This is a genomic window from Aphanizomenon sp. CS-733/32 (genome assembly GCF_028330045.1).
In the GTDB taxonomy this organism is placed as follows: Bacteria; Cyanobacteriota; Cyanobacteriia; order Cyanobacteriales; family Nostocaceae; genus Dolichospermum; species Dolichospermum gracile.
In genome coordinates this window covers 57,672-103,235 of sequence record NZ_JAQMSE010000033.1, presented here as the reverse complement: position 1 = coordinate 103,235, position 45,564 = coordinate 57,672, and the positions used below count along the sequence as shown (strand labels likewise).

38 protein-coding genes and 1 pseudogene (1 of these 39 cut by a window edge) are annotated in these 45,564 nt (G+C 37.7%); 6 read left to right on the top strand and 33 right to left on the bottom strand.

Annotated elements, in window-relative coordinates; translation table 11 throughout:
• Positions 1–139: 139 nt before the first annotated feature.
• The 3 genes from PN471_RS02910 to PN471_RS02900 all read right to left on the bottom strand — a co-directional run bounded on the left by PN471_RS02910 (position 140) and on the right by PN471_RS02900 (position 1,171).
• On the bottom strand, positions 140–355 hold the full coding sequence (locus tag PN471_RS02910; RefSeq protein ID WP_271775589.1) for a type II toxin-antitoxin system HicB family antitoxin: 216 nt from the start codon (positions 353–355) through the stop codon (positions 140–142).
• A 76-nt stretch (positions 356–431) separates the two neighbouring features.
• The gene (locus tag PN471_RS02905; RefSeq protein ID WP_271775588.1) at positions 432–767 is read right to left on the bottom strand and encodes a XisI protein; all 336 of its coding nucleotides are present in this window, start codon (positions 765–767) and stop codon (positions 432–434) included.
• Positions 755–1,171, bottom strand: a complete 417-nt coding sequence (locus PN471_RS02900) for an element excision factor XisH family protein (RefSeq protein WP_271775587.1) — start codon at positions 1,169–1,171, stop codon at positions 755–757. Before PN471_RS02900 ends, PN471_RS02905 begins: the two co-directional genes overlap by 13 nt.
• 112 nt (positions 1,172–1,283) lie before the next feature.
• Here PN471_RS02900 and PN471_RS02895 point away from each other — a divergent pair, with 112 nt between their 5' ends.
• The 4 genes from PN471_RS02895 (at position 1,284) to PN471_RS02880 (ending at position 4,389) form a co-directional block, all read left to right on the top strand.
• Entirely contained in the window at positions 1,284–2,252 is a 969-nt protein-coding gene (locus PN471_RS02895; protein WP_271775586.1) for a pentapeptide repeat-containing protein, read from the top strand.
• Positions 2,253–2,292: 40 nt separating this feature from the next.
• Entirely contained in the window at positions 2,293–3,117 is an 825-nt protein-coding gene (gene larE / locus PN471_RS02890; protein WP_271775585.1) for an ATP-dependent sacrificial sulfur transferase LarE, read from the top strand.
• A gap of 269 nt (positions 3,118–3,386) precedes the next feature.
• Entirely contained in the window at positions 3,387–4,052 is a 666-nt protein-coding gene (locus PN471_RS02885; RefSeq protein WP_271775584.1) for a hypothetical protein, read from the top strand.
• A 103-nt stretch (positions 4,053–4,155) separates the two neighbouring features.
• Positions 4,156–4,389, top strand: a complete 234-nt coding sequence (locus PN471_RS02880; protein ID WP_027401182.1) for a hypothetical protein — start codon at positions 4,156–4,158, stop codon at positions 4,387–4,389.
• A 53-nt stretch (positions 4,390–4,442) separates the two neighbouring features.
• On the opposite strand, the gene rpoD is transcribed toward PN471_RS02880, so the two are convergent.
• A complete protein-coding gene (gene rpoD / locus PN471_RS02875; protein WP_193891721.1) occupies positions 4,443–5,615 on the bottom strand; it encodes an RNA polymerase sigma factor RpoD in 1,173 nt (390 codons plus the stop codon).
• A 1,138-nt stretch (positions 5,616–6,753) separates the two neighbouring features.
• A complete protein-coding gene (gene gyrB, locus PN471_RS02870) occupies positions 6,754–9,996 on the bottom strand; it encodes a DNA topoisomerase (ATP-hydrolyzing) subunit B (protein ID WP_271775583.1) in 3,243 nt (1,080 codons plus the stop codon).
• A gap of 203 nt (positions 9,997–10,199) precedes the next feature.
• Here gyrB and miaA point away from each other — a divergent pair, with 203 nt between their 5' ends.
• Positions 10,200–11,099: a tRNA (adenosine(37)-N6)-dimethylallyltransferase MiaA gene (gene miaA, locus PN471_RS02865; RefSeq protein WP_271775582.1), complete on the top strand. Its 900-nt coding sequence runs from the start codon at positions 10,200–10,202 to the stop codon at positions 11,097–11,099.
• 37 nt (positions 11,100–11,136) lie between these two features.
• On the opposite strand, the gene PN471_RS02860 is transcribed toward miaA, so the two are convergent.
• The 23 genes and pseudogenes from PN471_RS02860 to PN471_RS02750 form a co-directional block, all read right to left on the bottom strand.
• Positions 11,137–11,463: a hypothetical protein gene (locus PN471_RS02860; protein ID WP_193891727.1), complete on the bottom strand. Its 327-nt coding sequence runs from the start codon at positions 11,461–11,463 to the stop codon at positions 11,137–11,139.
• A gap of 51 nt (positions 11,464–11,514) precedes the next feature.
• Positions 11,515–12,633, bottom strand: coding sequence for a magnesium chelatase ATPase subunit I (gene bchI / locus PN471_RS02855; protein WP_271775581.1), 1,119 nt, complete (start codon positions 12,631–12,633; stop codon positions 11,515–11,517).
• A 346-nt stretch (positions 12,634–12,979) separates the two neighbouring features.
• Positions 12,980–14,404 carry an O-antigen ligase domain-containing protein gene (locus tag PN471_RS02850; protein ID WP_271775580.1) on the bottom strand — a complete coding sequence of 475 codons (1,425 nt, stop codon included), beginning with the start codon at positions 14,402–14,404 and terminating at the stop codon, positions 12,980–12,982.
• Between the two features lie 84 nt (positions 14,405–14,488).
• On the bottom strand, positions 14,489–15,433 hold the full coding sequence (locus PN471_RS02845; protein WP_271775579.1) for a glycosyltransferase family 2 protein: 945 nt from the start codon (positions 15,431–15,433) through the stop codon (positions 14,489–14,491).
• On the bottom strand, positions 15,351–16,553 hold the full coding sequence (locus PN471_RS02840; RefSeq protein WP_271775578.1) for a glycosyltransferase family 4 protein: 1,203 nt from the start codon (positions 16,551–16,553) through the stop codon (positions 15,351–15,353). Before PN471_RS02840 ends, PN471_RS02845 begins: the two co-directional genes overlap by 83 nt.
• A 25-nt stretch (positions 16,554–16,578) precedes the next feature.
• A complete protein-coding gene (locus PN471_RS02835; RefSeq protein ID WP_271775577.1) occupies positions 16,579–17,565 on the bottom strand; it encodes a glycosyltransferase family 2 protein in 987 nt (328 codons plus the stop codon).
• 46 nt (positions 17,566–17,611) lie between these two features.
• Positions 17,612–19,441 carry a heterocyst formation ABC transporter subunit HepA gene (gene hepA, locus PN471_RS02830; RefSeq protein ID WP_271775576.1) on the bottom strand — a complete coding sequence of 610 codons (1,830 nt, stop codon included), beginning with the start codon at positions 19,439–19,441 and terminating at the stop codon, positions 17,612–17,614.
• A 66-nt stretch (positions 19,442–19,507) separates the two neighbouring features.
• Positions 19,508–20,452 (bottom strand): hypothetical protein, encoded by a 945-nt coding sequence (locus PN471_RS02825; RefSeq protein WP_271775575.1) that lies wholly within the window; start codon positions 20,450–20,452, stop codon positions 19,508–19,510.
• Positions 20,453–20,580: 128 nt separating this feature from the next.
• Positions 20,581–21,294: a heterocyst development glycosyltransferase HepC gene (gene hepC / locus PN471_RS02820; protein ID WP_193891740.1), complete on the bottom strand. Its 714-nt coding sequence runs from the start codon at positions 21,292–21,294 to the stop codon at positions 20,581–20,583.
• A 949-nt stretch (positions 21,295–22,243) separates the two neighbouring features.
• A complete protein-coding gene (locus PN471_RS02815) occupies positions 22,244–24,472 on the bottom strand; it encodes a GumC family protein (RefSeq protein ID WP_271775574.1) in 2,229 nt (742 codons plus the stop codon).
• Between the two features lie 143 nt (positions 24,473–24,615).
• Complete coding sequence (locus tag PN471_RS02810; RefSeq protein ID WP_271775573.1) at positions 24,616–25,710, bottom strand: glycosyltransferase; 1,095 nt, start codon at positions 25,708–25,710, stop codon at positions 24,616–24,618.
• 498 nt (positions 25,711–26,208) lie between these two features.
• Complete coding sequence (locus tag PN471_RS02805) at positions 26,209–27,522, bottom strand: NAD(P)H-dependent oxidoreductase (RefSeq protein ID WP_271775572.1); 1,314 nt, start codon at positions 27,520–27,522, stop codon at positions 26,209–26,211.
• A gap of 2 nt (positions 27,523–27,524) precedes the next feature.
• Positions 27,525–28,070 (bottom strand): dTDP-4-dehydrorhamnose 3,5-epimerase, encoded by a 546-nt coding sequence (gene rfbC, locus PN471_RS02800; protein WP_271775571.1) that lies wholly within the window; start codon positions 28,068–28,070, stop codon positions 27,525–27,527.
• A gap of 158 nt (positions 28,071–28,228) precedes the next feature.
• Complete coding sequence (locus tag PN471_RS02795; RefSeq protein WP_271775570.1) at positions 28,229–29,053, bottom strand: phytanoyl-CoA dioxygenase; 825 nt, start codon at positions 29,051–29,053, stop codon at positions 28,229–28,231.
• A gap of 30 nt (positions 29,054–29,083) precedes the next feature.
• Positions 29,084–29,200, bottom strand: a pseudogene (locus PN471_RS02790) (phytanoyl-CoA dioxygenase); the annotation flags it as partial.
• 56 nt (positions 29,201–29,256) lie between these two features.
• Complete coding sequence (locus tag PN471_RS02785; RefSeq protein ID WP_271775569.1) at positions 29,257–30,270, bottom strand: glycosyltransferase family 2 protein; 1,014 nt, start codon at positions 30,268–30,270, stop codon at positions 29,257–29,259.
• Positions 30,271–30,328: 58 nt separating this feature from the next.
• Complete coding sequence (locus tag PN471_RS02780; RefSeq protein WP_271775568.1) at positions 30,329–31,297, bottom strand: glycosyltransferase family 2 protein; 969 nt, start codon at positions 31,295–31,297, stop codon at positions 30,329–30,331.
• A 134-nt stretch (positions 31,298–31,431) separates the two neighbouring features.
• Entirely contained in the window at positions 31,432–32,469 is a 1,038-nt protein-coding gene (locus PN471_RS02775) for an NAD-dependent epimerase/dehydratase family protein (protein WP_271775567.1), read from the bottom strand.
• Positions 32,470–32,589: 120 nt separating this feature from the next.
• Positions 32,590–33,804: an L-2-hydroxyglutarate oxidase gene (lhgO, locus tag PN471_RS02770; RefSeq protein ID WP_271775566.1), complete on the bottom strand. Its 1,215-nt coding sequence runs from the start codon at positions 33,802–33,804 to the stop codon at positions 32,590–32,592.
• Positions 33,805–33,855: 51 nt separating this feature from the next.
• A complete protein-coding gene (gene rfbF, locus PN471_RS02765) occupies positions 33,856–34,629 on the bottom strand; it encodes a glucose-1-phosphate cytidylyltransferase (RefSeq protein WP_271775565.1) in 774 nt (257 codons plus the stop codon).
• Positions 34,630–35,237: 608 nt separating this feature from the next.
• Positions 35,238–37,430 carry a tetratricopeptide repeat protein gene (locus tag PN471_RS02760; protein WP_271775564.1) on the bottom strand — a complete coding sequence of 731 codons (2,193 nt, stop codon included), beginning with the start codon at positions 37,428–37,430 and terminating at the stop codon, positions 35,238–35,240.
• Between the two features lie 102 nt (positions 37,431–37,532).
• A complete protein-coding gene (locus PN471_RS02755; protein WP_193891764.1) occupies positions 37,533–38,315 on the bottom strand; it encodes a PP2C family serine/threonine-protein phosphatase in 783 nt (260 codons plus the stop codon).
• 52 nt (positions 38,316–38,367) lie between these two features.
• A complete protein-coding gene (locus PN471_RS02750) occupies positions 38,368–39,042 on the bottom strand; it encodes a vWA domain-containing protein (protein WP_193891924.1) in 675 nt (224 codons plus the stop codon).
• Between the two features lie 544 nt (positions 39,043–39,586).
• On the opposite strand from PN471_RS02750, the gene PN471_RS02745 reads away from it, so the two are divergent.
• A complete protein-coding gene (locus tag PN471_RS02745) occupies positions 39,587–40,969 on the top strand; it encodes a response regulator (RefSeq protein ID WP_271775563.1) in 1,383 nt (460 codons plus the stop codon).
• A 407-nt stretch (positions 40,970–41,376) separates the two neighbouring features.
• On the opposite strand, the gene PN471_RS02740 is transcribed toward PN471_RS02745, so the two are convergent.
• From PN471_RS02740 to PN471_RS02720, 5 genes are all read right to left on the bottom strand, one after another.
• Complete coding sequence (locus PN471_RS02740; protein WP_193891771.1) at positions 41,377–42,126, bottom strand: DUF5131 family protein; 750 nt, start codon at positions 42,124–42,126, stop codon at positions 41,377–41,379.
• A gap of 41 nt (positions 42,127–42,167) precedes the next feature.
• Complete coding sequence (tcmP, locus tag PN471_RS02735) at positions 42,168–43,394, bottom strand: three-Cys-motif partner protein TcmP (protein ID WP_271775592.1); 1,227 nt, start codon at positions 43,392–43,394, stop codon at positions 42,168–42,170.
• 140 nt (positions 43,395–43,534) lie between these two features.
• Positions 43,535–43,798, bottom strand: a complete 264-nt coding sequence (locus PN471_RS02730; protein WP_271775562.1) for a hypothetical protein — start codon at positions 43,796–43,798, stop codon at positions 43,535–43,537.
• 211 nt (positions 43,799–44,009) lie between these two features.
• The gene (locus PN471_RS02725) at positions 44,010–44,948 is read right to left on the bottom strand and encodes an AAA family ATPase (RefSeq protein WP_271775561.1); all 939 of its coding nucleotides are present in this window, start codon (positions 44,946–44,948) and stop codon (positions 44,010–44,012) included.
• A 177-nt stretch (positions 44,949–45,125) separates the two neighbouring features.
• On the bottom strand, positions 45,126–45,564 hold the 3' end of the coding sequence (locus PN471_RS02720; RefSeq protein WP_442867124.1) for a mechanosensitive ion channel family protein. It continues 821 nt past the right edge of the window; only the last 439 of its 1,260 coding nucleotides appear in the window; its start codon lies beyond the right edge, outside the window; it ends in the stop codon at positions 45,126–45,128.

The following is a 45,564-nucleotide window of genomic DNA, read 5'->3' as shown; positions in this document are numbered from 1 at the left end:
ATGGTGTATCAAATTTTTTCAGATCCCCCTAAATCCCCCTTAACAAGGGGGACTTTGACTCTATTTCCCCCCTTAACAAGGGGGGTTAGGGGGATCTGTAAGTACCTAAAATCACAACCTAAAACTTTTCAAACAACCTCTAATGATACATAATAAAAATTTCGCTTTTGAGACGATTTTTTATTTCTGAAGGTGAACCAAATTCTAAAAATAATTCAATTGCTTCTTTTAAATTATCTTTTGCTTCCTCAATGCTATCTCCTTGACTAGCAATATCTAATTCTGGACAAAGGGAAACATACCCATTGTCTTCTTTTTCAATAATTACAGTAAATCTTTGTTTAATAGTTGGCATGGAATATGTAAACTCCTGAATATCTTTATATTATTATACTGCTTATTGTCAGATATTTTAAATGCTTAATTTCAAATTAAGAAACCGCATATTGTGAATGTTGTCTCAATGCAGGATAATGAAAACCAATGACAATTTCTTGTTTAGAAATTCCCATTTCTTCTAGTTCTTCACCAACATCAATATCTGTATTATTTTCCTGAACCCAGATTTTTCCATCTTTGATATCAAAATGAAAAATACAGGAATGAACACGGCGTTTTTTATCCCAACCAGTCCGCAATAATAGATAATGATCATTTTCTGTATCAAAGATCAATTGGGTTTCCATATTTTGATCTTTTGAGCCATATTTTGCGTATTGGGTGAGAAATTCTCGCAAACATTGGCGATAGAAATTTAGTCTATCCATAATTTTATTACCTCTGTTACTTCATCATAGACAATTAGTTTAACAGGATAGTTTTGTAGGACTTTTTGGATGAGAACTTCTCCAAATAATGACTGATATGTTGAATCGGGAACTGCTAGATATAATATGCGTTCTGGTTCGTTTTCCTCTAAGGCAATTTTGTAAGATAGATATTGTCCCAAAGCACCATAGAAATCTGTAATTTTTGAAGCTCTGAGGAAGCTTTTTACTTCAACGGCGATTTTTTGGTGATCTTTCTCAGCACCAATCAAACATTCAGCCCATAAGTCAATCTGAATATTCAAATTGCCGATACTTAAGTATAGAGGATCATGAGAGATATTCCAGCCGTCTTGAGTGAGGGCATCTTTGGCTAAATCATGGAAGATGTCTTTTCTGGACATTTATCATAGGTCTATTTTTACAGTAATGCTGGTATTATAACCATAGATTAAAACCAACTTACCAATCGTGAGGATGGTAAATTACGCAAAGTTTAGATATAAAAAATTAATTATGGCAAATTCGGAACACTTGGAAATTTTAGAGAAAGGTTTAGAAGCTTGGAATAATTGGAGGGATGAAAATCCAAATATAATACCTGACTTCAGTAATTTTTCTTTCTTGCAGGCTAATTTATGTTTTGCTAACTTTAGTGAGGCTAACTTTAGTGAGACTGATCTCTATGATGCTGTTCTAATTGAGACTAATTTTAATGGTGCTGATCTCAGTAAAGCCAACCTCAGTTATGCTCATCTCAGTCACGCTGATCTAAGTAGGGCTAATCTAAATGGGGCTAATCTCACTCATACTGATTTTGATAATACCAACCTGAGTGGGGCTAATCTCAATGGGGTTGATCTCAGTCATCTTAATTTTAGTGAGACTAACTTTAGTGGGGCTAATCTAAGTGGAGCCAATCTCAGTCAAGTTGAATTTTTTAATACTAACCTTAGTAGGGCTAATCTAAGTGGAGCTAATCTCATTAAAGCTAGTCTCTGGGTAGATTTTAGTGATAGTGATTTGCATGATGCCGAATTTTATGATTGTGTTTTTAATGAAACTACTTTCCGTGGGGCTAATCTAAGTGGGGCTAACCTCAGTCATGCTTTTTTCTGTGGGGTCAACCTCAGTCATGCTAATCTCAGTCATGCTAATCTTAGTGACACTGTTCTGAGTGGAGCTAATCTTAGTCATGCTAATCTGAATAATGCAAATTTAAGCTTTTCACAAGTAATAGCTACTAAATTTAGTCAGGCTAATCTAACAGGTGCTTGTATAAAAGATTGGAACATTAACCATAAAACAGAATTGAATGGTGTAATTTGTGGCTATATTTATCTAGATGTAGATGAAACAGAAAGACGACCAACCAATGGTAATTTTGAACCTGGAAAATTTTCTCTTTTATACAAAAAAATTATAGAAAGTAAAAATTTAATTGTAAGTAAAATTTTTGAAAATGATGAAGTCAATAATCAATGATTAAAATAGAAGTGGTTAGGCGTTATGGGGTTTTAGGAAGATGAGTTGGACAGAAAAACTAGAGCAGTTGAAAGAGTTATTTAGAGAAATGGATCAGGCTTTAATAGCCTATTCGGGGGGAGTTGACAGTACATTGGTGGCTAAGATCGCTTATGATGTTTTAGGCGATCGCGCTTTGGCTGTAACTGCGGTTTCCCCTTCTCTATTACCAGAAGAATTAGAAGACGCGAAAATTCAAGCCGCAACCATTGGAATAGCTCATAAAATTGTCCAAACCCAGGAAATGGACAATCCCAATTACACATCTAATCCAGTCAACCGTTGTTATTTTTGCAAAAGCGAACTACACGACACCCTCAAACCCTTGGCTTTAGAGTTGGGTTATCCCTATGTAGTAGATGGTGTAAATGCAGACGATTTACATGATTATCGTCCCGGAATTCAAGCTGCAAAAGAAAGAGGTGCGCGATCGCCTTTAGCCGAAATTGGGGTGACTAAAGCCGAAGTCCGGCAAATTTCCCAACAACTAGGTTTATCTTGGTGGGATAAACCCGCTCAACCCTGTTTAAGTTCGCGCTTTCCCTACGGTGAAGAAATTACCATCGCCAAATTACAGCGAGTCGGTAGAGCCGAAATTTATTTGCGAAACCTGGGATGGCAGAATTTACGAGTCCGTTCCGAAGGTGATACAGCCAGAATTGAATTATCACCAGATAAAATTAAAGATTTTGTCTCAACTACAGATTTACCAACCCTAGTATCCGCATTTCAAAACTGGGGATTTATCTATGTCACCTTAGATTTAGAAGGTTATCGTAGTGGTAAATTAAATCAGGTCTTACCGCAAATTGCTGTTACAAACTAGTACAACAAGGTATAAATAGGGTTTGCTGAATAAGTTGCCTGTGAAGGCAGGGAACAGGGAACTCTTAACTGGGAACAGTGTCAACGATCTGGATATCCTCAATTTTCCAAATCCGACAAAGAAAAATGCACCTATTTTGAGACACCATCAGCCAAAACCTGGCACTTTTTTGTGATAAAAATCCGCGAAAGCCTTATTAATAAATGGTTTTAGCTTTATTCAGCAAACCCTAAATAAACCAACAATTCTCAATTAAGGTATTCTTACAAATGTACCGTAATCGCTATTTTTCCCAAGTCTTTGTCTTTATTTTCATGATTACTAGCTTGCTTGCTTGTAGTGTAACCGAAAATAGTACATCTGCAAATGCTAAAAATCCCCAAGGGTTACAGTTAAGCACAAATAAGTTACCTCAATCTATTTCTCAAGCAGTGCTAAGGGATGCTTCTAGAGTTTCTGGGTTGAAGATTCCTAATTTGCAAATTACTCAAATTACATCTACTAACTTTAGTAATCCGTGTATTTTTCAATTTAGAGAAGTTTGTACAAAGGAATATAATCCTATTCCGGGTTGGATTGTCATTGTGCAAGTGCAAAAACAACCTTGGATTTATCATGTCAATAAATCCGGTTCACAAATTCTTTTAGATCCGAAAATTAGCAATAATCAATTACCGAGAAAAATTTCTAATGGGGTTTTGAGTGATGCCTCTAAACGTTCTGGTTTAGCAATAAGTTCTCTGAAAATTACCCAAGCAACCCAGAAAACTTTTAGCAATTCCTGTGTGTTTAATTTTGGTGAAGTCTGCGCTCAAATATTTGATCCCATTAAAGGTTGGGAAGTAATTGTTAGGGTCAAAAATCAATCCTGGACTTATCATGTAGATATAACTGGTACCAGCATTGTTTTAGATCCTCAAATTACTAAAATTTAAAAGCACAAAAAGCAAGCTTTGAGCAAAGGTCTCTACTCTTGGACAGATGAACAACTCTAGGGGAATAAGTATAAATTAATTAAATAACTAACTGAGTAGAAACATGACTAAAACTAAAACTCAAGAACCCATTAGCAACTTAGAGTATGATTTTATCAGCGTTCTGCATACTAAAGCCGTAGCAGTTCAAGCTTATGAAAATTATATCAAAGATGCCAAAGAAGCTAATTCTCAACCTTGTGTAGAACTGTTCCAGAAATTACGGCAATCAGAAATTGAACAAGCTCACGAAATCCGCCATCATCTCCAAGAAGTTATGCAGAAAGGCAAGATGTAATTAATGCTGGGGGCGGGTTTAAGAGATTAATGATTGCAACCCACCCCTAACAATTAACGAATATACTCTTTCAATACGCTATTCCGATTGGGATGGCGTAATTTGCGGAGTGCTTTAGCTTCGATTTGGCGAATGCGTTCGCGGGTAACGTTGAAAATCTGACCGATTTCTTCCAGAGTTTTCATGCGCCCATCATCTAAGCCATAACGAAGTCGGAGAACGTCTCTTTCCCGAGGACTGAGACTATCGAGGACTTTTTCTAGGTCTTCCCGCAGCAAGTTCTTAGAAACTTGATCTTCTGGAGTTTCCCCATCAGATTCAATGAAATCACCTAAACGAGAATCTTCTTCTTTACCGATAGGTGTTTCTAAGGAAATTGGTAACTGGGCAGATTTGGCAATAAACCGCAGTTTCTCGATGGTCATTTCCATGCGAGTGGCAATTTCTTCTTCTGTGGGTTTGCGCCCCATTTCTTGAGATAGGAGTTTGGTAGTTTTCTTAATCCGCGAAATGGTTTCGTAGAGATGAACCGGTAAACGGATAGTGCGGGACTGATCAGCGATCGCTCTTGTAATTGCTTGACGTATCCACCATGTAGCGTAGGTAGAAAACTTATAGCCTTTTTCGTGATCAAACTTTTCAGCCGCACGAATCAAACCCAAACTACCCTCTTGAATCAAGTCTTGGAAGGACAAGCCCCGATTCATGTATTTTTTGGCAATGGAAACTACAAGTCTCAAGTTCGACTGTACCATCTTGTCTTTCGCTCTCCGTCCTATGTGCAGACGATAACGAAAGGTTGGTAATGGCAATGATACTTCCGCCGCCCATTCGCTGTCTCTAGGATCGCGTTCTAGGCGTTCACAAAGCCTTTCCCTCGCTCGTTCTAATTCCAGTAACTCAGCGATTTTCCGCGCTAGTTCAATTTCTTCGTCTGCGCGTAACAAACGAATCCGTCCAATTTCTTGCAGGTACAGACGAATTGAATCTTCTGTATAGTGCTTTTTCTTGGCGGTCTGTGTCCGACGACGCGATTTAGCGGCTTTTCCAGACTTTGCGTCGTCCTCATCAGACTGAGGCTCTAAAAAATCATCAATTTCGCCGTCATCAGTCAGCAATAAGTCCTCTTCTTCTATTAAGAGTGCTTGTAATTCGATCTCAGGCGGATTTATCATTTCTAGGTCAGGCTGATAAATATTATCGAGTACGTTGTTAGCCTGGTTCATGCCGCGTTCCTCATGCTCCTTGCAGAATCAGTTACCCAAGACATTTTGATTACTTTTGGCATTTAGTAATCTGTAAACCAAAAATGGGGGTTTGGCTGATTAACCCCAGATATTTTCGGTGATTTTTTTCCTGTTTGATACAGGATTGTTTCGTAAAACTGGCAAATATCACTTTGACAGCGAATCGCCTGCTTTTTTAATTGTCACATATCACTTTTGATTAACCGAATCTATAAACCTAGACCCGTCTTTTTCCAAAAGTTTCCTGATGCGGATACAAGTGTAGATTGTAGCCTATTTCACAAAAATTACACTCTTTTCGTGCATTATTTATGAACTTCTTTACTAAGATTAAGCCACCTTTATCAAAAAGACATTAAAAATGGTGGTAATACCATTAAATCTTGTCGAAAACTTTTTGGTTGGCCAGTGGCATTCTCATTAAATTAAAAGGTAGGCACACTTGCTGCTTTATAAAACTTATACAAATTGTTCCTAACTGAACAAATAGTATTTATGTTCTGCTTGAACTTGATCCGAAGGCGGATATTTGTTTACAGATATTAGTTCTGGTGGAACTAATTGGACATATTCACTATTAGCTAGTGATTGGTGTTTGTTTCCAGGCACTAACTCCTGTATATGCTATCCCAAAAACTTGAACTAAGGAGTTAAAGTTATGGCATATTTTTAGCGAGGTAAGAGACAAATTCAGATTTCTCTTGATTTAGCCTTATTCACACATTAGCGCAGAGTTGAGTTTTCTACCCTGTGCAACTTGACAAACTGTTCCTATGGTAGACAACGATATTTTAATCGGGTGATAAATAATATTGTTGCTAAAGTTGCCCAATGGTGTATTTGAGTAAATCAACGTATGCCAATTGTAATTATGAATACTTCGGATTTGAAGAAGGTGGCTGTCATCTGGTTATGAAAAGTTTTGTGTATACTTATTAAGCTTGGCTTTGTAGATAATATCTAGTTGCGCTTTATAAGCATAGCAAATGCTTTCCCCCTTTGTGGAGAAAATTTATGATTTTTCGAGAAAAAGTTATGGGAACAGGTAACAGGGAACAGCTAAGAGAAAAGGGATGGAGGATGAATTACCAATCACCTATTACCAATCACCCATGACCTAGATATCTAAATCTGTCATATTCAGTTTAGAACCATAGGTTTCAATGAATTCCCGGCGGGGTGCGACGCGATCGCCCATCAGAATGGTAAAAATCCGATCAGCTTCGGCTGCGTCTTCAATTTCCACTCGTTTGAGAGTACGGGTTTCTGGATTCATGGTGGTTGTCCAGAGTTGTTCTGGCATCATTTCTCCCAGTCCTTTAAAACGTTGAATGGTATAGTTAGCATTACTGGGAAGAGTACCTAGATGTTGTTGCAATTCCCGTTCGCTATAACAATACTGGTAATTTTTACCCCGTTCGACTTTGTACAAGGGAGGACAAGCAATATAAATGAAACCCTGTTCAATTAATGCTCTTTGATAACGATAGAAGAAGGTTAACAACAATGTGCGAATGTGCGCCCCATCCACGTCAGCATCAGTCATTAACACTACGTGATGATATCGTAATTGTGCGGGGTTGAATTCTTCACCTTTAACACCTAAACCGAGCGCTGTAATTAAGGCTTGAATTTCGTTATTTTTATAGATTTTGGCATCGTCGGTTTTTTCGATGTTGAGGATTTTACCACGCAAAGGGAGAATTGCCTGGGTGCGGCGATCGCGTCCTTGTTTGGCGCTATTGTGAACAAATACACCACTGGCTAAAGCGAAGTTATGTGTTTGTGGAACTTCGATATCGTAAACATCTACCTGTTCTGCTAGACGTTCAATACTGACAATGCGGTGATTGTAATTAGCAACAGCTTCACAAGCTAACGCTGGATTACCATCAAAGTAACGTTGACAGAAACTATCAAACCGTAATAAAGACTTATCTTTTGTCTGTTGACGGTAGATGTTATAAGCTTCTAAATCCAGCTTACCTTGCTCAATTTCAATCTGCTTGAGGACAGTAATAGTTTTGCGATAGTAGGTTTGCTGCAAAGTAGCATGACGTTGGGCGCGAAATTCAGGTGTCCATTGCTGTTGAGTTTTTTCTCGCCGCCATGCTAATAAAGCTTCATTTTCCCATTGTTCCTTAGCCAACAGTGATTGATTTGCACGGGCTTGGGGATTATTCGCAAAATAGGTGCTAACTCTTTGAGATTGGGCTAAACGGTTGGCTTCATCACTCCAATAGTCTTGCTGTGCTTGATTGAGGCGTTCATGGTTTTCTTGACGATAGGTTTCGTTATTGTCATAAAACTCGCGCCATTTGCCCAGCATATAGCTTTGATAAGCTTCATTTTGCCATTGTTCCTTAGCTTGTTCTGACAAAATCTGCCGCGTTTCTGGCTGCTGCATCCTTTGGCTCATCTTGGCACGAAATTCTTCACTTTGACGAGTTTTCCGGCTCTTTTCAATTGCATCTTGACGATGTAATGTTTTTTCAACGTGAGCGCGGTGTAAAGTTAAATGTGCTTGAGCAGATAAACGCTGTAAATTGGTAGGATTGTTATTACGTTTGTTGAAATCAAGATGATGGCAGTGTTCTCCATCTGTTAGCTGATAAACACCTAAATAACGGTTATACCAATCCGCTAAGGTATGGGTAAACAACCAAGAATCAGAACGGGGATTCCAAACCATTTCATAACCATCAATGGTAATCCTTGGATTGCTGATATCAGATATTTGCCGATATAGAGGCATGAGGGAATCATTAGGGGTTAATAATGCGGCTTGCTTGTAGCTGCCATCGCGTAACATGAAGCGATGATCCGGTGTGCAAACAATTGTTTCGCCATTATCCAATGTCACCTTAATGACTTCAGCATTGGCTTTAGTCATGCGGGGGTTAATAATCCGTTCTACCCCAATAGTGCCATCATTACGAATAGTGTAGCAAAAATGCTCTTTTCCCTGTGCTTGTTCGGCGACGATTTCTTTAAAACTGAGCGATCGCCCATCAACTAATGCTACTAATGTATCACCATGAAAACAGCCTCCCGCGGAATCCCCTTCCACGATGTATATTTCCGATTCAGCAGGATCACGAGAGCTACAATCTGCTAATTTACCAGGTAGAGGTGAAGATTCTAATACTGATTTCCGTCGTACCAATTCCCGCGCATGACGAGCAGCTTCAGCAGCTTTAAATGCTTCGATGGCTTTATCTAAAATAGCATCAGCGATCGCCGGATGAAAGTCCAGATACTCAGTCAGAACTTCACCGACAAAAGAATCAACGATACCGCGAACTTCTGTATTTCCCAGTTTAGTTTTAGTTTGTCCTTCAAATTCAGGATCAGGGACTTTCACGGAAATTACAGCAGTTAAACCTTCGCGGACGTGTTCACCACTGAGGTTAGATTCATTCTCTTTAATCTTATTGCGTTTCCGGGCAGTTGCGTTTAATGTTCGAGTTAAAACTGCCTTTAATCCTTCTAAGTGCGTACCACCATCAATAGTCCGAATATTATTAGCAAAACCGAGAACATTATCTGTATAAGCGTCAGTACACCACTGCAAAGAAACTTCTACCTGGACGTTATTACGTTCCCCTTGGACATAGATAATTTCTTCATGGATAGGTTGCTTCTCACGGTTCATGTAGGCGATATATTCCTTAATACCACCCTTGTATTCGTAAGTTTCTATTCTCGGTGTTTCGCTTTTAAGGATTTCTAAACGATGATCTGTAAAGGTAATTCTTACACCTGCATTTAAATACGCTAACTCGCGCAATCGTCCTGATAAAGTAATGTAATCGAATTCTATGCTGGTGGTAAAAATTTGTGTATCTGGCTTGAAGGTAATAGAAGTACCAGTTCTATCTTCTTTGTAAGGCGTTGCTACCAATTCCGTAACTGGGAAACTCCGTTCATATCGCTGCTTATGTACCTTGCGATCGCGCCAAACTGTAACCTCTACAAACTCAGAAAGGGCGTTCACAACCGAAATTCCCACTCCGTGTAAACCACCAGAAACTTTATAGCCACCACCGCCAAATTTACCACCAGCATGGAGAACAGTTAACACGGTTTCTAAAGCTGATTTTCCGGTTTTTGGGTGAATATCGGTAGGAATACCCCGACCATCATCTGTTACGGTGACAGAACCATCAGCATTGATATCCACTTCAACATGGGTACAGTGACCCGCCAAAGCTTCATCAACAGAGTTGTCCACTACCTCGTAAACTAAATGGTGGAGTCCTCGCGGACCTGTAGTACCAATGTACATCCCTGGTCGTTTGCGGACGGCTTCCAGACCTTCCAGAACTTGAATCTGATCGGCGCTGTAACTGCTCGTCATGAAAATTCTCCTGATACTTGGGGTTAATATCGCCAAAAGGCGAAAAAAGTCAAATCACACCGCCATTATAACACAAAAGCCTTCCTGCCGTCTGTAGCGCAATTTTATGAGAAGTTTGTATAGTGGTTATAACCCTAACGGGAATTCAAGAGACAATTACCTGTTCCCAGTTCTTCTTCCCAATGACTAATAACTAATGACCAATGACTAAATTAATTGTAATTTGTGGAGCGACAGCGACGGGTAAATCTAGTTTGGCTTTAAGTTTGGCACAAAGGTTAAATTCTGTAATTCTTGGTGCTGATTCTCGGCAAGTATATCGTGAGTTTGATATTGGTACGGCTAAACCAAATGTGGTTGAACAAAAATCAGTTCCCCATTATTTAATAGATATCTGTCAACCAACTGAAATAATGACATTAGCAGATTATCAGGAACAAGCACGAGCTTTGATTACTAGCTTGGGGGTTGAAACACTGTTGTTAGTGGGTGGAACTGGTTTATATATTCGTTCCATTGTTCAAGGAATGAAGATTCCCAGGGTTTCACCACAACCAGATTTGCGATCGCAGTTAGCATCTCTGGGGCAAATCCAACTTTACCCCATGTTACAACAAGTTGATCCGATTGCTGCTCAAAAAATTCATGCTAACGATTTAGTGCGAACTTTAAGGGCTTTAGAGGTTTATTATACAACTGGTATGCCGATTTCTGAACAACAAGGAGAAAATCCCCCAGATTATCCAATTTTGCAAATTTGTTTAGATTCTGATGCAGAACATTTAGATGTAAGAATTCGCCAGCGAACTGAGCAAATGATAGCCGATGGTTTAGTCGCTGAAGTTGAATATCTTTGTCAAAAATATGGTGCTGCTTTACCTTTATTAAATACTTTGGGATATGAAGAAATTAAGCAATATTTAGCCGATGAACTTTCTTTAGATGAAGCTAAAGAATTAATTGTTTTACATACCAGACAATTCGCCAAACGTCAACGAACTTGGTTTAGACAATCTCCTAATCTCGAATATGTTAACATGAATAATCCTGATTTATTAGAAAGTGTTTGGCAACGAATTAATCACAAATTCGTTATTTGTTAGCTGCTTTTATAAAGACAGTTAGGACAAGTTAAATAAGTTAAAAAAACTTACCCATGAGAATTAGATCAGCAAAACCGTAAATACTAATTCCTAATAGGAGTAATGCGGTCAATTGGGTAAGGCGTTGTTGAGTTAAAATTGTGTGGTTGTGTCCGTTGGGAGATATTGCTTCTCGGACGAGGATAGAAGTTGATGCGCCAATGACAAAACTCAAACCTAGTATGATGTAAGGCTTATCTGGGACAATGGTGGAGACTGTCAGCATAGCGATCGCTAATGTCAACATTAATAATTCCACAAACCGGGGTGGATGATCTTGAATAAATAAAATTAGGCTATTTAAGCAAAAGTTCCAGGTTCTCATAATTTGTCAGTTGTCAGTGGTTGTTGCACTCACCACTGACACCTATATTAACTAACGAGCGCCAGCTTTTACCCCTGCACCAGTTTTCTGAGTTGAGTCTTCTGGAAGTTCCACACCAAAAACTCGACAAAAGACCTTTTCTACTTTATATCCTGTATCAATAGATTCCAAGGGATCTTTCCGCAGACGGTGACGCAGACATAAGGTAATTACCCGCCGGATATCGTCAACTGTTACTTCTGTCCGACCTTCAAAGGCGGTTAAGGCTTTAGCCGCACGGTTTGTCACAATGTCACCCCGCAACCCGTCTACATCCAATTCTGAACAAACTTCGGAAATTTTTACCCGGAAGTCATAATCTAAATTAACTTGTGGTAATAAGTTTTGGGCATTGACAATTTGCTCTTGTAATGCTATTTGGGGAGCTTGGTGTTTTTCTAAATACACAGGCGGATTTTGGTCAAATTCACCCCGTTCTTCCACAATTTGCACCCGCAAAGCTGGTTCTTTCACAGTGCGGATTTCCGCGTGCATTCCAAAACGGTCAAGAAGTTGGGGACGCAGTTCCCCTTCTTCTGGGTTTCCCGAACCGACGAGAACAAATTTGGCTGGGTGACGGATAGAAATTCCTTCCCGTTCGACGGTATTCCAGCCACTAGCAGCGGAATCGAGAAGTACGTCTACCAAGTGGTCATCTAACAAGTTGACCTCATCAACGTAAAGAATACCTCGGTTGGCTTTGGCTAGAAGTCCGGGTTCAAAGGCTTTGACACCCTCAGACAACGCCTTTTCAATGTCAATTGTCCCACAAACTCGGTCTTCTGTAGCGCCCAATGGTAAATCTACCATTTGCACCTTTTTGTGAGTGATGGGAATTTCTAACCCTTGGGCTACCTGTTGACGGACTTCATCACTCATCAAGTCCGTGTCGTTGGGGTCACTGTTGAAGGGGTCATTAGCGACAACAGGGATTTCTGGTAAGAGGTCCGCCAAGGCGCGGATAGTTGTAGATTTTCCGGTGCCGCGATCGCCCATAATCATTACACCACCAATTTTGGGGTCAATGACATTTAACAGCAGCGCCAGTTTCATTTCTTCTTGACCAACGATGGCTGTAAATGGAAAGACCGCACGACGCGCACTCGCACTAGCTTGAGCAGTTGAAGTCACTAAATTACCTTAACAATATTTTTTATTACAATTCCTTATTTTGACACATTTTGGGGAGGTGGGTCGGTTGTTCGTTCAGAGAACTCCTTTAAAACCCACATTCCGCACTTCATTTTGTAATACACCAAGATTACCATTTTTTGAAGCATAAATAAGTAGGTTGGCGTTGAAAATTGTCGTTATGGCAAGGCAAAAGGCAAGAGGCAAGAGTGAATAGGGTTTGGGCGATTTTACGTTTCTTTACACATTTTGGTTTTATTGTGTTCACCTACTTATGTGACACTTGAGGGTGCAGAATGTGGGTTACAAAGGGGGATCTCAAGATTGCTAAGGAAGGGGTTTTAATTCAACTCTGTGGTCTGCTGTAGTATTTATGACCTGCCATAGCCATTGCCAAAAATCCCCACATAATCATCCCGGCAATACTCAGCATCCCACTATAGATAATTAACTGAGCGCAAGAACTGATACCAATAGCGCGGGCAGCACTGAGAAAACTATCAAAACTACCTTCAGTATAATTACTAACGGCAATTAGCATTAATACTAACCCAATAATATAGGGTATAGCACCAATCCAACCCAAGGTAAAAAACATATCTAAAATGCCGCTATCAATAACAATCACTTCTATTTGTCCAGTTTTTTCATTCACTTTCCAGATATTTCCAAAGCCGTTACCGACAACATTAGAAAGAGCTAAATTCAGGTTTCTGTCATAAGTTGCGGATCTATCTCTAAAACTACCATCTTGTTCGAGATTAGAAAAACTTTCAAATCGCGTGGTAATAACTTTAGAAAGCGGTTCGATAGTTACCAAGGGAATAACACAGATTGACATTACTAAAATTATGGTAATTAATTGCATTTGAATTCTGGGTTTTACTGAACCAAAAATCATAATTATTCCTAGCAACCAGCCGCCCCAACTTGTCCGCACTTGGGAAAGTAAGAATGATAAATAACCCACAGCAGCAGCAGGGAAAATTAACGGCCCAGTGCTGGTAAATAATAATAGTAAACCAGCTTGCATGACAGTCCCAAATGGACCAGGTGAGTGTAATGTACTCCAAACGCGCATTCCAAAAGGAATTGGGTGTCCAGCACTGGTAAACATTTTCGATTGAATTAGCCAATATCTATCCCATTCAGGAGCGACAACAAATTGATAGACTCCGTAAGCTCCTAGTATGAGTACACACCAAATAAATGTTCTTTGCAGATGCTGACGATAACTGGGATAATCTCGCCAATTAGAAAATAGATGAAAAGCAAAAATTATCGGGCTTAACCAATCTAAAAAACTCCGAACTACAGGGAGAGGTTGATTGTAAATTAAACCTATTAAACATCCATAAGAAACTCCTATGGCTGCTAAAAGAAATGGCAGTCCCCCTTGACGAAGACTGCTAGGTAGATGTTTGAGAAAGGTGAATATGGTCAGGAATACGACTAAATAAGGTGCAATTAACATTTGTCTGGTGGGGTCCCAGCCAACTTTATAGTCAACGAAACGAGTGATTATAGGGGTCAGAAACCAAATCCACCAAGTGAAACCGATATAGTGGATGGGATGCCGTAAATACAAAAACACAGCGACTAGAAAGGCACTGGCGGAAAAAACAAAGTGCAAACTGCCTGTACTGGTAAAGTAGCAAGCTGTTGTGATTAAGATAAAACCCAGGATGATGATCCAACTTTGGGCTGATCGATCTTGGGGAGAAAATTGTTCTTTTAAAACTGTATTGGAAAGTATTGGTTTGGAAATCATTTTGATCTGATTATTCTATAAAAAGTTTAGTTAGGAGATAGATCCCTGACTTCTTGAAGAAGTCGGGGATCTGGGTTGGGGTAGTTAATAACTAAGATGGTGTTTTTTTATGTTTCTATATTTTTGATATCCTAACCATCTTCCTTGTAAGGATGCTCGCAATTTTTTACTGGCAATTTCTTTTTGTTGGGGAAATAGTCTCAGCCATTGACATATTCCTAAACTTTCTCTTGTACCAACTAAAATTGACCAAGATAAAAATACAATTTTACCCAGGGGCGAAAGATGTTCTAATAAAATTAAGGTTTCGTTGTGGACTAGGTTAATTAATGCGGTGTCGTTAAAGTTGTGGCGTTGATCTTCGTCAAATCTTTGGGCGGGATAGTGATCTACTGCAATGCTGGGATCATAAATTATTTTCCATCCAGCCCGTTTGAGGGTGAGGGCGAAGGACATTTCAAAATGTACTTGTGCGCCTGTTCCTTGCATTCTGTCGTCAAAGCGTAATTTACCGATCGCCTGGGTACGAAAGCTCATATTCACACCTTTGAGAACATCAACCTCACGGGGTGCGCCTATTCCTAAATGATGGTTGCCAATGACGCGCCCCCACCATTGCAATTTACCAACTATGGGACGAGAACCATTTTCTAATTTGTCTCCTTGATACACCCAATCACGACCACCAACGCCACCAACGGCATAATTAACGCTGAAGTGAGTATTAATTTTTGCTAACCAATCCGGGTGGGGGGCGGCATCATCATCGGTGATGGAAAGAATGTCTCCCTGGGCTTGTGCTAGTCCGGCGTTGAGGGCGGCGACGACTCCCGGCTGAGTGACGGTGACAATCTGTAAGGGGAGGAAGTGGGGCGGAAATTGTTGGAGAAATTGCTGGGTTTCTGTGTCTGTATCTCTGACAACAACGATCGCCTGATCAACTGATTTAGTTTGCCGTTGCAGTGCTTTCAGACAGCGGGCTAGGTCTTGAGGACGGCGATAGGTGGGGATGAGAACTGTGTTTCTCATGGGTGATTAACTCCTCAAATATATTTAGATAGGTTTGTGCCATTGTTGACCAGCTATGTTGTTCGGCAATAGTCCGGGCAACTTTACCCATTTGTTGACGCAGTGAGCGATCGCTATTTAATAATCTAAGCGCATCTGCTAAATTATTAGTATCATCACAATCTTCTAAAACGATGCCACAGTCGGGATTAACTAAATCAGCCGCACCAGTAGTAGTGGCGGTAATCACGGGCAAACCTGAAGCCATCGCTTCAATCACTACAAGTCCAAAGGGTTCATAACGGGATGGAAACACAAATAAATCTGATGCCCGTTGAATTTGGGGCATATCACGGCGATAACCTAAAAAATGCACTCTTTCACTAATATTTAATGCTTTTGCCATTGCCGGATAAGGGCTATCTTCAGTACCACCGACCACTGCTAAATGCAATTCAGGAACTTTTACCAAAGCATGAAGTACAGTATCTAAGTTCTTGCGAGAAATCCGAATATCGCCGGCAAATAATGCCAAATTAACATTCTCAGGTAATCCTAATTCCCTCCGAGAACTGACACCAGGAGCAAATTCTTGTAAGTCTACACCATTAACAACAACTCGAATTTGTGAACGAGGTACACCAATATTTACTAATTCTTGGGCAACTTTTTCTGAGACGGCAATAATGATTTTGGATTGTCGAAAAGCTTGTTTTTCCCAATAAGCATTAGCCGCAGTAAATAACCATTGATATAACCCGTACAAATCTTTACGGTTATGGGAAATATGCACAGGTGATTTCAACCAAGAACCATGTACAAAATGCACGGCATTGACATCACTTGCTCCCATAGTAATCGCGCCATTGACCTTAATCACATCCAAATTGGCTCGATTCTTACGCAACCAATCGGCACTTTTTTGGGCAAAGATGAAATTGCGAATAAATTCCGTAGGATACCCTCCTACTGGAATATAAATACAATTAACAGCACTATTTTCGGCTAACTCTGGGGCAATTTCACTAGCTAATAATGTCAGATCATGACCACGCCGAATTGCTTCTTGCACTACTTCATAATTAACTCTACCTTGACCATCACCTTTTCTGACTTTGTGGGTAACAATACAAATTTTCACTCATAACCTCTTGTAATTGACTAAATTAGGAAATTTTCCAGATTTTATTCGTTAAATTGGTAGGAATAAAACTAATAATTAAAGCCGCTAAAGTTCGTAAGTTAAACTTTTGCTCACTTAAAGTTTGCCAAAAATAACGGCGGGCATCTGTGATTTTTTGATCTCGTAATAAGCCAATTCCTAAAGTTGTATTGGCTTCTAACCATTTGGTTTTAAAGTAGGACTTAAATTCCTGTAACCGTTGATCCTCCATAAAAGTTTGATAACAGAATATCTCACTTTTACCTTTACGGATTTTTGCTTGCACACTGCGACTACCACTGAGCATAGTATCAGTTTGTTCATGCTCTCGATATTTGGTTAATTTTTCGGGAACATAGTAAACTCCATAGCCAGAAATACAACAAAGATAAGTTAAATATAAATCCCACATTCCGTCAACCTCTGAAGGAATATGATCCCAATTAAGCACTCCATTTCTAATTACACAAGCAGCCGCAGTGGGAATACTTTTATCAATTAAGCCAATTTGAGTAAAATTTTTATGAACTCCGGCAGTGATTTGATCACGTTTATAACTGCGGGTATTGTTTTCAGTGGCAGCGACATTAATTTTACTATCACCATCTATAATATATTGGTCACAAAATGCTAAAATTAAATCGGGATTTGCTTCTAAATTGGGAACAAGTTTCGATAAAAAATCCTCATTCCATATATCATCATCATGGAGACTGGCCACATATTTACCTGTAGCAATTTTAAAACCATGAAACTGATTAGCTAACATCCCAATATTTTGCTCATGTCGCCAAAATTTGATCCGTGAGTCTTGAAATGATTCAATTAGTGCTTGAGGATTTTCAGAACTACAATTATCAGAAACAATAATTTCTAGATTTTGATAGGTTTGGTTAACAGCACTATTAATGGCTTGTTTTAGGTATTCTGGGCGATTATATGTGGGGATAATCACGCTTACCAAAGGTTCGGAGGAGTTAATATTTAACATTGCTTGGCGGATGAGAAAATAAACTATGGGAAAATTGAATGATTGTTTATCTCACTTCATTTTGAATTTGATAATATTGCCAAAATTTGCCACGTTGTTGCAGTAGTTCTTGATATGCTCCCTGTTCTACAATTTTCCCTTGTTCTAAAACCACAACTTTATCGGCTTTAGCTATAGTAGAAAGACGGTGAGCGATCGCAATTACTGTCCGTCCCACAGATAGCTTTTCTAAAGATTCTTGAATTAACCGCTCAGATACAGAATCTAAGGCACTTGTAGCTTCATCTAGAATCAGGATTTCGGGATTTTTTAGCAATGCGCGAGCGATCGCAATTCTTTGTCTTTGTCCACCTGATAACCGCACACCTCTATCTCCTAATTGCGTATCGAAACCCGTCGGCATTTCTAAAATAAATTCTAAAGCATTTGCCAATCGTGCAGCTTCTTTAATCTCTGTTGCTGTAGCTGTTGGTGTCCCATAAGCAATATTATTCCAAACAGAAGTATTGAAAATGAAAGTATTCTGACTCACAACTGCTATCTTAGAACGCAGAGAGTTAATGTCAAATTTGCGAATATCAACTTCATCTATATAAATATGGCCATCAGTCGCATCATGAAAGCGAGGAATTAAATCTGCAAGTGTGGTTTTTCCAGCCCCAGAGGAACCGATTAAAGCTGTCATTTGCCCTTGTTTAATCGAGAGAGTAATATTATGTAAAACCCGTTGGTTAAGACTATAATCAAAATCCACCGACACCAAATCAATTGATCTTTTGAACCCAGGAAATCTGAGTGCGCCATTTTGAAAATAGATTTTATCATCAGTTTTTAACAAATCCTTGATATTTTCCACTGCTCCTGCTTGGGTACTTAAAAAAGCCACTACCCCATTCAAATCCTGAGTCATAGGAATAATGCGGAACAGGACAAAAAAGAAAGTTAACAAAGCCGAAACCTTCATTAATCCTGTAGTCAAAGCCACAATAATCATACTAATCAGAATTAGCGTAGATATACTCTCCGCCAAAGGCTTAACTATCAAAGAAATCCAATAAACACTTTTCCAAGTATTAACAATTTTTTCACTGGCTTGATAATACCGATTTCGCTCAAATTCTTGAGTCGAAAAAGCATGAATTGTGCGAATACCTTCAATAAACTCCAGCACCCTAGCAGTAAAATTATCATTAGCAGAAGTAATCGCAAAACTACGTTCTCTAATTTGTTTATTTAAAGTAGATAATGCCACCGCCAAAAGACTAAATAGTAAAATAGAAACTATAGTCATTTTCCAGGAAAGCACAAACAAAGAAATAGAATAGACAATCAGTGTAAAACCTCTAGTGATTAAAAAAGCTAGTCCACCAAAAATTTGTCTAATTCTCTCCATCTCACTGGTAAGAATATTAACCAATTCTCCAGATTTTTTATGACTAAAATAACTGAGAGTTTGAGCCTCTAACTGTTGAAAAATTCGTTTACGTAGATTATCTACTAAACTGATTTCACTAAACTGAATGCAAATCTGTCCTATATAATTAAAGGATGCCCGCATACAAGTTGTCACAACAATTAAAGCAGATATTCGATATAATCGCTCTGTTGCTGAACCATTAATTCCTAAAATCAAAATATCAAACCACTCTATCCCTGTTTTCACAGGTTCAGAACCAGGAGTAGTTAAACTTTGCAGAAACACCAGCAAAAATCCTAAACCAAACCCTTCAAAACTTGCCGCTAAGGCCGAAAATACGATAGCTAAAATCGCCACAACTCGAAAGTGTTTAAATTCTCGTAATATTACCCGATTATTTTGCCACAAACTTGTAGCTTGCAATATTTTCACTGTTGACGGTAGAAATTTGGAATCCATAAAAATTTTGACCGATAATTTTGATAATTAAGTATAGAAGCACCAATCTCAAGAAAATCAATATGCTTACATAGGAGCGCGACGAATAAAACGACCAAGAGCGGAACCACAAAGAATTTCAAATTTCTGCCATAGTATTTTTGCCATTGAATATAATTGAATAGGTGTTTGGCTATGCCGCCAATATAATTTATCAGTTATGGTGGGAGAACTACCTTCTAAAGCACTGAGAAGTAGTTTTTTGCGCCAAGGTTTAATATGTGGGACTGTGGCGTGAGACATAATAGTACCACCAGGAACAAAATCCATGCCATCTGGTCCAACGGTACTCAAAGGATAATTAGTCAGCATCAATGCTAAGTTTAAATAAGTCTGATCTCCATACAGATATGGATAATGATTAAAGGTATTACCGTTATAAAGATCCTTTAAATTGGCATATCCTGCCATTTCACCCAATTCTTCTAATTTCTGCCAAACTTTTAAGATAGATTTGTAGTTTTTATGAACTCCAATAAAGCCACTATTGTAGTGATAATCTAACTCGCGCTCACAAGCAAACCCATTATTTTCAGCAAATTCTTTCCATGCTAACCGTCGAGGATGATTCGCCGGCACAAGATACCAAGAATCACCACAAAGAGCAATTCCTCGACTTACCCAATTTTCATAAAAATCCCAGTTACATTTATTGACAATATCAGGATCAAAGTAAAATAAAGCATCAATATCTGGACAATAATTTTCCCATAACTGGGACATGAAATCCGGCTTGTAAAAACCTAAATGTTTTGGAGTTGTTAGTTTGACAAATCGGATTGCACAACCTTCACCTACAAAAAACTCTTGATAACCATTTTCTGTTTTTAGATCCTTAGCCCAATGGGGTGTATTGCCACGATAACCAGCCCAAATTATGCCTTGAAACCCATGATAATACAGGGAATTTACTAAAGCCCCCACACCATAATGGTAGTCTTTCTCAAATACGGTACAAATCGCTGTTTGCATGATATTTCTTATTTTTTAATTAGCTACATAATTCACGGTCATCAATATGAGAACAGGAAGTATTCATCAATTAGACAAAAATGCTTGAGAACACAGAAATAATATATTTGTTCTCAACTATAAGCAGTTTATACTGAGATTTTTTTTTGCTTATTTAATTGATCATTTTGTGATTCCAAGCTTAATTTAACTGCATTTTCTAAAGACAAGCAACGATTATTAACTAGACAAAATTTTCCCTGTAATAAGTTCAATACATTAGATAAATTATTCAAAATGAATGTACCTAAAGTAATATTCAAATCTGTCATTTCTTGTTTAGCTATAGAACTAAACTTAATAACCTGAAAAAGTTGCCCATTTTCTCCGACATACCACTCATAATCAAACAATAACTTGGGAGAATATATCTGTATAGTTATCAATCCTCCTAGTATGACTGGACTCATAAATAGTATTGAAAATAAAGCCCAAGTCCAATCAATTATTATTTGTAAAGTCTTGAAAATTTGATTACGCTGTTTCGATAATTTCTGATGACCAGAAATATTCATAAATATAGGCTTATTAGCTTTTTGACAAGCATTTGCCCAGACTTTTAATAAAGAATCACCGATTTTGGGATCTATGCTGACTAAACTAACTGGAGAATGTTTTAAACATTCTATTAAAGATTCTTCATTTTCTAGTGCAGCTAAATGGGGTTGTGAGAATTTTTCAGAGGCTTTGACTAATAATTTTCCTCTGCGCCATTTTAATGAGCATGATAGGAAGTTAAACTTTTCAGATTGCTGGGGGACAATAGAGTTATTATTTAGACTAGAAATGACTGAAATTGGCATATATTAACAGTGATAAAGTAGTAAAAGCTTGACTTAATATTTACAATGAGGAAATTAATATTTCCTTGAACGAACATTATTGTATAGGAGTCATATAGCAATGATTAAATATGACAACAGGAAATTAGGGACACTTGTATTTATGATCAAGAGTAGTCATCTCAGAGAAGATACTAAGTTTTTGCAAGCCTTCGGTTTCGTCTTGGAGATTTTGATGATGGGTTTCAATCTCTAGAATATAAGACTCTCGATAAATAAATCATCAAGAAACAACTTCTTTATTCACTCTTTAAATAAAGATTACTTTTTTATATATAATATTAAGATATGGTGAAATGGACTAATCGTAACTAAATAAAAATAAACCTTATTTTATGCTTGCAAAGTATCTCATAAATTGCTTATTAGGTAAGTAAAAATAAATGTGAAGTGTATTAGTCATACAACAAAAATATTCTGTATAGTGAATGGTCATTTGCCAACATACTACAGTAATAAATTGAAAATTAAAAAAGCAAATAATATCAATTTTTTAGCAGAGATTTATAAACAAAACTCAATACATTTAAACAACAAGTATCGAACCCTAATTAGACGTGAGTTCGATGAACCTCACCCCACTCCGCGTTGGAGAGGGGCATATTGGTTTGTTTTTAGCAGCATAAAATCAGAGTTTTAAGCCTCTCCAGTATTAAATATTAACTCAAGTTGCTAGTTATCTCCTTGAGGCTGGTAATGGCTAATTGGTAATAAAAACTCTGGTTTCATCCTGTTGATCCTTTAATCCTGGACATCCTGATAGCGAAGCGTGGCGTTAGCCATTTCTGACAATTTACCTAACTAACAACTTACATTACTTAATTGATCTTGAATAGTCAACACAAAAACCCCTGTCTAATGCAGGGGTCAATATATTTTTGTGGGTTAAATAGTCAGCAAATATTCTACTTTATTCTTCGATTGCCGATTGTAAAACTAATTGTTTTGGTTTTACATAAGGTACATAGGTGCTATCAGATGGAGATACGCCATTGGCTACAACCCCAATCAGATTTAACCTACTCAACATCCCTGTAGCTTGATTAAGTTGGGTGCGTGTCACCTTACCAATACTTGCCATCATCACCACACTACGACAAGATGATGCCGTGAGCATAGCATCTACTAACCCAAGAACGGAAGGGGCATCTATGATTACTAAATCATAATTTTCTTCAAATGCAGCCATTAATTGCATCATGCGGGGAGAACTCAAAAGATGGGCAGGATCGGTGGGAGTTGGACCCGCTGTTAAAATATCAATGTAAGGCGATCCAGAGTAAGGAATACTGATATGATTAGGTAGATTAACTTCACTTTCTAATAAACTCGAAAGTCCTTGCTCATTAGGAAGATTTAACTGTTTATGCAGATTAGGATCGCGTAAATTGGCATCAATTAGTAAGACTTTTTTATGTAGGCGAGCCGCACTCATAGCTAGACCTAATGCCAAAGCTGATTTACCATCATCTGGTAATGCTGATGTTACCATTAATGATCTTAGATCTGAGACTTTATTGAGCAGTTCAATATTTTTGTAAATGAGATCCAGTGATTCCCACTGGGGAGAAGATTGTAATACTTGAATTGTCCAAGGTGCGAGAACTTCTGGTTTGCCAAATGGCAATTTGATCATGGATTCTCTGGGTTTGGCAGGTGGCAATTTAGGAGTTGTTCCTAATAATGGAAGAGCAGCTTGTTTTTCTAATTCCGCAGTGGTATGTACAGCGTCATCAGATGCTTCACGAATAAAGGCAGCAAGTCCTCCTAACATTAAGCCAATTACTCCTCCTAATAAGAGATTTTGTCTCATGTTGGGACCAGTATGAAGACCTTCTTGGGGTTCTTCTACTACCTCCCAATTAAATCCACCTTTAGAAAGTTCTTGGCGTAATTTTTGTTCTGCTCTTAATAATTGTTCTAATCTTTCTCTGCTAAATTGTAGTTGAGGGAGAATGCGATTGTAATAAGCCAATAGAGAAGGAAACCGCTTGAGGTCGGCTTGTAATTCTTTCTCTTTGGCTGCTAAGGTTTGATCGCGGGCGGTTAATGCAACGATAGTAGTTTGGGTTTCTACTAATTGACCTGTGAGATTAAGATCAATTTGTCCTAGTTGTCCTTGTTCTAAAAGATTGTCTCCTGAACTAAAGGTAGAATTGGTCTTTTCTCCTAAAGTTCTGCTAACTTCTTTTTGTAAAAGTTGTTTTTGACTTTGCAGTTGTTCATATAATTTCTGAACACTGGGAGTATCATCTGTGAAACGTAAACGTTCTTGTGCTAAAGCCAATTCTGTTTTTTGGATTTCATTGAGTAAGCCTTGGTAGCGGGTAGACTGACTCAGACGAGAAGAAACTAAGGCATTTTGTGGAGAACGGTTCAGTTGTGCTTGCAAAGATTTTTGCTTTGCTAAGGCTTCTTCATACTGGGAACGAGTTGTTTGTCGTTCTTGTTGGACAGTATTTAAAGCTGTCTCTACGGTTTTAGCTTGAGCATCTGGATCAATTAGATTTTGACTTCTGCGAAATCTTTGGAGATTTGCTTCGGAAGCGGTTACTTCGTCAGTAGCTTTTCTTAATTGATCTCTGATAACTTGTAAACCTTTTTGTAGGCGTGAATCTTGCTGTTGTTTATTGTATTCTAAATAAACTTGCTGAATTGTTTTGAGAACTTTTTGGGTTTTTTCTGGATCGCTATCGGTGTAATCAACTTGAAATATTTTAGTAGCAATATTATCCTCTGGAGTCTTAATTTGAGTGAGGACTAAGGATTTTTTCAAATCCATTACAGTTAAGTCTGGATATTCAGTTTTAAGTCTATCAACTGCTTTTTTAATCAGTCCAGAACTCTGCATCAAGTTTAATTGAGTAGCTGTATCTACCTCCACATTAGCATCAGTAAATTGACTTTCAGTGTTATCTGTTTCTTTCTTGCCTTGATAGTTAGGCTCTACTAACAATTGCATGGTGCTTTTGAAGCTAGGTGGGGTTTTTAATGTAATGATGCCAGCAATAGCCGTAGAACTGAGCAATACTAATAATAACCAGGGAAATCTTCGCAGAATTACGGCAAACATTTGTCCATAGCCTGGTTCTGTTTCTGATGCTGGATTTATATTGGGATTTAGACTAGTTTGAACCACTTTTATTATCCTTATCTGCGATACACTACGCAAACACCTAAAAAATTAAATGAATTAGGGATGCACACCTCCAATACTGCAAGGCAGAATTAAAAATTAAAAAAGCAAATTATATAAGCTTTCTCGGAACTTTTAATGATGAGTTATTTTTGCCATGCTGCACTAGCTTGATCAATAACTTGCTCAACTTTCCTAAAGAATGACTGTTCTGAGAAATTGCTAACAGCATGATTACGGATAGTTTCGTAATCCCAAGATATTCCTCCAGCTTCTAGTAAAGCTGCTTGTAAAGAGCATGGTGCTTGTCTTTTGAAAAATACACCTGTTTTACCTGGTATTTGAGTGTCTAAGACTCCTCCGGCTCCATAGGCAATAACTGGTGTACCACTGGCGTTTGCCTCAACTGGAACTAATCCATAATCTTCTAAAGCCGCAACAATAATTGATTTGGCTTTAGAAAATAAGTCTTTACGTTCTCTATCACTGACATGACCTAGAAATTGGATGTTGGGTAATGCCTGGGCTTTTAATCTTTCTTGTTCTGGTCCATCACCTGATATTAATAAGTTCCAGCCTAACCAATTAAAAGCTTCGACTATTATATCAAGACGTTTATAACTGATCATCCGCGCCGATGCCAAGTAGTATTCCTCTTTAGTATCGGAAAAAACAAAGTTGCTAGTATCAATTGGATAGTTAATGGCGATCGCTTGTTTGTAATAAATTTTTTGAATTCGTTGGGCAACAATACTAGAGTTAGCGATGTAGAGATCGGGTTCTTGAGCATATTTCAGGTCTACATCTCTCATCATTTGAAAGATTTTTTCGATGAGAGGTGCAAAGTATCTATAGTCTCCGTATTCCCGTAAATATGTTTCTGTATCCCATAAAAAGCGGGTAACATTATGACAAAAACAAATATGTTTTGCTTGGGGATTTTTCCGTACTGCTTTGGCAAAACTGGTGCTACTGCTGATAATTAGGTCATAATCTTGAAGATCCAAGGAACGAAATGCGGGAAAATATAGGGGAGCCAACATCCGAAAATATTTGGTTGCACCAGGAATTTTTTGTAAAAATGTGGTATTGATAATTCGCTCACCTAAATCAATACTTTTTTGCGGGTCGTATAATGAGGTGAAAATGTCAGCGTCGGGATACCGTTTACACAATAATTCAAATACGCGCTCTGCTCCACCGCGTTGGGTTAAGTAATCATGGACGAGAGCTATTTTCATTTTTTTTCTTGATAATTTGGTAAGTGATGATTGGTTTTAATATTTATTCCCTAGTAAGTAGGTTGGCGTTAAAAATTGTCGTCATAGCAAGGCAAGAGGCAAGAGTAAAGAAGTTTTCAGGGATTTTACGTTTCTTTACACAGTTTGGTTTTATTGTGTTCACCTACTTAATTGAACATTTAATGTTGCATTACTAAGTTGTATCAGTTGTTTTGTATCAATTATTTTATGTTGTTTAATAAGGAGTTGAATCATGGGAAACCTCGCAAGATTATCAAAATAATCTCTGTCATTTATTGTATATATGTGAATTCAGAGGTTAAATGAAAATATCAGGAAACCTCTGAATTATCTTGATGCTATAGCAGGAGTCAGGAGTCAGAAGTCACCGAGTCAGGAGTAAAAACCTGTTGTGCATGAAGTTGTATGAATACCTAGGGTACGTTAACACGAACAATTCATATCCTGATCACCTTGACGGTTGCTATTTTTGGAAAACTATTTTGTTAGTGCTAAAGTTTTCGCAGGAGTAAAATAAACTGTTTGTTCGGCGCGTAATTGATCACAAAGTCTACCTTCTGGTAGTTCCACGTCATCATAAGTGAGGACTTGATCTTTAGGAATATCGCGCTTTAAGCGACATCCTTCCGCTAGACCCATTGGCAGTAGGTTTTGTTGTTGCACAATTGGGGAATTTTCACATTGTCCATAGGTCATGTAATAACCAATACCATCAAGGGTTGCTCCGGCTGGGAGGTCAATTTTGGCGGTGGCGACGACATCAACAACAGGACCGGCGATTGGTGTAAGCACAGCATCATGGAAGAGGACAGCACGGGCTACGGAGAGGGGAACTTCAAAATGGCATAGGTGATAGGGGGTGTAGAAGCTGTAGAGGGGTCCTTCACCGAGTTTATACAGGTTGAGGTAATGGCGTTGTTTGGGGTCCTCGTGGGTGGCAAATACGAATACTCCTGGACCGGGTTTAGTACCAACTACGTAATCAACGATACCGCCTAGTTCTTGGAGTTGGTCAATGTCGTACATTTTGGTCATTTCATCTACGTGACCAGTGTAGTCATATCCCAACATTCCCCGCTTGGCTACTTTCATACCTGTGCCGTTGGCGACTATGGCTTGCTCAAAGGAGATTTTTGTCCCATCGGCAAAGCTTGTCACCATAGCGGGATTTTGACCCCAGCGTTGAGCAAAACCGGCTTGGGTGGTGGGGTTGCGGTAGGGGTCTTGTAAGCCTTTGATGTTGCCGCAGAGGAGGGGTTTTAAACCGATGCTGTTGACAAAGCGGTAGAGGTTCATTTCTACCCCTGGTTGGTCGCCGTCACAGGCGCTGAGGATGACTCCAGCCCGGTCTGCATGGACTTTGAGGATGGGTCCAATTGTGCCATCTAGTTCGGCATTCATGAGGATGATATGCTTGTGATGAGCGATCGCACACATGACCAAATGAGCCGCGTATTCAATTGTCCCGGTAACTTCGATGATTGCATCTATGCCATCTGCTTCACACAGGAGCATGGCATCTTCGGTGATGGCATATTTATTTTGGGCGATCGCCGCTTCTAAATCAGCTAAATTAGCAACAATTTTGATATCTTCAATTCCTGCTTCTAAATAAGCTCGTTTAGCGTTATCAATGTGACGATTAGAAATAGCCACCAACTCCATTCCTGGCACAGAGTTGATAATTTGATTAGCAATTCCTCGACCCATAAAACCAGCACCAATCATGGCCACTTTAACTGGTTTACCTAAAGCTGCCCGTGCTTGTAAAGCTTTATCAACAATAATCATGATTAAACTCCTATCAAAATAGATTCTAGTAAAGGCCAATTGCGATCTTTATCAGACATTTCTGTTGCACTCAGTGGCCAGGAAATTTCTAAAATTGGATCATCATAACGCAAACCCCGTTCATATCCAGGAGTGTAAAATTCACCCACTTGATAAATAACTTCTGCGCCATCTGTTAAAGCTTGATAACCATGAGCAAACATTTCTGGAACATAAAGAGCGCGACGATTTTCTGCACTCAGTTCTACACCAATATGCGCTAGATAAGTGGGAGATTCAGGACGCATATCCACAATCACATCATAAATAGCTCCTTGAGTACAGCGAATTAATTTTGTTTCCGCTGCGGGGAGAGTTTGATAGTGCATTCCTCTTAATGTGCCTTTTTTATGATTAAAAGAAAGGTTACATTGGGCAACTGTTGGTTTTAAACCATGAGCAATAAATTCATCAGCGCAAAAAGTCCGAGCAAAAAAACCACGAGAATCAGGCTTTTCTTCTAAGTCAATAATGAAAGCACCAGCGAGTTTAGTAGAGGTAAAAATCATGGTTGTTTAGGAAGTTTTTTTGAAGATAATAGAACGGTTTTTGATTTTAGAAAAGAGATTGTTGATATCTGACGCACCTTACCAATATGGTAATTGCATAAGTCCTAAACAATTATTCTGACTCCTGACTCCTGACTCCTGACTCCTGACTCCTTGTATTATACCTTTAATCCTAATTGGGGATTTATTTTGGGAAAGGTATCATCATGATATTGTGTACAAAGTTCAGGTCGTTTAGGAGATTTAGCCGTGTATGTGAAAAATATAGTTGATCGTTCTTGGGTTCTCACAGTCCCATGATGTAAAATATTTCTCACATCTGCAAAAATCACAGTTCCAGCTTTACCAGGACATGATTTCCAAGCTGATTTAGGAATAACTTTCATCATTTTATCATCGTTAATTCCCAAATAATTAACTCGCCATAATTCATAATCCACTTGATAATTTTTAACCTGATCTAAAGCATTAGCCGGTAGGGGAATATATTCAAATGGTCCATGTTCTTCAGTCACATCATTTAGATAGATAATGACTTTAATCATGCGTCTATCTTCAGAATCTTTATGCCAGAGTAAAGTTTCCGATTGTTTTTCATTAGGAAAGTCTTTCCGCACATGAACACCATGAAAAGCAATAGGTAAACCTATATAATGCTCAATGATATTTTGTAGTCGTGATTCACTTCCCCAATGAAAAAATTCTGGTAAATCTGTAACCGTATAAATTTGTGGTAATTTGTATCCTGCATGAACATCTCTAGGATTTATCATCCTATCAGTACAACTATTAGCAGTTGCTAACATTGTAGCCGTAGATGAAAAACCTAAATCTTCCAAAGACGTGATGTAAACACCGGATTTTTTGAGAGTATCAACAATCAATTGATCTTTGGCACTAATAGGAGGTAAATTTTTAGCATGATGCCAAAGTGATACTCGATAATTTAATTCGGAACTTAAAGTCGAAATTTTGTTAAGCATGACAGAAATTTCCCTACTCATTGAACCTAATTAACTTCTCACCAATGACTCCGGTTTGGGAAAAGTATCATCCCAATATTGAGTACAAAGTCCCGGTCGTTTTGGAGGATTAGCTATGTAAATGAAAAATAGTGTTGATCTTTCTTCTATCACAATCCAAATACCTCCCAATCAAAAGTTATTTTTTCCAAACAATTGCTGATTTATACCTTATAGTTTCTGACTTCTGAGGTCGTTGTTCTCTCCATTTCTGTTTCCGCTACTCTCAATTCTCTCATGGGTATTAATTCCAATGCTGCTACACTAGCTAAACCTAAAAAAGGAATTACTGTCTTAATAGCTGAAACAGGCCATCTTCTCATCGCTCCTAAAAAAACTTTCAAATCTACCTCATGGTAGTTTTGTAAAAGCATCCGACAACAATATGCTTTAGAATAACCAACTTGCTCAAGTTTTAAAATCACTTCAGGAATATGTTGGTATTGCATTAAAAGTGCCGACTTAGGTTCTTTTTGCCAATAACTAACACCAACAATACATTCTAAATAGATATCTTTCGTGACAATTACTTTGCCATTAGCAGCACAATAACCGGCTAAATATGCTAAAGATATCCAATTATTACTAGCAGTTGGCCAAATTTGGAGAGCGCGTTTAATTAAATCAGCACGATATACTGTAGCCGTTAGAAAAATTACTGCTCCTACACTTTTCCGAAAACAATGTTCAAATATAGCTTTACCATCACCTTTACCATCTTCTGTATCTGCATCAAACCAGCGATTACCAACTATTTTTGGTGGATGTATTGGTTCACCAGTAATTTTATTTCGACCAGAAAAATTCAGAAACAATAATGATAAGTCATCAATGTTTTTAATTTTGTCTATCACATAGGCAACTGCTCTTTCCTGAATTGGATCATCATCACCAATTGTCCAAACATACTTGGTTGTAGCAGAACTTAGGCAATGAAAAATATTTCGCATTACGCCTATATTTTCAGGATTTTTATGGGATTTGAATGTGATATTTTTGAGAATATTTTGCCATTTACTAATGATAAATTGGGTATGATCCGTAGAACAGTTATCAGAAACTAAAATTTCACACTCTGATTCAAATCCTTGAATAGCTTGGGACAACCAAGTTAATTGTTTATCTAGTAACTCGGCTCGATTGTAAGTAGGAATAGCAATAGTTAGTAGTTTGCTCATGGTTTTTGATACAGAAAAATATTTTATAAGGTAGATAGAGGAGGATTTTATCTTTGATTTAATTACTGAGATGTGAAATATCTATTGCTGATTCTTTCTGATTGAAATTCAATTGATAGATAAATTTGCCTAGCAATTGCAAGTAGGTCATTATAATATTTGTGGCTAGAACTGGCCATCTTCTTAAAGCACCAAATAATATTTTCCAATCACTTAATTTGAAAACATTTTCTAGAATCATGCGTTGACAAAATTTAGCAGAATATCCTAAACTTAGCAATTTCAGATAAATCTCTGGAATGTAGACATATCGCATCATTAATGACCAGCGAGGATTTTCCTCTAAAGAACTAGCGTGCATTGTACATTCCAAATAATTATCTTGAGTAACAATAATATTTCCATGAGCCGCACAAAATCCGGTCCAATATGCTTGGGATGCTAAATTTTTACAAGAAGTATTCCAGGTTTGCAAAGCTTGTTGCACAAGTTCGGTATTATAAATGGTAGCTGTCATGAATAGTACGCCACCAAAACTGCCTTGTAAATACCTTTGAAATACGGGTTTACTATCAACAATAATTTCATCATTATCACTAGGAAACCAGTGTTCTACCAAAACTTTATTTGTGTTCTTATCTCGTCCACAACAGTTAAGAAACATCAGTGATAAACTGGAATTTTCTTTGATTTTATTGATCACATAACCTAGCGTTCTTTCCTGAATTGGATCGTCATCACCCACCGTCCAAACATATTTACCACCAGCAGATTGAAGACAAAAGGCAATATTTGGCATTAACCCTATATTTTCCCGATTTCTATTGGCTAGAAATACAGTATTACTAAAAGCAGATTGCCATTTCTTGACAACTCCTGGTGTATTATCTGTTGAGCAATTATCGGAAATAATAATTTCACATTCTGATTCAAAACCTTTGATGGCTGCGGCTAACCAAGCTAGTTGTTTATCTAGCAATACAGCACGATTGTATGTAGGAATAGCAATAGTAAGTAATTTTTGCATAATACGATAATCTGGAAATGAAAAAGAAATGTAGGTTGGGTTAACCCTAGAAAACCCAACAAAATCATTAACCATGTTGGGTTTTGCTGTTGCGCCACCCAACCTACAATATTTTCGGAATTTTCAGGAATAAATTAATAATTTTCCTGTTTGTTCCAGAAGAAATCTTTGTCAATTTGTTCGGTGCGAATTAGATATTCTAATTGTTTCAGGCGGGTGAATCCTCTAGATAAGAAAGTATCTTCATTCATATCAATTTGCTTGAACAAACTAAATAATTGACTAGCACCCATTTGAGCATTCCAATCACACTTGAATCCAGGCAAAATTGTATTAATTTTTTCAAAAGATACTCGATAACTGCGATTGTCTGAACCATTAGTACCAAAAGATAATTGACAACCAGGAAAAACATCGGCAACAATTTCTGCTATTTCTTTAACTCGATAGTTATTGTCTGTATCACCAACGTTAAAAATTTGATTGTGAATAATATCTCTGGGTGCTTCCAAGGCACAAACAATGGCTTTGCAAATATCTAAAGCGTGAACTAATGGCCGCCAAGGCGTACCATCACTGGTCATTTTAATTTCTTTTGTAGTCCAAGCTAACCCTGCTAAGTTGTTTAAAACAATATCAAATCGCATTCTGGGGGAAGCACCAAAAGCAGTCGCATTCCGCATGAAAGTAGGGGAGAAATCATCATCAGCTAATGGTTGAACATCTCTTTCTACTAATGTTTTACATTCAGCGTAAGCTGTTTGTGGATTAACTGGAGATGATTCTGTAATGTCACCTTCACTAGCTACACCATAAACACTACAGGAGGACATATAAACAAAACGGCGGACACCTACTGATTTTGCCAAATTAGCTAGGCGAACTGAACCCAAATGATTAATATCATAAGTAATTGTGGGGGATAATTGTCCAGTAGGATCGTTGGATAATTCTGCCATGTGAACAATAGCATCTACCCCTTTTAAATCTTCAGGATTGATATCACGAATATCTTTATTTAGGGTTTTAGCTGTGACATTAGTTCCATTATATAGCCAACCAACTTTATAAAATCCAGTATCAACTCCTAGAACTTCATGTCCTTTTTGCATTAATAAAGAAGGCAATAAAGAACCAAGATAACCTTCTGTCCCAGTTACTAAAATTTTCATGATTGTTAAAACTTTTGACGTGGTAAATTAAGTGGCTTTTTGAAGAGTTCACACATAAAATTCTCTTCTTTTACTTTTACTCTCTGCGCCTCTGCGAGAGGTGAAAAAATTCAGTTCATTCTACGAAGATACTAAACTGTGCAAATGAGTGGGTTCTGGTATTTGCTTAACTATGGCTTTACCAATTTCTAAGGAAGAAGTTGCAGCAGGTGAAGGTGCATTGCAAACATGAATAGAATTCTCACCATTAATGATTAAAAAGTCATCTACCAGAGAACCATTATTCATTAATGCTTGAGCGCGAACTCCTGCATGGGTGGGAATTACATCTTTTGCTTGAACTTCGGGGATGAGTTTTTGCAAACTTTTGACAAAAGCGGCTTTACTGAAGGAACGAATAATTTCTTGAATCCCTTCGTCAGCGTGTTTTGCTGCTAATTTCCAGAAACCTGGATAGGTGATAACTTCGGCAAAATCCCTAAAGTCAAAGTCGGTCTTTTTGTAACCTTCACGTTTGAGACTGAGAACTGCATTGGGACCCGCGTGAACAGTGTTATCAATCATCCGGGTGAAATGCACGCCCAGAAAGGGGAAATCTGGGTTAGGAACTGGGTAAATGAGAGTTTTCACCAAATAGCGTTTTTCGGGGGTAAGTTCGTAATATTCACCGCGAAAGGGAACGATTTTAGCTTCAGGATTAGCTTTACCTAATTTGGCAATGCGATCGCTATGCAATCCGGCACAATTGATCACAAATCGAGTTTCAAACCTGCCATTGTTAGTTTCTAATACCTGATTTTTGCCACTGCGGACAATTTTCAAAACTTGTGTGTTAAGACGTAAATCTCCCCCTTGATTGCGAATTAATTCCGCATATTTTAAACAAACTTGTTTGTAATTAACAATCCCTGTACTAAATACCCGAATTCCACCCACACAACTCACATGAGGTTCAATTTCTTTAACTTCTTCAGGACTAATTCTTTTAACAGGAAGACCGTTTTCTAACCCGCGTGTGTAGAGATTTTCTAAGCGAGGTAATTCTTGTTGATTACTGGCAACAATTACTTTACCACAAACTTCATGATCAATATCATGCTTCTGGCAAAATTCTACCATTGAACGACTACCATCACGGGAAAATTTAGCCTTAAAACTTCCCGGTTTATAGTAAATTCCCGAATGAATTACACCGCTATTATTACCAGTTTGATGAAATGCCCATTGGCTCTCTTTTTCTAACACTAATATTTTGGCATGGGGATAACGCTCTCCTAAAGCCATTGCAGTGGAAAGTCCAACTATTCCCCCACCAATAATTGCAAAATCGTACATTAGTAATCTTTCCCTAATCCAATATCTCAAATCTCAAACCTAAAATTGCTATTACCAAACTTGCCAAGGAGCTTTACCACTTTTCCAAAGGTCTTCAAGATAGTTTTTATCTCTTAATGTGTCCATTGGCTGCCAGAAACCATCATGTTTGTAAGCCGATAATTGTTCTAAATCAGCTAACTTTTCTAATGGTTCTTTCTCCCACACAGTTGAACTATCAGCAATAAAATCAATTACCTGTGGTTCTAAAACAAAATAGCCACCATTAATCCAAGCACCATCACCTTCAGGTTTTTCTTTAAAACTGGTGATTTTAGTTTGTTCTTGTCCTAGAGAAATTGCTCCAAATCTTCCTGCTGGTTGCACTGCACTGAGTGTTGCTAATGTCTTTTGTTCTCGATGGAATTTAATTAATTCTGTGATATTAATATTACTTACACCATCACCATAGGTAAAACAAAAGGTTTCATTTCCAATATGTTCACGAACTTGCTTTAAACGTCCACCTGTCATTGTATTATCACCTGTATTTACTAAGGTGACGCGCCAGGGTTCAGCATATCCAGAATGGACATTCATTTGATTAAATCGCATATCAAATGTCACATCTGACATATGTAAAAAATAGTTGGCAAAGTATTCTTTAATGATGTACCCTTTGTAACCGCAACAAATAATGAAATCATTAATACCATGAGCAGAGTAAGTTTTCATTATGTGCCAGAGAATTGGCTTACCACCAACTTCAACCATTGGTTTGGGTCTGATACTGGTTTCTTCACTTAACCTTGTACCCAGACCTCCCGCTAAAATTACTGCTTTCATGTAGTTACCTCAAAAATTTGCAGGTGGATGATAATTTCAACTAATGGAACGTGAGTTAGGAGTTTCTCCTTCGGAGACGCTACGCGAACGGAGTTATGGTTTTTTCAACGAGAGAATAAGGGATTGAGACTCCTACGTGGGGTAAGTTTTCCACAAATTATCGTTATGTCGAACTCACGTAATGGAAATGAAGAGAATGCACAATCATGGTAAAGAAATTAAATCATTTTTTCTTTCTCTTTATTAGGTAGATAAACATAATTTAACTGTTATTTTCTAGAAAATCATAAAGAACAAGTAAATTAAGATATTTTATCTGTAAAATATTTATAGTAGGAGTTTAGGAGAAAAAGAAGGAATAAAAGTCTTTTTGTGTTTGTCTTTTTTCGTGAATTTTGTGTCTCATTCAAGCCACATTCTGCTATGGTAATTTTAATCACAAAAACAAAACTCCTAATTTCTTAATGAAGTCAGGAGTGAATTTTAACTATTACTTTTTACAGATTATTCACACCTTAGATGATTTTAACTCCTTCTTTCTTATTCCTTCCTTCCTCTTCCTTCTTATTCATCCTGACTCCTGACTCCTGAACTCCTGAACTCCTAAATCAATTACTTTGTCCAGTGAGAATTGCGTTAGATAATAAACCGTCACATTTATTAGCAACAACGATACAAATACTACTCAAAGACTGTTGATAATTATCCATATCATTTTGCTCGAAAGAAACTTTAGCGGCTGTTTCTAAATCCGCAACTGCTTGAACATGATTTTTGTCAGCTATACCTTCTCCGTATTGTGCTAGTTCATAGTAAGCCATCCCACGTTTTAGATAACCTTTAGCCAATCGGGGATTAAGTTGTAATGCTTCAGTAAAATCAGCGATCGCTTGTTTATATTCTGCTGCATAATTGGTGCTATATTGAGCTATTTGATAACGAACTAAACCTCGTTGAAAATAAGCATCTACTTTAGCTGAATTGAGTTTAATGGCTTGAGTAAAATCAGCAATTGACCTTTGGTATTCTGGAAAAGAATTATTGATGTATTTAGTAATTTCAAACCTGACAATACCCCTTCTAATATAGGCTTCCGCATCAGTTTTATCTATATTGATGGCAGCATTAAAATCAGCGATCGCTTGTTTGTATTCTCTATCAGGATCGCTACTATAATCAGCCAGCATATAGTAAGCATTACCGCGATTTATATAGGCTTTAACCTCTTGAGGATTCAACTTCAAAGCTTGGTTATAATTAGCTAATGCCGCTTCATAATTATTTAAATTATATTGAGCATTACCCAATTTTATATACCCCTTGGCAGATTGGGGATTCTTTTTAGTAGCTTCGGTAAAGTTGACAACTGCTTGTTGATAATCTTGTTGATGATAAGCAGTATCACCGCGCTGGTAGTAATCCGCAAAAGAAAGACTTGGCAGATTAGCAGTTTGACTAGGTGTACGAGACATCAAACTTTGTTGAGTGTAGGGATTTTGAGAAACAAAAGGACGGGTAAATTTAATCATTACATCCAAATAGCCCAAAAGACCCAATCCCATCACCCCGAGAATCACACCATATACCTTCCGATTTAATTTTTGACCAGCGGGAGGATGATAAATCTGCTGGTTGGCTATAGGTTGCCAATGATACACCTGATAATTTGGTCTTAATGGCTGAGTAATGCGAGGAGTGGGAATATGGCGACGTTTAGACGGTTTTTGGCGTGGTTGTAGATGTTGTTTAGAAGCGATCGCCACCAATGACGGAAATGGATCTCTCCCACCCAATCGTTTAGTCCGTTCACACCAAGGACACTTCTCCAAATGATTATGATAAAGGTGCTGAGGATTCACCCGACAAATCATCAAACTCTCCTCCACCGCCGTTAAAGCCGACAACCAAGTTTGAGCATTAGGGCGTAACCAAGGTCGCTCATGACCATCCTCAAAACAACACACAAATAAATCCTGCAACCTAGGATGAAGCAGATCCCAGCTAGGAGAAATAGGCGTTGGTAGATAAGGAACTTGTTTCTTTTGACTATAGGTAAAATGTCCAGCCAGAATCCTCCCTTGGTAGGTGGGAGGATCGATCGCCCCTTGAAATATCCCGGAAAATGGGTGAGTTCCTTCCATTAACAACTGGAAAATCAGCACAGCCAACCCAAACAAATCATGATAAATTTCCCGATCATAATCCGCAAAAGTTTTATTCTGTAATTCTGGAGGCGTATATTCAGGCTTACCCACAGAACAACGATAAACAACATTCTGCAACGGTTCCGTCACTTGAAACGAATCCGTATCCACCAACGTCACCAAGGCCGTATCACTCACCAAAATATTTGACTCATTCACATCACCAACACAGTATCGGCTGGCGTGTAAAGCCACAAAAGCCGCAGCCAGATTTCGGGCAGTTCGCAATAAATATTGATAATTAAACAAAGGGCAATGTTGTCGGCGAATCCCCGGATTATAAAAATCCATAATCGGTCGCATTCCCCGAATCCTGGGCATCACAAAGCCAACGACCTTACCGCTACCATCCGCCGCTTGCAATAATTCCTGTGGCCAAGCAATAGAAATATGCCCTAAATTATCCGTCGGATTCACAGGAGGATTAGCCAGCATCGCCCGCAGTTTTTGGGCATAAGAGACAGTTGGTTTATGATATACTTTCGCTACCAAATTCTCATCCGATGGAACTGCATAGATACAAGCCTCACCACCATGTCCCACGCTGACAGAGAGGTTGAGAATTTCCGGGTTAGGAAGATGACGTAGTACCTGCATGGCAGAATAAAGGTTATATGAGGTGATTGGAATCCGTCAAAAGTTCAGACATCCAAGAGTATGGTATTAGCCATACTATCTTTAATCCCTAATGACTATAAATTATGAGTTAATAAATGCAGCCAAAATTAAAGTTAAATCATCATCAGTCCGCTGAGTAATCTTATCAGAACTTAAAAACCGCATTAAATGTTCTTTTGCTAATACTCTATCTTCAGCATTTGCTACAAACTCAAATAAAGGAAAAAAGAAAGGTTTGTGAGGTTCACCAACAATCATATTCAAAGCTAACATTTGTAAACCATCAGTCAGAACACCCACATTAACAATCTCATCCCGGCATATTTTAAATTGTGCTGTCTCCAAACCATCAAGAGACGTGAGAAAAGTTGTTTGATTGATATATTCGCCATTGCTAGGAATGGTTAACGCTATCAAATTACCCATACCATTTTTAGCCACAGCCAAGCCATCACCAACCTGCCCCACAGCCACAACTTCTGGTGTAGCAATCATCAGAATCAATGTAGTTGCCAAATCATGAAGTTGATGATTACAAACATCCGCCTCTGTTTCTATAGACGTGCGGGCTACCAACATAGCATCAGTGAGCAGATAACGCAAAACATCATCATTAGCCAGAGAATCACTCGTCATCTCTTGGCGAGAAAGATGATCTATGGCCGTTTCTACCGCAATCATTGATCCCACTTTCCCTAGTTTAGCAGAACCCGCACCATCTGCCGCTGCTATCACCAACACATTATTAGCCAATAGCTGCCAATGGTGAGCATCCTGACAAAGTTGCTGGTTTTTTGTGTGACTAGTCCCACATACAGAAGCAGCCACTATCCGCCATTGAGAAATCTGTTTTGATGTATTCATATAATTTGTTTTCCACAGCTAGTTCAGTTTAAACAACAAGCTGCAATTTTCATTAAACAGATCCCCAGCCAATTGGTGGTAGTGCTACCTGTTCATCTACCTGAGAATGAGACACCGCCGACATACTAGCAGACAGCCAAACAAACATCTCAATGAAATTTAATCCCTTTAATTTCAGGGGACTTCGTACAGCGATTTGACTTAATCGGCTCATATTCGCATTCTCTACACCCACCGTAAAAAACGCCACCCGCTTATTAGACTCATCCCCTTGCAGTCTTTGGGCCGCTTGTTCAACAACATGATCTAGTTCACCCTGGGGTTCACCATCAGTAATCATAAACACCCAAGGACGATAATAAGCAATACCATTCGTCCGATATTGGGATTTGCGCTCTTGAATAAGATCCAAGGCTTTATGAATAGCCGAACCCATAATTGTTAACCCCTGGGCTGTGAGAATCGGCGGGTTAAATTGATCAGCAGTTACAAAGTCCTGAACAACATTAACATTACTATCAAACGTAATAATTGCCACTTCTACCCTTCTGGATGCTAAGGAATTTTTCACCAGTTCATCCTTTAAACTCAACAAACCTTGATTTAAGGCTTCGATTCGTTCTCCCTCCATCGAACCAGAAGTATCTAGCAATAACACGCATGGACAACGGGGTTCGGGGTTTTCTGCAAATTCTACAACTTCGTCAAGATTAAATGTATCAATCATAACTTTTTGTGTTATGTTATAGTCCAAAGTCTTATTTTCCTTTTACTCAAAGTATATAGTTTCTGGTGCAGATTCTCCAGTTTGTTGAGTTGCAATCTGCTGTAATAATCAATATATACATTTACCTCCATAAATTTTTAAAGATTCTATGTGGGATTTAAGTCTGTCCTTGGGTAAATTAATTCATTACTGTTCAATCCAGGAAAAGTAAGCAGATCCGGCGGAAGATTGATGAATTTAAATTACCAAAAAAGTCTCAGCATACTCAATGGTATCACTATATAGTTGATCAAGATGAAATAGTGACAAAATATGACAAAACCGAGATTTTTATCCAGACCAATGATAAGAAATCAAAATAAAAAACGACAAAAACTGTTACATTCAACGGAGGAGGAGAATTCTTAAAAAATGTTTTTCATTGATATTCATAATTTAACAACTTGTGATCATGACCATATTTCCAGGTGATATCATATTGCAGCCTGATATTTAATCTTTTCCCAGACTATGTTGATATATCCGCCCAAAAAATTGTAAAAATATGAGAAATACTGGCACATTTACCAAATTATCACCCCAAGGTTTATTAAGACAATTAAGCAATTGTTATGAAACTACCCGGTTGCAAGCACATAGTAATTCTGTATTGTGGTTGGTATATATAGAAAAAGGAAAAATTATCTATGCGACTCATTCAGTAGAACCCTTTGATAGATTAGAACGACAAATGCGTCGTCTCCATCCACAAATTCCTTTAGTTGATAATGAAGTGCGTGTACAAATGCGCTTGGTGTTTGAATCGGAAGATAATCATCATTTACCCGATCAAATTCCCGAATATGAAGCGATTAATTGGCTGGTTAATGAACAACATCTCCTTCCTTATCACGCAAAATTACTGATTCAGGAATTAGTTAAAGAAGTAATTGAATCATTTCTCCTCGTTAAAACAGGCGATTTTGAACTAACACAACCACTGGAAAATTTTACCAGAATTTGTCAATTAGATGTTAATGATATCATCGAAAAATGCCAAAATCAGTTACAAAATTGGCGGTATCTTGGTAGATACATATCTTCTCCCTATCAGCGTCCATATTTGTTAGTTAGTAGCAAGTTTCAGGATAAAAGATTACCACCACTCCAGGAAAATATTACCAATTGGATGAAGGGTTTTAGCTTGCGTCATCTAGCGATTATTATCAATCAAGATGAGTTGCAACTAGCTTTAAGTTTATATCCCTATATTGTGAAGGGTTCGATAGTATTACATGAACCAGATCCTCCATTTGATAAGTTACCAAAAACTTGTGGAAGTTCATTACTATTTTCTGAAGATAGTACAGAGTTAATTAGGGGTAAATTATTTGTTGGGGATGTAGCACCCAGTCAAGATTCTTCTCCAGAAACTCCCATTATTTCGCAGAATCATCTAGCGGTTCAACAGCTAGTACCAGATGTTGCTGATTTACCTCCAGAGGATTTTTCACCTGAAGCTGTTAATAGTAACATAGAAGCTGATTCACAAAAAGTCAAAACCAATACGAGAATTACTCAAAAGACTTACAAAATTATTTCTGTAGATGATAGTCCGACAATTCTCAAAGAAATCAGTCGTTATTTGGAAGATGAGAATTTTACTTTGGTGACTATTAATGAACCCGTAAAAGCGGTTATGTCAATTATTAGACATAAACCGGATTTGATTTTACTGGATTTGAATATGGCAGGAATTGACGGTTATGAACTATGTCGCATTATTCGCAATAATTCCATGTTTAAAAATACTCCCATTATTTTTGTGACTAGCAATAAGGGAATTATAGATAAGGTAAAAGCGAGATTCGTCGGTGCGTCTGGATACTTAACCAAGCCTTTTACCCGCGCTGAGTTGCTGAAAATGATCTTTATGCACTTGGCATAATTCATCACGTAGGGGCGCAGGGCTTGCGCCCAGTCAGCCATTAGCAATATACTTTTGCAAGTGTTGGGTGTTTTTGCGTCAACCAAACCTTGTATATTAGATGTATGTTAGAGAACTCCACAAAAAAGATGATCTAATCTTGTGGGATGGGCATCTTGCCCGTCCTTGTATTATTAGCGGGCAAGATGCCCGCACCACAAGAAATTTTGGGATATTTTTTTAATTGGAAGTCTCTTAGAGGAAGTGGTAGAATATGGTATTAATGGTTTTTTATTCACACCAAATAACCATCAAGAATTAGCAAAAACAATAAATAAATTATTGTATTAAAGAAACAGAAATAGTTAATACTATCGCTAACCTGGTAGAATAATTGTGATTTGGTTACTCATATTTTTAGATAATTCTTATTTAATAGCCAATGCTGAAACTTTATTTTTACTATCTACTGATTTTGGAAATTCATCCCATGTTCTTCCGTCCAGTTCTCTACCAAATTTTTTCTTTTGAACTCCTCCCCATTGTTTAAAGAAAAATGGCACTTTAGCTTCAATACATTGTTCTCTAATATCCCGTACCCATTCAATCTTCATAGGACGAGCGCCTATACCAGATTCTCCACCAACAATCACCCAATGTAAATTATCCAAAGAAAGTTTTAAAGAACCTAAAAGTGGCTCACAAGATAAAAATCTAATTTTTGCAGGAATTTCTTTTAAAATATCGCTTCTCCATGTCCAAGCCTGTGATTCTACACTGACTCCAGCCCAAACATTAGAAGGCCATTTCTTGAGAAGTTTAGATATTTCTAACATCCTTTCTGGACGCTTAGTTAACAATTGAAATTGATGCCAATGCGCTTCTTCCATAACATTAAAAACCTTGATGATAAATTCTTCTGTAATTTCATCAAGGAATAAATCACTCATGGAATTAACAAATATTATGCGAGGTTTTTTCCATGAAAGAGGCATTGTTATTCTTTCATGCCAAGATTTTACATCAAAACCTTGTTCATAAGGATGACCAGGAATACCACGCCACCGTTCTGCAAAACGTGCTGCATAACAGTTCTGACAACCAGGGCTAATTTTATGACAGCCCGTGGTAGGATTCCATGTGGCTTCAGTCCATTCTATTGTTGAAGATACCGACATATAATTATACTCAATAAAAATTTAGGATTGGTATATTAGTATTATTTTACTACTCTGATGCAATTTTCCAAAGTTAATTTACCTCTTGCACCTAATTCTCTAGCTTCTATGATTTTTTCTTCATACAACTTTAGAAATATTTCTCTATATTTAGTCCTATTTAAGTAACCAAGGTTGCCAATTTCAAGAATAATCATAGTTATAGCATTATCTAAAGTCATCCAATCTTGATTTTTTATGTGTAAAATATCAATTATTTGAGGTTTAATTGTGGAAATACGTTCATTATTTTGACGTTCCCATTCATCGTCCATAAATTTATGATATTGACCAGTTTTATCATCTTGATGGAAGAGTAATTTATTTTCCTGATACACAAAATCATTTAAAAAGACACCTAAAGCTTTTTGAGGATGGTTACTGCCAACTACAATATGATACTGTGGTCGAGTATCATTATACTCTTCTTTAATTTCAAAACTAGCTACTCCATTAAAATTACTATTTTTTCGCAGTCTATCTTTGAAGTATTCAAGCACCCATCTTTCAAATTTTTGCTCTTTTTGCTCTTCTTGTTGGTATTCAAGCCATTTTTGTTTCCATTCTATATCTGAGTTATTACCTAAAAGTTTAGTTAGATGCTGTGTATATGTTTCCATAATTTTCTCTTCCTTGCAATCTTTATAACTTGTTTTATATCTGCCGCCACTGCGAGCAACTGCGATATTATGGAATAGGATGAATAATTCCCCTTTATATTTACTAACATAATCAGCTATAGAACATATTTCTTCAAAAGTTACTCCTTGAACACCAAAAGTATCTAAAAAAAATAATGTTGGATAGTTGTCTAATTCACTCATGATTTGAGGTAACACTTTATCAAATTTCTGAGGTTTATAAATTTTGTAAGATAATCCTTCCCCTATTAAATTACAGTTAATATTGAGTTCTTGGTTTCTTTTTTTGTTTTTCTCTGTAAAAAAGCATCTTAATGTAACACGATCTTCAAGTTCAAATATTTTGGCTAATTTAAGAGCTATCAAAGGTGAACCATCAGTATCTAAAAAATTCGGTTTATATCTGTTCCAAAAATCTGATTTATCTATAAAGTCCTCAATGCCAATTCCTCTATCATATTTACCTTTTCCTGCAAAACCATCAACATAGTTAAGATACTGTGATTGAAAGGGTTTGCTACCACCTAAGTTATAACAGAAGGCTTGTATATACCTTAACATGATCCGATGTTTGGCAGCCGTCCATATTCTTTTCCGATTGAAATATTCTACTTATCCTGAAATCTAGTTTATTTATTAATAATTAATTGGTGAGGTAAACTTGCAAATCAACAAGGTTATCAACTAATTACATAAGCTGATAACCTTGTTGATTTATTATTAAGCCTTTAAGCTGCTTCTCTTAGCATTGATGCTGTATTCGTTTCTGGAAACGGTAGGGAAAGCTGTTCGGGTAATGGTGCTGGTGCTTCCTGTAATACCGTGACTTCAATATTTACACTGACTAAATAACTACCTGTATCTGCACCTACGGCTTCAGAAATGATTTTAGCTATATCTGGACGTTTTGCCGTCAGAGGATCACGGATAATACAACGATCCCATTCATGCTTGGCGGTGGGGTTAAGATTGAGAATATAATGCTTCATCATAGGTGTAGTCCTTAAAATCCCTATTCCATAAGTCTTTCCAGGTTTGAAGACTATTTTAATAGTATAGTACAAATTTACTATATTGCCAAGGGGACAAAGGAAATTAGCCCTGTTCGAGTTTATACTCTAAACAGGGCGGTGATGAATTTTGGATTTTAGATTTTGGATTATTTTAGAATCACCAATTACCAATCACCAATTACCAAATTATCTAACTTTCGGTTTCACAATCAGGAACACCTTCTCTAAATACTCGACTTGCTAAAATATCTACTGCTTCAATGGTAATTAAATCCTGTTTATTTAATTTTTTCCCACTACTTAATAACCGATTTGCTTGACGTAATCTTGCTCTATCTATAGCATTTCTGACACTACGGGCATTAGCAAAATGAGCCATTGTCTTCCGTTTAATTAAATATTCCCGAAAGGCTTTTTCAGCATCTGCACTAAAACAATAGTTTTGAGATTTGACGATAGATTGGGCAATAATCATCAAATTGTCAACGCTATAATCATTAAATTCGATGTGTAAACCAATGCGGGAATTCATGCCGGGGTTACTATGGAAAAAATGCTCCATTTGCGTTTTATAACCAGCGAGAATGACTACTATATCATCTCGTTGGTTTTCCATGACTTGCATGAGGATTTCAATGGCTTCTAAGCCAAAATCACCAGGATGATCGGGACGATATAAGGTGTAGGCTTCATCTACTAATAAGACACCACCCATAGCATTATTTAAAACTTCTCTGGTTTTGGGTGCTGTTTGACCAATACCTTGACCAACTAAATCATCTCTAGTTACTAACATGACGTTTTCTCTACGTATATATTCTAAACGATAGAGAATTTCTGCCATCCGCATGGCTACTGTGGTTTTACCCATGCCGGGATTGCCTAAGAATGTCATGTGTAGACTAGGTGCACCTGCATCCAGCCCTAAGCTTTTACGAATGCGATCAACTAGTAATAAGGCTGCCATTTCTTTGATTTTGTTTTTGACGGATTTTAATCCGACCAACTCTTGATCTAATTTATCAAGAATGTCTTGAATCTGAGATTCTTGAAAAGCACCTTCTAAATCAATGTCTCTGTCTTCGTTGATGGCAATAACTGTCTGTGTTTCTAAAAGCTGTTCACTCATGAATATCACCTCTGGTAGTGCTTTTGATGATAGCTTTGAATGCGGAAATATAAAAGAATTTAATTCTAATGCTAATGATATATATTTTTTAATTATCAATTACTGAATGGAGTGATAAGGAAAATGTAATTGTGAGGAGTAGGGACAAACCCCCTGTGGTTGCCCCAAATATCTTAATTAAAATCCATTTACCCAATTTGCTTGTTGGGGTACGGGTATGTAAATTCCGGCTGCGTCTAAGCTAATTTTTAAGCGACGACGATATTCTCGCGCTACGCCCCATTGTTTGAGAGGTTGGGTTTTAATTAATACACGAATCATTAAACCGCGATCGCTAAAATTTTCTACTCCCAACACATTAGGCTTTTCTAAAATTTGATGTTGCCATTCGGGATCTTCATTCATCTCTAAAGCGACATTTTCTATTAATTCTAAAGCCTGATCAATATCACTTTGATAAGAAACTGGAATTGTTAAATCTGCCCGTGACCAACGACTGGAAAGATTGGCAACTATTTTGACTTCACTATTAGGAATTGTAATTAAACGTCCTTCTGCATCTCGTACTTGAGTCATCCGCAAATTCAATTTTTCGACTAAACCGCCCACAGTACCT

Excerpts from the sequence above, each read along its gene's own strand:
- PN471_RS02910 (WP_271775589.1), bottom strand. The coding sequence starts at position 355 with ATGCCAACTATTAAACAAAGATTTACTGTAATTATTGAAAAAGAAGAC.
- PN471_RS02905 (WP_271775588.1), bottom strand. The coding sequence starts at position 767 with ATGGATAGACTAAATTTCTATCGCCAATGTTTGCGAGAATTTCTCACC.
- PN471_RS02900 (WP_271775587.1), bottom strand. The coding sequence starts at position 1,171 with ATGTCCAGAAAAGACATCTTCCATGATTTAGCCAAAGATGCCCTCACT.
- PN471_RS02895 (WP_271775586.1), top strand. The coding sequence starts at position 1,284 with ATGGCAAATTCGGAACACTTGGAAATTTTAGAGAAAGGTTTAGAAGCT.
- larE (WP_271775585.1), top strand. The coding sequence starts at position 2,293 with ATGAGTTGGACAGAAAAACTAGAGCAGTTGAAAGAGTTATTTAGAGAA.
- PN471_RS02885 (WP_271775584.1), top strand. The coding sequence starts at position 3,387 with ATGTACCGTAATCGCTATTTTTCCCAAGTCTTTGTCTTTATTTTCATG.
- PN471_RS02880 (WP_027401182.1), top strand. The coding sequence starts at position 4,156 with ATGACTAAAACTAAAACTCAAGAACCCATTAGCAACTTAGAGTATGAT.
- rpoD (WP_193891721.1), bottom strand. The coding sequence starts at position 5,615 with ATGAACCAGGCTAACAACGTACTCGATAATATTTATCAGCCTGACCTA.
- gyrB (WP_271775583.1), bottom strand. The coding sequence starts at position 9,996 with ATGACGAGCAGTTACAGCGCCGATCAGATTCAAGTTCTGGAAGGTCTG.
- miaA (WP_271775582.1), top strand. The coding sequence starts at position 10,200 with ATGACTAAATTAATTGTAATTTGTGGAGCGACAGCGACGGGTAAATCT.
- PN471_RS02860 (WP_193891727.1), bottom strand. The coding sequence starts at position 11,463 with ATGAGAACCTGGAACTTTTGCTTAAATAGCCTAATTTTATTTATTCAA.
- PN471_RS02850 (WP_271775580.1), bottom strand. The coding sequence starts at position 14,404 with ATGATTTCCAAACCAATACTTTCCAATACAGTTTTAAAAGAACAATTT.
- PN471_RS02845 (WP_271775579.1), bottom strand. The coding sequence starts at position 15,433 with ATGAGAAACACAGTTCTCATCCCCACCTATCGCCGTCCTCAAGACCTA.
- PN471_RS02835 (WP_271775577.1), bottom strand. The coding sequence starts at position 17,565 with ATGTTAAATATTAACTCCTCCGAACCTTTGGTAAGCGTGATTATCCCC.
- hepA (WP_271775576.1), bottom strand. The coding sequence starts at position 19,441 with ATGGATTCCAAATTTCTACCGTCAACAGTGAAAATATTGCAAGCTACA.
- PN471_RS02825 (WP_271775575.1), bottom strand. The coding sequence starts at position 20,452 with ATGCAAACAGCGATTTGTACCGTATTTGAGAAAGACTACCATTATGGT.
- hepC (WP_193891740.1), bottom strand. The coding sequence starts at position 21,294 with ATGCCAATTTCAGTCATTTCTAGTCTAAATAATAACTCTATTGTCCCC.
- PN471_RS02810 (WP_271775573.1), bottom strand. The coding sequence starts at position 25,710 with ATGAAAATAGCTCTCGTCCATGATTACTTAACCCAACGCGGTGGAGCA.
- PN471_RS02805 (WP_271775572.1), bottom strand. The coding sequence starts at position 27,522 with ATGATTATTGTTGATAAAGCTTTACAAGCACGGGCAGCTTTAGGTAAA.
- rfbC (WP_271775571.1), bottom strand. The coding sequence starts at position 28,070 with ATGATTTTTACCTCTACTAAACTCGCTGGTGCTTTCATTATTGACTTA.
- PN471_RS02795 (WP_271775570.1), bottom strand. The coding sequence starts at position 29,053 with ATGCTTAACAAAATTTCGACTTTAAGTTCCGAATTAAATTATCGAGTA.
- PN471_RS02785 (WP_271775569.1), bottom strand. The coding sequence starts at position 30,270 with ATGAGCAAACTACTAACTATTGCTATTCCTACTTACAATCGAGCCGAG.
- PN471_RS02780 (WP_271775568.1), bottom strand. The coding sequence starts at position 31,297 with ATGCAAAAATTACTTACTATTGCTATTCCTACATACAATCGTGCTGTA.
- PN471_RS02775 (WP_271775567.1), bottom strand. The coding sequence starts at position 32,469 with ATGAAAATTTTAGTAACTGGGACAGAAGGTTATCTTGGTTCTTTATTG.
- lhgO (WP_271775566.1), bottom strand. The coding sequence starts at position 33,804 with ATGTACGATTTTGCAATTATTGGTGGGGGAATAGTTGGACTTTCCACT.
- rfbF (WP_271775565.1), bottom strand. The coding sequence starts at position 34,629 with ATGAAAGCAGTAATTTTAGCGGGAGGTCTGGGTACAAGGTTAAGTGAA.
- PN471_RS02760 (WP_271775564.1), bottom strand. The coding sequence starts at position 37,430 with ATGCAGGTACTACGTCATCTTCCTAACCCGGAAATTCTCAACCTCTCT.
- PN471_RS02755 (WP_193891764.1), bottom strand. The coding sequence starts at position 38,315 with ATGAATACATCAAAACAGATTTCTCAATGGCGGATAGTGGCTGCTTCT.
- PN471_RS02750 (WP_193891924.1), bottom strand. The coding sequence starts at position 39,042 with ATGATTGATACATTTAATCTTGACGAAGTTGTAGAATTTGCAGAAAAC.
- PN471_RS02745 (WP_271775563.1), top strand. The coding sequence starts at position 39,587 with ATGAGAAATACTGGCACATTTACCAAATTATCACCCCAAGGTTTATTA.
- PN471_RS02740 (WP_193891771.1), bottom strand. The coding sequence starts at position 42,126 with ATGTCGGTATCTTCAACAATAGAATGGACTGAAGCCACATGGAATCCT.
- PN471_RS02730 (WP_271775562.1), bottom strand. The coding sequence starts at position 43,798 with ATGATGAAGCATTATATTCTCAATCTTAACCCCACCGCCAAGCATGAA.
- PN471_RS02725 (WP_271775561.1), bottom strand. The coding sequence starts at position 44,948 with ATGAGTGAACAGCTTTTAGAAACACAGACAGTTATTGCCATCAACGAA.